This is a genomic window from Ruminococcus sp. AM42-11 (genome assembly GCF_003480145.1).
Classification (GTDB): Bacteria; Bacillota; Clostridia; order Lachnospirales; family Lachnospiraceae; genus Blautia_A; species Blautia_A faecis.
Genome location: NZ_QUIO01000031.1, coordinates 1 through 53464, shown reverse-complemented (window position 1 = coordinate 53464; position 53464 = coordinate 1). Strand labels below are relative to the sequence as shown.

General features: G+C 43.0%; 55 protein-coding genes and 2 pseudogenes. 46 read left to right on the top strand and 11 right to left on the bottom strand.

All coding sequences use genetic code 11. The features are described 5' to 3' along the window. Positions 1–154 precede the first annotated feature (154 nt). Positions 155–412, top strand: a pseudogene (locus DW904_RS16520) (group II intron reverse transcriptase/maturase); the annotation flags it as partial. Here the strand turns inward: DW904_RS16520 and DW904_RS16515 are convergent. The 3 genes and pseudogenes from DW904_RS16515 to DW904_RS16505 all read right to left on the bottom strand — a co-directional run. After that, positions 413–610 (bottom strand): annotated as a pseudogene (locus DW904_RS16515) (relaxase/mobilization nuclease domain-containing protein); the annotation flags it as partial. Positions 611–854: 244 nt separating this feature from the next. Next, the gene (locus DW904_RS16510; protein ID WP_117854248.1) at positions 855–1145 is read right to left on the bottom strand and encodes a type II toxin-antitoxin system YafQ family toxin; all 291 of its coding nucleotides are present in this window, start codon (positions 1143–1145) and stop codon (positions 855–857) included. Next, positions 1142–1420 (bottom strand): type II toxin-antitoxin system RelB/DinJ family antitoxin, encoded by a 279-nt coding sequence (locus tag DW904_RS16505; protein ID WP_005924829.1) that lies wholly within the window; start codon positions 1418–1420, stop codon positions 1142–1144. The genes DW904_RS16510 and DW904_RS16505 overlap by 4 nt, the downstream gene beginning before the upstream one ends. 627 nt (positions 1421–2047) lie before the next feature. Here DW904_RS16505 and DW904_RS16500 point away from each other — a divergent pair. The 9 genes from DW904_RS16500 (at position 2048) to DW904_RS16465 (ending at position 6876) form a co-directional block, all read left to right on the top strand. Beyond that, entirely contained in the window at positions 2048–2833 is a 786-nt protein-coding gene (locus DW904_RS16500; protein WP_117854247.1) for a transglutaminase-like domain-containing protein, read from the top strand. A gap of 261 nt (positions 2834–3094) precedes the next feature. Further along, positions 3095–3925: a S1 RNA-binding domain-containing protein gene (locus DW904_RS16495; protein ID WP_347562178.1), complete on the top strand. Its 831-nt coding sequence runs from the start codon at positions 3095–3097 to the stop codon at positions 3923–3925. Between the two features lie 4 nt (positions 3926–3929). Further along, entirely contained in the window at positions 3930–4061 is a 132-nt protein-coding gene (locus DW904_RS25845; RefSeq protein WP_301331857.1) for a hypothetical protein, read from the top strand. Between the two features lie 88 nt (positions 4062–4149). Beyond that, the gene (locus DW904_RS16490) at positions 4150–4605 is read left to right on the top strand and encodes a zinc-finger-containing protein (protein ID WP_117854246.1); all 456 of its coding nucleotides are present in this window, start codon (positions 4150–4152) and stop codon (positions 4603–4605) included. After that, positions 4602–5279 carry a hypothetical protein gene (locus DW904_RS16485; RefSeq protein WP_147422335.1) on the top strand — a complete coding sequence of 226 codons (678 nt, stop codon included), beginning with the start codon at positions 4602–4604 and terminating at the stop codon, positions 5277–5279. The genes DW904_RS16490 and DW904_RS16485 overlap by 4 nt, the downstream gene beginning before the upstream one ends. A 13-nt stretch (positions 5280–5292) precedes the next feature. Beyond that, positions 5293–5982 carry a hypothetical protein gene (locus DW904_RS16480; RefSeq protein WP_118582797.1) on the top strand — a complete coding sequence of 230 codons (690 nt, stop codon included), beginning with the start codon at positions 5293–5295 and terminating at the stop codon, positions 5980–5982. Between the two features lie 114 nt (positions 5983–6096). Next, a complete protein-coding gene (locus tag DW904_RS16475; protein WP_117854243.1) occupies positions 6097–6375 on the top strand; it encodes a hypothetical protein in 279 nt (92 codons plus the stop codon). Then, on the top strand, positions 6375–6617 hold the full coding sequence (locus DW904_RS16470; RefSeq protein ID WP_117854242.1) for a hypothetical protein: 243 nt from the start codon (positions 6375–6377) through the stop codon (positions 6615–6617). Before DW904_RS16475 ends, DW904_RS16470 begins: the two co-directional genes overlap by 1 nt. Position 6618: 1 nt before the next feature. Further along, complete coding sequence (locus DW904_RS16465; protein ID WP_117854241.1) at positions 6619–6876, top strand: hypothetical protein; 258 nt, start codon at positions 6619–6621, stop codon at positions 6874–6876. 254 nt (positions 6877–7130) lie between these two features. Here DW904_RS16465 and DW904_RS16460 read toward each other — a convergent pair whose 3' ends face one another. Then, the gene (locus DW904_RS16460) at positions 7131–8276 is read right to left on the bottom strand and encodes a helix-turn-helix domain-containing protein (RefSeq protein WP_243110455.1); all 1146 of its coding nucleotides are present in this window, start codon (positions 8274–8276) and stop codon (positions 7131–7133) included. 213 nt (positions 8277–8489) lie between these two features. Between DW904_RS16460 and DW904_RS16455 the strand changes: the two genes are divergently transcribed. From DW904_RS16455 to DW904_RS16390, 15 genes are all read left to right on the top strand, one after another. Then, positions 8490–9908: an MFS transporter gene (locus tag DW904_RS16455; RefSeq protein ID WP_226838046.1), complete on the top strand. Its 1419-nt coding sequence runs from the start codon at positions 8490–8492 to the stop codon at positions 9906–9908. Positions 9909–10007: 99 nt separating this feature from the next. Further along, on the top strand, positions 10008–12197 hold the full coding sequence (locus DW904_RS16450) for a glycoside hydrolase family 3 C-terminal domain-containing protein (RefSeq protein ID WP_279254400.1): 2190 nt from the start codon (positions 10008–10010) through the stop codon (positions 12195–12197). After that, entirely contained in the window at positions 12137–12640 is a 504-nt protein-coding gene (locus DW904_RS24630) for a glycoside hydrolase family 3 N-terminal domain-containing protein (protein WP_347562179.1), read from the top strand. Before DW904_RS16450 ends, DW904_RS24630 begins: the two co-directional genes overlap by 61 nt. Next, positions 12640–15207, top strand: a complete 2568-nt coding sequence (locus DW904_RS16445) for a family 78 glycoside hydrolase catalytic domain (RefSeq protein WP_117854238.1) — start codon at positions 12640–12642, stop codon at positions 15205–15207. The genes DW904_RS24630 and DW904_RS16445 overlap by 1 nt, the downstream gene beginning before the upstream one ends. Beyond that, positions 15200–17629: a glycoside hydrolase family 3 N-terminal domain-containing protein gene (locus DW904_RS16440; protein WP_117854237.1), complete on the top strand. Its 2430-nt coding sequence runs from the start codon at positions 15200–15202 to the stop codon at positions 17627–17629. The genes DW904_RS16445 and DW904_RS16440 overlap by 8 nt, the downstream gene beginning before the upstream one ends. Then, the gene (locus DW904_RS16435; RefSeq protein WP_117854236.1) at positions 17626–20067 is read left to right on the top strand and encodes a hypothetical protein; all 2442 of its coding nucleotides are present in this window, start codon (positions 17626–17628) and stop codon (positions 20065–20067) included. Before DW904_RS16440 ends, DW904_RS16435 begins: the two co-directional genes overlap by 4 nt. Before the next feature lie 21 nt (positions 20068–20088). Next, entirely contained in the window at positions 20089–22428 is a 2340-nt protein-coding gene (locus tag DW904_RS16430; protein WP_117854235.1) for a cellobiose phosphorylase, read from the top strand. 22 nt (positions 22429–22450) lie between these two features. Beyond that, positions 22451–24898 (top strand): glycoside hydrolase family 3 protein, encoded by a 2448-nt coding sequence (locus tag DW904_RS16425; RefSeq protein WP_117854234.1) that lies wholly within the window; start codon positions 22451–22453, stop codon positions 24896–24898. 51 nt (positions 24899–24949) lie between these two features. Then, positions 24950–26668: a histidine kinase gene (locus DW904_RS16420; RefSeq protein WP_118582794.1), complete on the top strand. Its 1719-nt coding sequence runs from the start codon at positions 24950–24952 to the stop codon at positions 26666–26668. Continuing rightward, positions 26665–28239 (top strand): helix-turn-helix domain-containing protein, encoded by a 1575-nt coding sequence (locus DW904_RS16415; protein WP_173767633.1) that lies wholly within the window; start codon positions 26665–26667, stop codon positions 28237–28239. Before DW904_RS16420 ends, DW904_RS16415 begins: the two co-directional genes overlap by 4 nt. 215 nt (positions 28240–28454) lie before the next feature. After that, entirely contained in the window at positions 28455–29897 is a 1443-nt protein-coding gene (locus DW904_RS16410; protein ID WP_118582791.1) for an ABC transporter substrate-binding protein, read from the top strand. A 97-nt stretch (positions 29898–29994) separates the two neighbouring features. Beyond that, on the top strand, positions 29995–30912 hold the full coding sequence (locus DW904_RS16405) for an ABC transporter permease subunit (RefSeq protein ID WP_118582788.1): 918 nt from the start codon (positions 29995–29997) through the stop codon (positions 30910–30912). Positions 30913–30924: 12 nt separating this feature from the next. Then, positions 30925–31806, top strand: a complete 882-nt coding sequence (locus tag DW904_RS16400) for a carbohydrate ABC transporter permease (protein ID WP_117854229.1) — start codon at positions 30925–30927, stop codon at positions 31804–31806. 173 nt (positions 31807–31979) lie between these two features. Beyond that, positions 31980–32102: a hypothetical protein gene (locus DW904_RS24625; protein WP_279254399.1), complete on the top strand. Its 123-nt coding sequence runs from the start codon at positions 31980–31982 to the stop codon at positions 32100–32102. Between the two features lie 478 nt (positions 32103–32580). Continuing rightward, complete coding sequence (locus DW904_RS16390) at positions 32581–33078, top strand: nitroreductase family protein (RefSeq protein WP_117854227.1); 498 nt, start codon at positions 32581–32583, stop codon at positions 33076–33078. A gap of 172 nt (positions 33079–33250) precedes the next feature. Here the strand turns inward: DW904_RS16390 and DW904_RS16385 are convergent, their stop codons facing one another. Then, a complete protein-coding gene (locus DW904_RS16385; protein ID WP_279254401.1) occupies positions 33251–34669 on the bottom strand; it encodes an IS1634 family transposase in 1419 nt (472 codons plus the stop codon). Next, a complete protein-coding gene (locus tag DW904_RS23275) occupies positions 34659–34967 on the bottom strand; it encodes a hypothetical protein (RefSeq protein ID WP_187565894.1) in 309 nt (102 codons plus the stop codon). The genes DW904_RS16385 and DW904_RS23275 overlap by 11 nt, the downstream gene beginning before the upstream one ends. 634 nt (positions 34968–35601) lie before the next feature. Here DW904_RS23275 and DW904_RS23020 point away from each other — a divergent pair. Beyond that, positions 35602–35742, top strand: coding sequence for a hypothetical protein (locus DW904_RS23020; RefSeq protein WP_202187752.1), 141 nt, complete (start codon positions 35602–35604; stop codon positions 35740–35742). Positions 35743–36191: 449 nt separating this feature from the next. Next, the gene (locus DW904_RS16380) at positions 36192–36677 is read left to right on the top strand and encodes a PD-(D/E)XK nuclease family transposase (protein WP_347562177.1); all 486 of its coding nucleotides are present in this window, start codon (positions 36192–36194) and stop codon (positions 36675–36677) included. 400 nt (positions 36678–37077) lie between these two features. Here the strand turns inward: DW904_RS16380 and DW904_RS16375 are convergent, their stop codons facing one another. Beyond that, a complete protein-coding gene (locus DW904_RS16375) occupies positions 37078–38259 on the bottom strand; it encodes a transposase (protein WP_347562176.1) in 1182 nt (393 codons plus the stop codon). Positions 38260–38628: 369 nt separating this feature from the next. Here DW904_RS16375 and DW904_RS16370 point away from each other — a divergent pair, with 369 nt between their 5' ends. Continuing rightward, positions 38629–38826 carry a hypothetical protein gene (locus DW904_RS16370; protein WP_202187751.1) on the top strand — a complete coding sequence of 66 codons (198 nt, stop codon included), beginning with the start codon at positions 38629–38631 and terminating at the stop codon, positions 38824–38826. A 102-nt stretch (positions 38827–38928) separates the two neighbouring features. Continuing rightward, entirely contained in the window at positions 38929–39129 is a 201-nt protein-coding gene (locus DW904_RS16365) for a hypothetical protein (RefSeq protein ID WP_118582785.1), read from the top strand. Here the strand turns inward: DW904_RS16365 and DW904_RS16360 are convergent. The 3 genes from DW904_RS16360 to DW904_RS16350 are packed head-to-tail and all read right to left on the bottom strand — an operon-like array spanning position 39122 to position 40396. Continuing rightward, entirely contained in the window at positions 39122–39622 is a 501-nt protein-coding gene (locus tag DW904_RS16360; RefSeq protein WP_118582782.1) for a hypothetical protein, read from the bottom strand. The two genes, DW904_RS16365 and DW904_RS16360, sit on opposite strands and share 8 nt — an antisense overlap. After that, positions 39619–39828: a DUF6783 domain-containing protein gene (locus DW904_RS25840; protein WP_118582779.1), complete on the bottom strand. Its 210-nt coding sequence runs from the start codon at positions 39826–39828 to the stop codon at positions 39619–39621. The genes DW904_RS16360 and DW904_RS25840 overlap by 4 nt, the downstream gene beginning before the upstream one ends. Then, a complete protein-coding gene (locus DW904_RS16350) occupies positions 39815–40396 on the bottom strand; it encodes a TetR/AcrR family transcriptional regulator (protein ID WP_118582776.1) in 582 nt (193 codons plus the stop codon). Before DW904_RS16350 ends, DW904_RS25840 begins: the two co-directional genes overlap by 14 nt. Before the next feature lie 225 nt (positions 40397–40621). On the opposite strand from DW904_RS16350, the gene DW904_RS16345 reads away from it, so the two are divergent. Continuing rightward, positions 40622–41911 carry an AAA family ATPase gene (locus DW904_RS16345; RefSeq protein ID WP_118582773.1) on the top strand — a complete coding sequence of 430 codons (1290 nt, stop codon included), beginning with the start codon at positions 40622–40624 and terminating at the stop codon, positions 41909–41911. A 168-nt stretch (positions 41912–42079) separates the two neighbouring features. Here DW904_RS16345 and DW904_RS16340 read toward each other — a convergent pair whose 3' ends face one another. Then, positions 42080–42313 carry a helix-turn-helix transcriptional regulator gene (locus DW904_RS16340; protein WP_202187750.1) on the bottom strand — a complete coding sequence of 78 codons (234 nt, stop codon included), beginning with the start codon at positions 42311–42313 and terminating at the stop codon, positions 42080–42082. A 133-nt stretch (positions 42314–42446) separates the two neighbouring features. On the opposite strand from DW904_RS16340, the gene DW904_RS16335 reads away from it, so the two are divergent. From DW904_RS16335 to DW904_RS16265, 16 genes are all read left to right on the top strand, one after another. Further along, a complete protein-coding gene (locus DW904_RS16335; RefSeq protein WP_118582770.1) occupies positions 42447–42815 on the top strand; it encodes a hypothetical protein in 369 nt (122 codons plus the stop codon). 567 nt (positions 42816–43382) lie between these two features. Then, positions 43383–43961: a TetR/AcrR family transcriptional regulator gene (locus tag DW904_RS16330; protein ID WP_118582767.1), complete on the top strand. Its 579-nt coding sequence runs from the start codon at positions 43383–43385 to the stop codon at positions 43959–43961. Positions 43962–44071: 110 nt separating this feature from the next. Further along, a complete protein-coding gene (locus DW904_RS16325) occupies positions 44072–44686 on the top strand; it encodes a class I SAM-dependent methyltransferase (protein WP_118582764.1) in 615 nt (204 codons plus the stop codon). Between the two features lie 4 nt (positions 44687–44690). Then, positions 44691–45296: a class I SAM-dependent methyltransferase gene (locus DW904_RS16320; protein WP_118582761.1), complete on the top strand. Its 606-nt coding sequence runs from the start codon at positions 44691–44693 to the stop codon at positions 45294–45296. 12 nt (positions 45297–45308) lie between these two features. Next, the gene (locus DW904_RS16315; protein ID WP_118582758.1) at positions 45309–46214 is read left to right on the top strand and encodes an alpha/beta hydrolase; all 906 of its coding nucleotides are present in this window, start codon (positions 45309–45311) and stop codon (positions 46212–46214) included. A gap of 44 nt (positions 46215–46258) precedes the next feature. Then, complete coding sequence (locus tag DW904_RS16310; protein WP_118582755.1) at positions 46259–46942, top strand: class I SAM-dependent methyltransferase; 684 nt, start codon at positions 46259–46261, stop codon at positions 46940–46942. Between the two features lie 51 nt (positions 46943–46993). Then, positions 46994–47695: an L-2-amino-thiazoline-4-carboxylic acid hydrolase gene (locus DW904_RS16305; RefSeq protein WP_118582752.1), complete on the top strand. Its 702-nt coding sequence runs from the start codon at positions 46994–46996 to the stop codon at positions 47693–47695. Beyond that, positions 47695–48186 (top strand): hypothetical protein, encoded by a 492-nt coding sequence (locus DW904_RS16300; RefSeq protein WP_118582749.1) that lies wholly within the window; start codon positions 47695–47697, stop codon positions 48184–48186. Before DW904_RS16305 ends, DW904_RS16300 begins: the two co-directional genes overlap by 1 nt. Before the next feature lie 13 nt (positions 48187–48199). Continuing rightward, positions 48200–49042 (top strand): class I SAM-dependent methyltransferase, encoded by an 843-nt coding sequence (locus DW904_RS16295; RefSeq protein WP_117854254.1) that lies wholly within the window; start codon positions 48200–48202, stop codon positions 49040–49042. Next, positions 49039–49773: a DUF6796 family protein gene (locus DW904_RS16290; RefSeq protein WP_117854253.1), complete on the top strand. Its 735-nt coding sequence runs from the start codon at positions 49039–49041 to the stop codon at positions 49771–49773. The genes DW904_RS16295 and DW904_RS16290 overlap by 4 nt, the downstream gene beginning before the upstream one ends. After that, positions 49770–50432, top strand: a complete 663-nt coding sequence (locus DW904_RS16285) for an L-2-amino-thiazoline-4-carboxylic acid hydrolase (RefSeq protein ID WP_117854252.1) — start codon at positions 49770–49772, stop codon at positions 50430–50432. Before DW904_RS16290 ends, DW904_RS16285 begins: the two co-directional genes overlap by 4 nt. Continuing rightward, a complete protein-coding gene (locus tag DW904_RS16280) occupies positions 50429–51028 on the top strand; it encodes an L-2-amino-thiazoline-4-carboxylic acid hydrolase (RefSeq protein ID WP_117854251.1) in 600 nt (199 codons plus the stop codon). Before DW904_RS16285 ends, DW904_RS16280 begins: the two co-directional genes overlap by 4 nt. Positions 51029–51038: 10 nt before the next feature. After that, positions 51039–51749, top strand: a complete 711-nt coding sequence (locus DW904_RS16275) for a DUF6796 family protein (RefSeq protein WP_243000318.1) — start codon at positions 51039–51041, stop codon at positions 51747–51749. 16 nt (positions 51750–51765) lie between these two features. Next, positions 51766–52011 (top strand): hypothetical protein, encoded by a 246-nt coding sequence (locus DW904_RS25835; protein WP_207664926.1) that lies wholly within the window; start codon positions 51766–51768, stop codon positions 52009–52011. Beyond that, positions 51998–52426 (top strand): class I SAM-dependent methyltransferase, encoded by a 429-nt coding sequence (locus tag DW904_RS25830; RefSeq protein WP_347562175.1) that lies wholly within the window; start codon positions 51998–52000, stop codon positions 52424–52426. Before DW904_RS25835 ends, DW904_RS25830 begins: the two co-directional genes overlap by 14 nt. A 178-nt stretch (positions 52427–52604) precedes the next feature. Beyond that, on the top strand, positions 52605–53231 hold the full coding sequence (locus DW904_RS16265; protein ID WP_117854249.1) for an L-2-amino-thiazoline-4-carboxylic acid hydrolase: 627 nt from the start codon (positions 52605–52607) through the stop codon (positions 53229–53231). Positions 53232–53464: the final 233 nt, after the last annotated feature.

Genomic DNA, 53464 nt, shown 5'->3' with positions numbered 1-53464 from the left:
TAGGGAGGTCTGTGCGGTACGCCTTGAAAGAGGTAACCATTGCATAAAGCAATGCTGAACGCACAGAAGTCAGCAGAGGTCATAGTAGCCGAGAGGTGAAGGACCGAATCAGTAGGAGTCTTGAGTATGAACGAGAAAGGAGGAATGACCGTCTATGGCAGAAAACATTGAAAACAATGGCTGTTTGCAAAGAGATAATGCGGAACATGAAGGGTATGTGAAAGCGTCTAGGTCATTCAATCGGATATGGAAAGAAAGAGACAGTGCACAGCCGAGACTTTTGGAAGCGATACTGTATAAAGACAACTTTAACAGAGCGTATAAGAGAGTTAAGGCAAACAAGGGAGCGCCAGGAATTGATGGCATGACCATTGAGGAGGCTCTTCCATATCTAAAGGAACATCAACAAGAGTTTATAGCTTTTACTTTTTTCTCCGGTTGGCATACTGGTGGCAAGTCCATTTTCATGGCAGATACGATTACTGATTCTGCAGAGTTTATGGTAACTCCGCTTATTGGAAACATACTTGTGATGATCAACAAAGCTTGCGGCGTTAAAGATGATATGATTGTGAATATGATTTTTGTCAACGTGGGTGCTGATCACGAAGCTTTGAATTGGGTGATCCAAGTTATTGTGATAATAGCCTTGATTCCTATACAACATTTGGAATTTCCTATGACAAAATCTCTGATAACTGGATATATGATGGGAAAATTATTCATATTCTCTATGATGCAGACCCCAACATCAACTGTGATAACAATGCAAGTGATGGTATCAACCTCAAAGATGACTTCCTTTGCATACATAAAAACCGCTGTACAGGTCTCCCCATACAGCGGCAGACTGTTTATTTCCCGAACAAGTCGCTGTGTGTGCCGGTGCGAGCCAGCGTCAGCACCAGAACATCATCCTCAATGCGGTAGACAAGCAACCAGTCCGGAAGAATATGACATTCCCGATGACCTGCCCAATCGCCTGACAGGTCATGGTCACGGTTCTTATCCGGCAACTGTTCGCCCATCGCCAGCAATGTCACGACCTGCTCCAGCAGCTCGATCTTCAAGCCACGCTTTATGGCTCGTTTATAGTCTTTTTTGAAACATGTGGTGTACTTGACGGTATATTTTGTTTCTTTCATCTTTTTAGATCAGCAAACAACTCGTCAAGGTCATTGTAGCCCTTTACAGACGGGTCTTTTGCAATCCTTTCCGCTTCCAGCATGGCAGCAACCGTTTCTTTGTTCGGCTGTTCTAGCCTTACCTCAAAGGGAATGCCGCCTTCACGAAGCGACTGGCGCACAAAGATGTTAAATGCCGTAGTCAGGTTCATGCCAAGTTCAGTAAACAGTGCGTCCGCCTGCGCTTTCAAATCTGCGTCCATGCGGATACTGATGTTTGTAGTATTTCCAGCCATACGATCAGCTCCTTTCTGCTGGCAATTATAGTATATGTCATTTGCACGAAGAAAACAATACTTTGCACGAATATTTAATGTTAAATTCATTTAAAGAGGAGTTGAAGATGAATTTTATAAAGAAAAAAGGGTGCTGGGTGTCAAAGAAACAGAATTATCTAATGCAAGGGATTGTATTTGCTTCCAGATTGTATCGCCGTATCAGTACCACGCTGGAGATATTTTGCGAAATTTTCTTTTATCGATACTGCTTGCCATCATGAGCGTGGCATATATTTCGAAAGCTTGTTAAGAAACGAGTAAAGCTTGTATGGAAGCTATTTGGAATACAAACTGTATCCAAGGAATCATAAAATTTCTGGAATAAATAGAGATTATTCTGGAAGTGATATGTGTTAAAATTGCATTCTTATTTCTACAAAAAAGAAATTGCTTCAAAATTTGAAATATTATAAAATAAAATTTGCAGAAAGAGTACAAAAAGTGAGTTCCCTTTTGGAAATTCCTTTTCGTACTCTTTTTCTATTAAAAAGTTTATTTTTTTCCAAAATCCTATTGAAACTAAAAGAACCAACTTGCTACACTCGCAGTAGAAACCAGAGATAATCAAAAAATGGAGGGTTACCAATGAAAGAAAAACAGTTACAGCAAAAGAAAAGAAGAATCTTATGGGGATGGATCCTGGCAGTATTGTTACTTAGCATCAGTATGGGAACCGTCAATGTTCAGGCGGCAAAGCTAAAACTTAACAAAACAAAAGTTACCGTATATAAAGGTTGTACGGAAACATTAAAAGTAACTGGCAGCAAAAAGAAAGTAAAATGGAGTAGTTCCAAAAAGGCGGTCGCGTCTGTTTCTTCTTCTGGGAAGATAAAAGGGAAAAAGAAAGGAACGACAGTGATTTATGCAAAGGTTGGAAAACAAACTTTGAAATGCAAAGTTACAGTGAAGGAACCAAGTAATGCTCAGAGATTAAATCTAGCGAAAAAGGAAGCAAGGAAAATTGTAAAGAAATATGTAATTTCCAATCTGAATACGAAAGAACGTGCCTTTGTTCTATTTCAGTATCTGACTGAGCATTGTTGCTGGCAACTTAATCAGTCTACAGAAGCTTATAAAAAGAATTACGGAAATGAAGCTTATGCGGCATTAATTTTGAAAAAGGCGGCCTGTTCCGGCTATGCAAGGGCATACAAATTACTCTGTGAGGCAGCAGGTATTCCGGTAAGACATGTGAATGCAGGAAGCTGGACGCATCAGTGGAATGAAATAAAGGCAAATGGAAAATGGATTAAGGTGGATGCTTATGGGGGAACCTTCGCAGATACAACCGGAATTCGGAAATCACTTCTGAAAGAAAATAAAAATAAGGAGCAGCTGGTGTTTAAATTTGTGATGGAAGAAGAGGAATAAAAGATTCGGACATCAAAAAACAGACAGGATACAATTCTACAGAAGTGAAGAAATCTGGAAATGAAACCGACGCGTGTTAAATAATGAAGGAGAATGCAATTTACGACCAAAATGCGACTTTATTGCAACCTCTATAACATTGACTTCCGATTCCATCCATTATAGAATGGTATTTGTAAAAAGAAGGCACAATTAGCAGCTTGTTACGCACAGGCTGCTATTTTGTGCCTTTTTAATCGTATTACTAATAGGAGGGTTTACATGGATAACACAAAAAGAGCACTTGCAGAGGAAGCCACAGAAAAAGAAATACCCCGGGCCGCTTACGAAGGGGTGCTTACCATTGATGTGGATGCACAGGTGGAAAGCATGGAAGAGCAGGAAGATGCCAGATGGCACCAACTGTTAAATGCACATCGTACCAGAAAGGTTCTGACCGGGCAGCTTGGCGGCATTGAAAAGCTGGAAAGCGGTTGGATGGTTGCGGTTACCTATTACAACGGTTTCCGTATCATCATCCCCATGAATGAAATGATGATTAACTTAAGCGGGGATGGTCGGGAAAACGCAGATACCTTAAACCGCCAGGTCCGGATTGCCAACAACATGCTTGGCTGTGACATTGATTTTATCATCAAGGATCTGGATGCCAAAAGCCGCAGCGTGGTGGCTTCCAGAAAAGATGCCATGCTCCGGAAAAGACAAACATTCTACTTTGGGGAAACAGGGGAAAAGCCTCTTTTGTATCCGGGCAGGATCGTAGAGGCAAGAGTCATTGCGGTTGCACCAAAGGCAGTCCGCCTGGAAGTGTTTGGCGTGGAAGTTTCCGTCCGCGCAAGGGATATGGCCTGGGAATGGATGGGGGATGCCGGAGAAAAATTCCAGGTGGGAGATCTGGTCCTTGTTATGGTAAACAAGGTGGAAGTGGATTCGGTAGACCAGATTCGCGTGGAAGTGGATGCCAAAAGCCCGACGGCCAATACCAACAAGGACAATTTGCGGAAATGCCACCGTCAGGGCAAGTATACAGGTATCATTACAGAAGTTTATAAAGGAACCTATTTTTTTTATGCGCCTGGATATCGGAGTTAATGCAGTGGCACATAGTTGCAACATGACCACCCTTCCATCCAAAGGAGACAAGATCGGGCTGGTGGTGACGCGTATCAATGACAATTATGAGGTGGCAGAGGGAATTATTACACGACTAATCAAACGCTGTGTCTGAAAAAGTTTAAAAAAGTAATGAAATCCTATTGACACAGAAAAAGCGATTTTTCTACAATCGGCTCAAACAGGAAAGGAGCTGGTGCAACATGAGAAAAAAGAAAAAACAGGACAACAGACTGTATTGTCCTTATTGTGGACGGCAGGCAGTACTCCGCCCTGCAATGTACGTGTATGGGGAGAGGAACCTGGATCCGGAAAATTATCTGTATGTCTGTGGCGGGTATCCAGCATGTGATTCCTACATAGGAGTTCACAAAAAGAGCCTGAGTCCTATGGGAACCTTGGCAGATGGGAATCTTCGCCACAAGCGGATCGAAGCACACCGGGCGTTAAACGAAGTGATAAACGCAGGGGTTATGACCAAACATGGGCTTTATATCTGGCTGCAGAACCGGCTCTGCCTTTCAGAAACAGAAATGCATATCGGAAAATTTTCTTATTTTCGATGTGAAGAAACCATTCGGGAATGCAAAAAACTTATGGAACAAAACAAAATAAAAATCGAAACGGTTTCCTATGAGGAAAATAAGTTTGCTGCATGAAAGAAAGGAGGTATCAGGTGCGTTTGCAGGCAAAAGAAGATGAAGTTTACCATTTAATGGATCTAAAAGAGTGGTTTTCAGTTCTGATTGGACTTGGCAGCTTTTTGGAGGGAATCGCGCTTTATTTTTTCATCTTTCGAATAAGGGCCTGGGATCTTGCCTATTTGTGTGTGGCACTGGCTCTTAGTATCATATTTCTTTTGCGGCAGACTGCCGGCATCAGCAGACGAATCATGGAATCGGAATACTGTTATATGGAACTGGAACCAGATAGCCTTGCCGTCTGCCAGCCGGAGAAAAATGGAAGATATGAGTCCTGCCGTATTTTTTATCCGGAAATAGACAAGATCGTGGAAGGGAGCCGTCGTGGAATCCCGGAGTTTTATGTTGTGTTAAGAGAAACGGATCAGGAACGGGAGAGCTTTTTTCTATTGGATGATGAAGAGCAAAAGCGAAATATCTTCTGTGTCCGATCTTTTGGGTTTGACCATGAGGATTTTATCCATTTTTACCGAAAGCTCCGGTGGAATGTTCCTGGCAGGGTGCGGATTATCGGAACCAAAAACCAGGAGGTCAGGAACCTTCGAAAGCCAAATACGGGAATGTGTCTGCTGGCAGCCCTTTTTCTTGGCTATGTGGTTCCAAAACTTCTGGAAGTGATGAAGCTGTTTTAAGGAGGAACTTTAAATGATTTTTTATACAGCAGTGGGAAACCGGGTGGAAGAAGACTCCGGAAGGTTTGTGGTACGGGTTGGGGAGCAGGAAAAGGTACTCTCTGAGATGGAGACCATGATTTGGGCCGCCCTTACCCGGTCGGTATGCGAAGAGGCAAATGTACACTCCCAGATGTACCGGCTTTTATGTATTGCCCTTGGAAAAGAAAAGGCGATGGAATGGGCGGATGAAGAGGATTTTCGTTTTTGCTTAAACCGTCTGGTACGGCGCGGCTTGGTAGCCAGATGCGAGGGAGAGACAAAAGAAGAAGCACTGTTTTTCCTTTTTCAAAGGGCAGTACTGAAGCCAATCTGTTATTCTTTTTCTGACCGGATGCGAAACTTTACCGACAGCCTGGCCATGGGAAAAGGAATAAAGTTTGCCCTTCGTGCATTTCAAAAGCCTACATTTTCTTATGAAGAACACAAGGTCTTTACCCAGATCGTGAAAAATGGAACCATTTCCGATCATTTATGCAGCCTACAAAAAGAAACTCAAAAGGTTCCGGTAGCAGAAAAACAAAAAGAGGAGATTTTAGAACAGGTCAGCCAGGAGTATTTACGCATTTTAGTTTCCCTGTACAAAAAGAAACAGCTTGTGATTAGCTGTATCAGAGAGGAAGGCGGACTTGAAGCAAAAGAAAGGATGGCAGCAGTTGTATGAGAACCTGGAAAAAATCCAGATCGGGTATGAAAGGATTCCTGGCTTTTTCAGAAACGGATTGTGAACACTGTTTTGATCTGCCTGGTTATTTTATATTGCGGATGTACATTTGGAATGGCGGAAAAATCCACCGGGTTTGTACTATGGACCATTTATCTGGTGCTATGTGGATTTGGATATGCCGGATATGTCTTTTACCTGGCAGCAACAGGTGCCTATGAAATCGTGGAACTGGAAAAGATCGAGATGACACGCCAGCTGGATAAGGTGTACCGGCTTGATCATGCAGTAACCAAAACCCAGAAAGTGATCTTAAGTGCTTTTGACATGGATTGGAATTATGTGAAATACCGTGCAGAAAATATCAGCAGAATCTTGAAGGGAGTACAGTGATGGCAAGAAACATGAACAGGGAAACACTTGAACAGAAAATAGCAAAAACAGAGAGGGCAATCAGCCGGAACCGTGAACAGAATGACCGCCTGACAGCGGAACTGGAAGACCTGCATAAAAAGAAAAAAGCGATTTTGAATGAAGAAATTTTAAAAGCTATTGCAGGAAGCGAAAAAAGCTATGAGGAGATCCTCAGTTTTATACAAGGAAAAACGGATACCGACAGTAGAGAGGAAGAATGACATGGAAAAACAGGAGCAGGAAGAAAGGAAACACATAGAAGCTCTGGACAGAAAAATAGAAAGACTTCAGGAAAAAGTAATTAAAAAACATAAGGAATATAGTGTTCTTGCTGAGGAGCTTTCCACACTGCTGGATGAACGACACCCGGAACGGAAAATCGAGAGGGCAAAACAGGCGTTGTATGATGTATACGTGGAAAGTGAGCGTTCATTGGATGAAATCATTGACTTGATTCGGAATGCCGATGAATGGATATAGGCTGGATTTAGTTGTAAAATTTCTGGAAGTTCACAATTTATTAAAAGGCTGTTTGAAAATAAAGAAATCCAATTTGACTAAGGGATATCTTTATAAGAAGCAGCCTTTTTATATTTTATAGGTTATTATGTAGTTTGAGACATTTTCGTGACGTTACGAAAATGATAAACTAGCTGAAAAAAATTATCATTAATTTCTAAGATGGTGAAAAATTTTTTATATATGTTGTGTCTTTTTTCTATACTGTAAAGGTGTCAGCCATATTTTTTCTTAAAAACATTCTGAAAATAAGACTGGCTGGAAAAACAAAGATAGTTCGAAATCTCAGTCAGGCTTTTATCACTATAAGTCAACAGTCCCTTGGCATCTTCCAGCTTACAGCGGACAATGTATGCCCCTATATTAATTCCAAGTTCTTCTTTAAAATGCTTCATGGTGTAGGAACTGCTGCGATGAATCTGTTTTGCGATATCTTCAATACTTAGATTTTCGTTGGTGTGGCAGCGGATGTAGCTCATACAGTTGTATATTTCAGAGGAAATTCCTTCTGGAATATGAGTATTAGCTGTATGGTGGCAGAAATCCTGTATCATGGAATACTGGAGGGATTTTACATCACTGATCGTCTGCAGTCGTTCACATTCCTGAATATATAGATCCATAAGCTGATAGGTCTTTTCAATATCCAGACCGCCTGGAATGGCACCAAGCATTCCCACTTTTGTTGTTGTCGCGATAAATAGATTTTTTGCATGGCGCAAAGGCGTGTTGGCCATTTTTCCCTCTATGGATTGAAACTTGTTTGTGTTCAAAAAATGATCTAGTTTGACAGGGTTTCCTTCTTTTACTGCTTGATATAATTCCTGCTCAAAATAGTAGGAGTCGTGTAAATTATTATTCTCGATATTATTGGCAATTTCGTTGACGTTCTGTTCTTCACGTTTTCTCACGTGCTCATTGTCCTGTTGAAAAAGATCCTGGACACTTATTTCTTTTTGATTCAGACATAGGTGAATTAATGCGAGATGTCTGGAAAATTGCTGGTAAGTAATTCGCGGGATAGTACAGAGAAATTCTGCGACTGCCTCTTGGTATTCCAATGCAATGGCATTTTCATGCATATAAGCTCTGATAATTTCAGAAGTAACCGGAACACTAAAAGCTGGTCCGAGAACAATTGCGTAATCGGTTCCAAGGATATGGACAACTCCATATTCAATATCTGGTGAATATCGGTAAAAATTAGGGGTGTCATCAATCGGTGCCATTTCCCAATAACGCGCAGCCTTTACGGAACATACTTCACCAATAGAAGAATAAATGGCTTCGTTCTTTTTCATAAGACTGACTGGAATATGGGTAACAGAAAAATACATTCTGCAAAAAGATACATAATTCATATGAAAGCATCTCCTCAAGTTTTTCTAAATCTATATTTGACAGTATTTTTGGGGGCTTGTTAATGTTAAAAATCTGAAATTATATGTTGAATTTTACAATATAAAACCTTAAATTACAATACAGAAAAAACTAAGAATGATAAAGTTGAGGTATAAAAAGTTACTGATCCCTGGTAGCTATAAAAGTATTAGATACAAAAAGGAGAAGAAAACATGAGAAAAGAAAAACGCGGTCTGGGAGTTGACCGAAATGGTGTGCAGAAAATGATGCGCAAACGTGATTATCTTGCAGATATGTCAGGGCAGTTTGGCATGAATCTGGTAGCCAATCTGATTGGCCAGCTTACTTATTTCTATACGGATAAGGTGGGTTTGGCTGTTGGCGGCATTGGTATTGTAATGCTGATCGCAAAGATTGTAGATGCAGTGACGGATCTGTGGTTTGGAAATATAATCGATCACTCCAAAGGTGGAAATAGAAAATACTATCGTTGGATTTTAAGAATGATGGTTCCATATTCCATTCTGGCAGCATTACTGTTCTGCGTACCAATTAAGGCAGGACAGATTCCTGCACTGATATATGCATGTGTGACAAACATTCTTTTGTCAGCAGTATGCGGAACCCTGATGGGAACTCCAATGTCTGCTGTTATGGTTGTCAGAACAAACAGCCAGAGCGAACGTGAAAGTATGGGTGTATGCAGGGCTGTTGGTGCATATGGCTCTGGAATGGTAATCGCGATTCTTACAATTCCGATTACAAATGCCCTGGGCGGCAATCAGAATGCATGGATAAAATATGGTTTTATTATGGCGCTTCTGGTTCTGTTAATGCTTTCTATCTGTTATATGAACGGTCGCAAAGCGAAACTTGTAGATGAAGTTAGTGAAAATGATAGTCAGGATGAGGAAGAAGCAATTCCGTTAAAGAAATCTATTCCAATGTTGTTTAAAAATAAATATTGGGTTATTTTAATACTTTTTAATCTGATCACACAGATCACAAATTCAATTGCTGCTACATCTGGTACTTATTACTGTAAATGGATTTTCGGAAATGATAATCTGGTAGCACTTGCTGGAGCCCTGGGATTTTTTGCCACTCTTGTTGGTTTTGTCGTGTCGAAACCGATTATTGCAAAACTGGGAGTTCGTAAAACAATTGATTTCGGTGTACTGGGAGCTGCATTTACTGCTTTAATTCGTTGTATTATCCCGACTAATTTTAAGGTATATATTGCAGTCAGTGTAATCGGAAGCTTTGTTCAGATTCCGCTGATGTGTCTGTACGGAGTTCTTCTGGCTATGGTTATCGATTACAACGAATATACATACTACAACAAAATGGTAGGTGTTTCATCAGGTGCAATTGGAATTGGAACCAAGATCGGTTCCGGTGTAGGTTCTGTAATCCTTACAGCTTGTCTGGCATTGGGCGCTTACAATCCGGATCTGGAAGTGGCAACTACTTCTATGAGATATGCAATTTATGCATTTTCAAACTATCTTCCACTGATTATCAATCTTGGATTATTTGTATTGTTCCGGTTCTTTGATCTGGAAGAAAAGCTTCCGGCGATTCATGAAGAACTGGCGAGAAGACGCAGCCAGAAAAGCACTGAGCAGTAAAACAGCAGTTACTGTTCACTGGTAACAAACACCAATTAGCATAGCATCAGTCGTAAAGTATAAACCCATAATTTACAATTAGAATCTGGAGTGTTGGGCATGAAAAAAATTTACGCAGCAGTTTCGCCGGATGTAAGCCGACGCGAAATCGAAAACAGAAACAGAAGTCGCCTGATTGCAGCAGAAGGAATGGTTTTGCTGGAGAATAACGGTATTCTGCCGCTCAAGTTAAAAGAAGCAAAAATCGCTTTGTTTGGAAATGGTGCCAGACATACCGTCTCAGGTGGAACTGGCTCAGGAGAAGTGAATGCAAGAGAAGTCAGTTCTGTAGAACAAGGGCTGGAGCACGCAGGTGCTGTCATTACCACGAAAGCGTGGCTGGACAGATACGATGCTGCGGCAGTGCAGAAGAAAGAAGCTTATAAGGAAAAAATGCAGCAAAAATATGCCGATTCTCCGGAACTGGCATTCTGGGCGATGTTTGCCCATCGGAACCCTTTGACGATTCCTACAGAAGAAAATGATTTTTCCAAGGCAGACCAGGATATTGCAATTTATGTACTTGCAAGAAATTCCGGTGAAGGTGCAGACAGAAGAAATGAGCCTGGTGACTATCAGCTGCATCAGGAAGAGAAAGAGTTTTTGACTACTCTGTGCAGCCATTACAGTCACGTTATTGTTGTACTGAACATTGGCGGCGTGATTGATACTTCCTTTTTCCATGAGCTGTCCAATATTTCAGCTGTTGTTCTGATGGGACAGGCTGGCAGCTCAGGGGGAGATGCACTTGCAGATGTTTTGAGTGGAAAAGTAAATCCCTGTGGACATCTGGCAGCGACCTGGGCAAAAGAATATGAAGATTATCCCAATGCAGATACATTTGGATATAGGAACGGAAACCGGGATGATGAATATTATACAGAAGGAATTTATGTGGGGTACCGTTGGTTTGATTCTTTTGGAAAAGTTCCGGCATATCCATTTGGATATGGAAAATCTTATACTACATTTTTGGTTGAAACAAAGGATATTTTACTTAAAAATTCTGAAATCGTATTAAATGTACAGGTTACGAATGCAGGAAAAGAATATTCTGGAAGGGAAGTAGTGCAGATTTATATATCAGAACCGGATGGACGGCTGGAAAAGCCTTATCAGGAACTGGCAGCTTATGCAAAAACAAAATGCCTACAGCCTGGTGAGAGTGAGAATATGACGATTTCCTTTCCGGTAAGCCGGATGGCTTCTTATGATGAGAAACAGGAAGCGTGGATCTGGGAGAAAGGCAGCTATATTATCCGTGTAGGAGAACATTCCAGAGCAACAAAGGTGACCGGAGTTATTCACCTGGAAAAAGAATGTATCTATCAGAAACTGGAAAAATTATTGCCGCTGGATTGTGAAATGGAATGCATCCATGGGGATAAAACGCTGTTTTATTCATATCCGGAAGAAGAAAAAGAAATCAAGAATGCTCCAGATTTGTTTGTAGAAAGTTTTCTGACAAAAAAGAAAAATGACAATTGTCTGGAAAAACAAATAAAAAAATCAGAACAGGTTCCTGACAAGAAAACGGAAATTCAAGCATCTCAAATCTACAGAATGGAAGATGTGCTCTCTGGAAAATGCAGTCTGTACGATCTGGTACAGCAGTTAACAAAAGAAGAACTGACTGCATTATGTGTTGGAACAGCAAGAGGCGGTGAAGAAGAAACTTCGACAATAGGGGCGGCAAGCAGAGCCTGCCCTGGAGCTGCAGGAGAAACGACTTCAAGTCTTATTAAAAGCAGAAATATACATAATATTATTCTGGCTGACGGACCTGCTGGTTTGCGGTTGTCACCAATCTTTACAGTGGATGACGGTCAGAATGTGACTTGGCAGAAACCAGCCCTTGGAAATGATTTTATGGATATTTTTATGAAACAGGATAATCGGCCTTTGAAAGAGAAGGAAGTTACTTATTATCAGTATTGCACTGGAATTCCTACAGCAACTTTGCTGGCACAGACCTGGGATAAAGAGGCTCTTTACGAAGCAGGAGATATTGTCGGTTCCGAAATGAAAGAATTTGGAATCATGCTTTGGCTGGCACCGGGAATGAATATCCAGAGAAATCCTTTGTGTGGAAGAAACTTCGAATATTATTCTGAAGATCCGCTTATTTCCGGTATTTGTGCAGCTGCTGAGACCCAAGCGTTCAGTCTCACCCTGGAGCTGGTACTACAATTAAACATTTCGCATGTAACAATCTGGAAGATAACAGGGCATACAATAATAGTCACGTGACAGAACGCACTCTGCGTGAAATTTACTTGAAAGGATTTGAAATCGCAATCAGAAAAGCACAGCCGTTGGCCTTGATGTCATCTTACAATATGTTGAATGGAATTCATACTGCGAATTCGGTAGATCTTTTAACAAAAGCTGCACGTCAGGAGTGGGGCTTTGAAGGGCTGATTATGACTGACTGGGGTACTACCGCAGAGCCCAAACCGGATCTGGAAGGCAGAATGCCTTTATATGGACCTTCCAACGCGGCAGCCTGCATCAAGGCAGGAAATGACCTGCTTATGCCGGGAAGCAAAGAGGACGTAGAGGAAATACTTGCATCTGTTGATGCAGAAGAGGGAACTGTAAAATATCCGATTACACTGGAAGAATTACGTGGATGTGCAGAAAGAATTTTACGGATCATAGCAAAAAGCAATACCTACACTGAGGAGTCATAATGATAAAAGCAACGGATTTGAAAATTGAATACTTAACAGGTAATCCAACTATAGATATTGTTTCACCAAAATTGTTATGGAAAGTACAAGAAGCAAAGACACAGACGGCCTATCAGGTAAAAGCCAGTGTGGATGGTCAGGAGATATATGACACTGGAAAAGTCAGATCTTCTGTAATGGATCATAAATATCAAGGAAAATTAAAAAGCCGCAGTCAGGTGACCTGGAAAGTCCGTTTATGGGATGAAAAGGATATCTGTGGAGAATGGAGCGAAAAAAGCAGCTTTGAAATAGGACTTCTGGATGAAAAAGACTGGGTGGCAGAATGGATTGATCCGGAACTTTTTCATGAACCAGAGGAAAGACAGCCTGCCAGTTATCTGAAAAAAGAATTTCTGGTAGAGAATTCCGGAAATGCCAGACTCTATATAACTGCCCATGGTATTTATAATGCGTATATAAATGGGAAAAAAGCCAGTGATTTTATTCTTGCCCCTGGTACAAGTCAGTATAATGCCAGACTTCAATATCAGACATACGATGTGAGTGGGCTTTTAAACGTCGGAAAAAATGAAATTCTTGTTACAGTTGGAGATGGCTGGTGGCGAGGCGATACTGGATACGGTGGAGTACGAAATAGCTTTGGGACAGATCTGGCAATTCTGTGTCAGCTGGAAATTGACAGAAAAACAGTTCTGATAAGTGATAAAAGCTGGAGTGCATCCCAGGAGGGACCGCTTGGGTTAAATGATCTGATGCAGGGCGAGTGTTATGATGCAAGAAAAGAAAACATCTGTGAATGGCATCCGGTAACAGAAAAACAATTCGGCTATGAAAACCTGGTTTGTTCCAATAGCTTTGATGTAGTTGAAAAAGAAAACTATACAGGCAAGCAGATTCATACACCTAATGGAGAGGTTGTTATTGATTTTGGTCAGAACATAGCTGGTTACGTGAAGTTTGGATTTTATGCACAGGCAGGACAGTGCATTACGCTTTATCATGGAGAGTGTCTGGATCAGAATGGCAATTTTACGCAGGAAAATTTCCAGGCACCAGAGCACCGGGTAGAGCAATGTGTAAAATACATTTGTAAAGAAGGCTGGAATGAGTATAAGCCGGAAAAATCCATATTTGGTTTCCGCTATATTAAGGCTATAACAGATGTAAAAGTGACAGAAAAGAATTTTACCGCAATTGCTGTTTATTCAGATATGCCACAGACAGGAAAATTTGAATGTGGACATCCGGGAATCAATCAGCTGTTTTCAAATGCAGTGTGGAGCATGAAAGGGAATTTCCTTGAAATTCCTACTGATTGTCCTACAAGGGAGAGAACCGGCTTCACAGGCGATGCCCAGGTATTTGTAAACACAGGAATGTACCTGATGGAATGCTATCCGGTATATCGGAAATTTTTAAGTGAATTAAGGGAAGTACAACTGGAAGGTGGTTGTATCAGCCAGACAGCTCCGGCATCACAGGGACATTTGTTTGACGGTGCGGCTGGATGGAGTGATGCCATAGATCTGATTCCATGGAGAATGTATCTTCGTTACAATAATCCAGAAATACTTGCAGAAAATTATGAAAAAGTAAAGGAATGGTTGGCTTATTGTCTGGAACGTGCAAAAAAGGACAATCCTGGAAGAAAAAAAGGGAAAAACGAAAAGTATAGTTCTTATCTGCTGGATACAGGCTGGCATTGGGGAGAATGGATCGAACCGGACTGGAACGGATTTATAAACACAGAAGATCCAGGTGGAACTTACCTGAGAGATATTTATGAACATGGTGCACCGGAAGTCTGCACTTCACATTTATCTTACGGCTGCTATATCGCCTCAGAAATGGCAAAAGCTCTTGGATACCAGAAAGAAGCAGAATTCTATAGTGAAATGAGAAAGTTTACCAAACTGGCCTACCGGGAAGTTTGTATGGAAAATGGACATATGAAGCAGAAAAGACAGTGCGATTATGTTCACGCGATCATGTTTGACATGCTTTCAGAGGAAGAAAAAAAGATTGCCTGTGATGAGCTGAATGAAATGATCGTGAAAAACGGATTTCATCTGAATACCGGATTTTTAAGCACATATGAACTGCTTCATGTGCTGACTGATTATGGTCATGGAGATACGGCATGGAAGCTTATGCTTCAGGACACATATCCGGGGTGGCTGTATCAGCTGAAGTATGATGCAACTACAGTCTGGGAAAACTGGAAAGGTATGGAAGCAGGAAGAGAACCGAAAGATTCCATGAATCACTATTCTTTCGGAACTTTTGCCGGCTGGCTGATGGATCGTGTTGCCGGAATACGGGTGGAAAAAGGAAAAATCAGGATTCAGCCCTATCCTGACAGGCAGATTGGATATGTGAAAGCATCTTACGATTCACCTTTTGGAAAAATTAAATCTTCCTGGGAGTATGAGGGAGAAAACTGCAGAATAAAAGTAGAAATCCCGGCGAATGCCCATGCAGAAATTTTACTGCCAGATGGCAGCTGTCATGAAGCAGACTACGGTAAATATGAATATGTGATAATGGAGAACAAGCATGAGTAAAGAATACTTAAACGCATCACTGGCACCTGAGAAAAGAGCTAAGGCACTGCTGGAAGAAATGAGTCTGGAAGAAAAAGCAGCACAGCTGACCGGTGTTTTTCCTTTTGACGAAGAATATAAAGATTTTGACGGAATTTCAAAAAGAGTACCGCATGGTATTGGAGAAGTAAGCACATTGGAAATGCGGCGGATGGAGACATTGGAAGAAGTTGCGGCGTGGCAGAAAAAAGTCCAGGAAATTGTAATGGAAAACAGTGAACATCACATTCCTGCAATTTTTCACATGGAAGGCTTATGCGGCCCATTTATTCAGGATTCCACCAGCTTTCCGGCAGGTATCGGACGTGGTGCCGGATTTGATCCGGAAGTGGAAGAAAAGATCGCAGAAATTGTAAGCCGGCAGGAAGCTGCCTGCGGAATTACCCACATATTAGCGCCTGTTCTGGATATCTCCAGAGATTCCCGTATGGGACGCCAGGGAGAAACCTATGGGGAAGATCCGGCCCTTGCTTCTGCAATGGGAGCTGCATATACAAAAGGAATACAGAAAAAGGAAACAGCAGGAAGAAAAACAGAAAGTGTTGCCAAACATTTTCTGGCTTTCCATAATTCCAATGGAGGAATCCACGGAGCTGTCAGTGATACACCGCCAAGACTTCTGGAAGAAATTTATGGAAAACCATTTCAGGCTGCAATCCAGGAGTCTGACCTTCTGGGAATCATGCCTTGTTACTGCACTGTGAATGGGGAACCGGTATCTGCATCTTATGGACTTCTGACAAAGCTTCTTAGAGATGAAATGGGATTTCAGGGACTTTGCATCAGTGACTATGGTGCAGTTGGTAATACCCATGGCTCCCAGCATGTTGGAGAGACGCTGGAAGATGCCGGACTGCTTTGCCTGAAAGCCGGAATGGATATGGAACTTCCGAATCCAAGTGGATTTGGAGAGAAGTTTCTGGAAAAGTTCCGGACTGGAAAAGCCGATATCAGTGCACTTAACCGGGCTGTATTGCGTGTGCTGACTGCAAAGTTCCGTATGGGCTTATTTGAACATCCGTTTTCTTTGCAGGGAGAGGAGTTAAAAGGTGTATTTTCCCAGAAGACAGACAGAGAAGTATCCCTGCAGTCCGCGAAAGAATCGCTGGTCCTTCTGAAGAATAACGGAGTATTGCCAATTGGCTCCGACGTAAAAAAAATAGCAGTAATCGGTCCTCATGCAGACTGTGCAAGAAAGTTTTTTGGTGGATATACCCATATGTGCATGATGGAATCCACTTATGCCATAGCGAATTCCATTGCAGGAGTCAGTGGGGTAAAAGTTGCAAAACCAGAGGAAATCAAAACAGTTCCAGGAACGAATATCCAGTCAGATGAAACAGAGGAGTTTGATCAGATCCTGAGAAGGCAGAAGCCGGATTGCAGAAGCCTTTTAGAAGAACTGCGGGAAAAGCTGCCAGATGTAGAGGTAAGCTATTCTTATGGTTATTATATTGCAGGAGAAGATGAATCCCATTTTGAGGAAGCCTTGGAAAAGATAAAAGAGGCAGATCTGGTAATCCTTACATTAGGAGGCAAACACGGAACCTGCTCCATGTCTTCTATGGGAGAAGGTGTAGATGGAAGCAATATTAATCTGCCAAAAGGACAGGACGAATTTATAAAACGTGCAGCTGCATTTGGCAAGCCAATGGTCGGAGTACATTTTGACGGAAGACCGATCTCAAGTGATATTGCGGATAAGTATCTGGATGGAATCCTGGAGGCATGGAGCCCGGCAGAAACCGGAGCAGAGGCTGTTGTAAGCGTATTGCTTGGAGAATATAACCCAGGAGGTAAAATGCCTGTTACAACTGCTTATCATGCAGGACAGATTCCTGTTTATTACAATCATCAGTACAATTCCTGCTGGGATCAGGTTGGAAGCATCGGATTTGCCAATTATGTGGATTTGCCACACACACCAAGATATTGTTTCGGCCACGGACTTTCCTATACACAGTTTTCCTATTCCGACCTGAAACTTTCCAAAAAGGAAATTGGCCCTTTTGAAACAATTGAGATCAGAGTGGATGTAGAGAACGTGGGCAGCAGGGTCGGCGATGAAGTGGTACAGCTGTATTTGAGAGATCTTTATGCAAGTATGGCAAGACCGGTAAAAGAATTGGCAGGATTTAAGCGAATCACTTTAGAGCCAGGAGAAAAGCAGACAGTTATATTCGAAGTAAAGGCTAGTCAGATGGCATTTTTGGACATGAATATGCAGTGGAAAGTGGAAAAAGGAACATTTCTTGTGGAAGTGGGAAGTTCATCCCAGGATATTCGCTTGAAAGATGAGTATAAGGTTACAGAAGACGGCTGGTTGGAAGGAACAGACAGGGGATTCTATGCAAAAGCTTACAAGGAGGCAGACAGAACATGAGACAACACTTAAGAATACATAAAGCAGAACCTAATAAGGGAATTCTGGATTACTCTCACCTTTTAGACGCACCTGCCGGAAAACACGGATTTGTGGAGACAAGAAACGGACATCTGTATTTCGAAGATGGAAAAAGAGCCCGTTTTCTTGGCTTTAATGTGGCAGCACGTTCCAATACGCCTGATCATGAAACTGCGAAAAAAATGGCAGAGCGTTTTGCAAGCATGGGAGTAAACCTGATTCGTCTTCATGCAGCAGATGCGCCTGTAGGTGAGCAACCTGGAAGCTGGAGCAGCTGTGTAAATAACCCACTTCTGGATTATGCAGACGGAAACAGCAGGAAATTCAATCCAGAAGGGCTGGACCGTTTTGATTACTTTATTGCGAAATTAAAAGAAAAAGGAATTTATCTGCATGTTGACCTGATTGTTGCAAGAGAATTTCAGCCAGGTGACGAAATGGATTATCCAGGGGGAGCACCGTCCTGTATTAAACGTTATGCCATTTATAATGCGCGCATGATAGAGCTGCAGAAGGAATATGCAAAAGAGCTGCTTTGTCATGTAAATCCCTATACAGGACTCTCACTTGCAGATGATCCGGCTGTTGTGACAGTTCAGATCAACAACGAGGATTCTGCAATCAAATGGGCCATGGGAGCTGATGCCGATGAGCAGATGAAGCCATACAGGGATGAAGTGCAGTCTCGTTTCAACCATTTTCTGTTAATGAAATATCATACAAGAAAAAGACTTGCAGAAGCATGGACTTGTGAAGGCTGCTGTGCGCTAGGAGAAGAGGAAGATCCGGCAGCAGGAACGGTACGTGGTATTGCAGGCGGTTTTTATCAGCCGGTTAACGATCCTAATGGTTCTTGGGATACAGAAGAAAGTCCGGCCAGATATGCAGATTTTATGGAGTTTGGTATTTATATGAACCGGAAATTTTACCGGGATATGAAGGATTATCTTATTTCTTTGGGAGTTAAGGTTCCGATCGTTACAAGTAATCTGATCGCAGGGGCGGCTGATGTGTATGGACATACAGATGGAGATCTGATGGAAAACAACAGCTATTTCAATCATCCGCTTTTATTGCCTGATATGAACAATACTTATATGGTAAATGGACCGGTAGAATATGTATCCACCAATCCTCTGACCTGGCAGAGAGGCGTTGGTTCCATGGCAACTACCCTGTTGAGTCTGGCATCTGTAGCAATCGTAAAAGGAAAGCCTTTTATGTTAAGCGAATGGAACGAATATGGTGAGCATATGTTCCATTCCACTGCACTTGTTCAGACAGTTGCCTATGCATGCCTGAATGACTGGGATGGATTGATTCTTTACAATCATCATACCTCAGAGAACTGGGATGATCAGCCGGCAGATGAAATCCGGAATATCTTTGATGTGTATAATGACCCGGCGGTGATCTGTCAGTGGGGATTTATGGCATCGATGTTTCTGAAAGGTCTGGTATCTGAGGCTAAGCATTGTGTTGATATTGTGTATACCCAGAATGATCTGAAAACACTGCCTGAGTTTCATGCTATGCCGACTATGTTTTTCCCATATATAACAGGAATGCGCAACGTATTTCTGGATTCTGGTGACACCTACCAGGGAAATGGAGATATTGCAGTAAATGCAGGATTTTTAAACGGAGCCAGATTATCTGAGGCAAAACACAGTGTTTATTATGCGTGGTCAAAGTACCGGGATATTGGAAGAAGATATGAAGATAAAAACCGGCTGGAAAGAGCTGCTAAGGGAACAAAGCTGATTGAGCAGGGCGTTCATCTTGGGGAGCAGGCGCTTGTGTTTAATGATATTGCAAAGATTGCAGGAGAGGGAGATTACAGAAATTTTGCGCGCATCATGGATCAGGCGATGAAGGAGTGGGATGTAATTCCAAAGGAAACTGGCTATGTTGATGGAAAATTAATATCTGAGACCGGGGAAATTATATTTGATCCGGAAAATGCCTGCTATGCGGTTCAGACTCCTTATTGTGGATATTACAGCGGGGCACCGAAAGAATTGATTTCGTTATCTGATATGGTAAAGGTAAAAGCAGAAAACAAACGGATCACGTTGGCTTTTATCGCAAAAGAAGAAAACAATCTTGATCAGGCGCAGGAATATATTCTTACTGCAATGGGAGAGACTGGGATGGATGAAACCGGATACTATCCTGGACAGAAAATACCCGGAATGCCATATGAATTTACAGCTGTAGAATTTAAAGGAAAGCTGTTTGCAGAAACACTGGAAGGCTGTATTTATGTACAGGCAAAAGAAGCCAAGCTTGAGGTACTAAGTCCGGTTGGAGAAGTAATCGCACAGCTTGAAGGAATAGAGGAAAATGGGGAGATACAGTTTGCGGTAAATGGCACGATTCCAGGAATTCAGTATCATCTCACTGTAAAAAGATAAGAAATACGAGGAGAAATTGCTATGAAGACATCAGTAGAAATGCTGGAAAACACTGATCTGTATCAGTTTACGGATGAAGGAAACAGCTGTCAGATACTAGATCCGGCAACGCCAAGACACTGGTATAATTATTTATGGAATGAAGACCGGTATTGTGCCCAGATTTCCCAGACCGGTCATGGCCGGAGCTATTTCCTCAGCGAAAAAGCAGATATGTGCATGATTAATCAAAATGATGCCAGATATGTATATTTAAGAGATGATGAAAGTGGAAGCTGCTGGAACATTGGAAAAGGACCATTAAATGCGGAAGTTGAAAATTACAGCTGTACACACAACATCAGCTACTCAGAAATACGATCAGAAAAAGATGAAATAGAAGGCTCCTGGAGAATTTTTGTTCCCCAAAAGGGACTTTATGAAATGTGGACAGTGACGCTTTGTAATAAGGGAGAACAGGAACGTAATCTCAGTATGTTTTCGGCTGTCAGCTTTTCGCTGGAAGGATTTTCTTATCCAAGATACTACGAAATGTACCGTTGTATGAATACTGGTTTTCAGTCAGAATTAAATGGAATTTACTGTGATTCCGCACATCCGTTTGCCCCACATGAGTATTATCACGGATTTCTGGCTTCTACGGAACCAGTATATGCTTATGATGGAGATTTGACGAAATTCTGTGGCTCGTTATCGACCTTAACAATGCCGGATGCATCTGCATGTGCGTTATTTCAGCGGCCAGATGTAGTGGTACAGGGAAGAGACTGCACGAATTCAGAAGCTGCACTTTTTATCCTTGGAGGAGTGCTTCAGCATAAAATTCAGTTACAGCCAGGTGAGAAAAAAGAAATTCATGTGCTGTTCGGAATCAGCCAGTCATGTGAAAAGGCGATTGAAGTAGTAGAACAGTACGGATCAAACCCGGAAAAAGTACAGCAGGAATTTGAAAAAGCAGCAGCATACAATTATGAAAAAATCAGTTCTCTGTCAATTAAGACACCGGATGAAAAAATAAACCATATTATGAATAACTGGGTGAAAAAGCAGGCTGATTTTTGTATTGTCGGGAAAAAAGGAGTCCGGGATAATCTGCAGATCGCAGTCGGACTTTTGAACTACAGACAGGAAAAAGCAGAAGAAGAGATTATAGAGTGTCTGAGACATCAGTTCCGTGATGGGCATGCGGTACTGACCTGGTATCCTTATGATGATACCCGTTACTCAGATCAGCCATTCTGGATCATCTGGGCAGTATGTGAACTGATCAAAGAAACTGGTAATCTGGCATTGCTGGAAAAAAAGACAGCCTGGCAGGATGGTGGGGAAGCTACAGTGCTGGAGCATGTGAAAGCAGCTGTTGACCGACTGATTGCAGATAAAGGTGAAAACGGTCTGGTTAAAATATTTTTCGCAGACTGGAACGACGCACTGAATGTTACAGATGATGAAGAGGCAGAATCTGTGATGCTTTCCCATCAGTTCTGTCTGGCACTTCGGGAACTGAAAAATCTGATGGAATATGCAGGTGATCATACATATGCACAGTTCCTGGAAGAAGAGTACAAAAAAATGAAATGCAGTATCAATCAGGCGGCATGGAATGGAAACTGGTATGCTAGAGCTTTGAGTAGAAAAGGAGATATAGGTACCAAGGACAGTAAAGGCAGTAAAATCTATTTGAATGCCCAGACCTGGGCTGTGCTGGCAGATGTAGCAGATGATGAAAAGCTGCCAGAACTGCTTCGGTCCGTTGATGAAATGGAGCGGGATTTTGGATTTCCATTGAACGATCCGCCTTACCAGATTTACGATGCCCATGTAGGAAGAATGTCAGGAATGCTTCCCGGATTGTTTGAAAATGGCGGTGTTTATTGTCACGCAACAGGATTTAAGATTCTGATGGATTGTAAGGTGGGAAGAGCATCAAAAGCATTGCAGACATTAAAGAAAATAATGCCTGACAGTGAGAAAAATCCTTCTTCACGTTCCGGTGCTGAACCTTATGTCTTTACCAATTGCTACTCTACACATCCAGGATATTACGGAAAGTCTTATCAGTCCTGGACTACAGGAACATCTGTCTGGTGCCTGATGGGAATATACGAAGGAATCATGGGTGTGAAGAGGGATTATGAAGGCTTAAAAATTGTTCCTTGTTTTCCGGCAGAATGGGAAAATGCAGAGATGACAAGACATTTCAGAGGAGCCGATTATCACATTGTGATTCAAAATCCACAGCATGTGGAGAACGGAAAAGGAAGTCTTTTTGTAGATGGAAAGCCGTGCCTGGAATCTGTATTGCCAGATTTCAGAGATGGAAAGATGCATGAGGTCGAAGTGAAAATTTCACAGCAGTAACCAGTAAGGAGCAATAGAGAGAATGAATCAAAAAAAAGTTGCAGAAAAAATAGTAGAAGAATCTGTGGTACTGCTAAAAAACGAAGATAATCTTCTTCCATTTGTCGGACAGAAAGATGTGGCATTCTTCGGAAGAGCACAGATTGGAATGCTGTATTCCGGAAACGGTTCAGGTGGGGCTCATATTGCCGGCTGTCCTACGATTCTTGACGAGTGTGAAAAAAACAGTATTATTCCGGAAGCTTTATTAAAGGGATTCTACACATATAAGCTGAAAGAGGAAAAGGTTTCTGAAGAGGATACTTTTGACTGGACGAAAGTAAATGAGGCTATGAACTGTGGAATCATGTATGAAATATTTGGAAAGTACCGTGCTCCGCTTAAAGAATATGAAGTGCCAGAGTATCTGCTTCAACAGGCAGCGGAAAAAACAGATACCGCAGTGATCGTTCTGGGAAGAAATTCCGGTGGTGAGGAATGTGACCGGCATTTGACAGAAGACTATTACCTGACAAGGGAAGAAGAAAAACTGGTAGACATAGTATGCAGTCAGTTTACCAAAGTTGTGGTTATATTAAATGTAAATGGTCTGATCGATCTGGCATGGCTGAAAAAGTATGACAGCATCAAAAGTGTATTGTTTCTTGGAATTCCCGGGGAAAGAGGTGCGGTTGCCCTGGGCAGAATTCTTTCTGGAAAAGTGAACCCATCTGGAAAAATGACAGTGACTATTGCAGAAGATTATAACGACTATCCTTCATCTGCACATTTTTCATGGGATAAGGAACATCCGGATCAGATCATGACGTATGAGGATTATGGATTATCCGCAGAGGAAAATGGCAGCAGGGGATTTGAGAAAAGTCCTGTAACGGTTTACTGGGAGAACATTTATGCAGGTTACCGGTATTTTGATACTTTTCAGAAAAATGTGTTATTCCCGTTTGGATACGGATTATCATACACGACATTTGAAATTACAGAAACAGGTACCCAAAAGAAAAAAGACGGTATAAAAGTTGTTGTCCGTGTGAAAAATACAGGAGCTGTGCCGGGAAAAGAAGTAGCCCAGGTCTATTGGTCAAAAATGGATCAGGAAGGATGTGAGCATCCGATGCAGGCTCTGGGAGGTTTTGAAAAAACCTCTCAGCTGGCTCCTGGTGAAGAGGAAGTGCTTAGCATTACAATTCCATGGAAAGAACTGGCGGTATATGAAGAAGAGCGAGCCGCATGGGTGCTGGAAAAAGGGGAGTATGCACTGCGTGTGGGAAACTCTTCCAGAAATACGGTCTGTGGAAAATTTATGCAAACAGAACAGGATTATGTTCTGGAGCAATGTGAGAATTGCCTGATGTTAGCATCCTGTAACTGTGGAAAGCTTAAATTTTTAACAAAGGATAAAAAACCTGATGGAACGACGAAAATAGCGGACGTAATAGAGAGAACAGAGAGAGTAGATACAGTTAAAAAAGGAAATCAACAGAAAAAAGCAGCAGAAGTACATAACTGTAAAGTGCAAACAAGAAATTTTTCTGGATTTTCCATAGAAGAACTGGCTGCCCTTTGTGTGGGATACGGACCTGGAATTCCTTTTGCAGCAGCAGGAGATCTGAGTAAACCTTCTACAATTTTAGATGAAAACGGGACACCTCTGACCACGAACAGCCATCCGGTTGGATATGCCGGATATGTTTCTCCTGCGATTGAGGAAAAGGGTATCAAGTCTGTTTTTTATAAAGACGGACCAGCTGGAATCGGAGAGACAGCATGGCCAACGGAAATGCTGATCGCCTGCGCATTTGACAAAAAACTCTGGTATGAATTTGGAAATGCTATAGGGGAAGAATGCGAGAGAAAGCAAGTGGATATATGGCTTGCACCAGCTGTAAACTTACACAGGAATCCTCTTTGCGGAAGAAATTTTGAATATTTTTCAGAAGATCCTTATTTAACTGGAATATGTGCCTGTGAGATAACCAAGGGTGTACAGGAGAATCATCCGGTGCTGGTATGTCCGAAGCATTTTGCAGTAAATGAGCAGGAAACATTCCGCAGGGGAAGCAGCAGAAAAAATTATGATGCAGTAGATTCGATCCTGACAGAGCGCACAGCCCGGGAAATTTATTTAAAGCCCTTTGAGATGCTGGTTCGTGATGCTAAGGTTGCGTGTATTATGACATCTTTTAATAAGATAAATGGTATTTTTGCAGGAGCAAATAAAGATCTGTGCACCCATATTCTTCGTGAAGAATGGGGATTTGAGGGAGCTGTGGTAACCGACTGGGGGGATATGGATATTGTAACAGACGGAGCAGATGCTGTTGCTGCTGGAAACGATATTGTCATGCCAGGAGGCCCTCCTGTAATTGCCCAGATATTAAAGGGGGTACAGGAAAAGCGTGTGACTCGCAGAGAGCTTGAGAATGCAGTCAGCCATCTTCTGGATATGACCAGCAAGGTAACCCCATAATTTGGAATCCTCACGAAAGAAAAAGTGGGAACCGGAAAGGAGGAGATTATTATGAAACAAAATCCGAAGACAATTAAACAGATTCTCAATATTTCTTTTCTTTCTGTATCTATCCCGGCTCTTATCCTGCTTCTTGTGCTGACCTGCTATACTATCAGCAGGCAGATTCATGCGGATCAGTCAGATACGGAAATCCAGCTGTCGCAGGTTACAACTCATATGGAAGAAGTTTTGAAACGATCGGAAACTCAGCTTAATAATCTTGTTGTACCCGGCTCTCCTTTTCATTCGTTCCATTATAGTAACACGCAACTGGAAAAGTACCAGAATGCCTATACAATCTTACAGATCCTGCGTCCGATTCTGACGCAGGATTCCTGCCTTGGAGGATTTTTTCTGTACAGCAAAGAAAAAAGTGATAATTGTTATTATCCTTCCTTCCAGCAACATTATTCCTATGAAGACCAGAAACTGCTCAAGGATTACTTTATGCAGCCGATTCATCTGTCAGAAGAACGCAATCGCTGGATTCCATTTATGCTTTCAGACCGGGTGGTACTGATCCGGATGATCGGGTATGACACTACTATTTGTGCTGTTATGGTGGATCCGTCTCTGGATAATTTCTCATTGTTCGCGGGTATGTCTGATTCGGATATGCATCTTTTTTATGCATCTTTGGAAGGAACATCTTATACCTCAGAATTTGTCACCAGGAAACTGCTATTTCCATATGAAGATAATCCTGTCAGAAAAATAACCCTTGATAAAAAAACATATCAGTTTATCAGTTCACCAGTGGGAGAATATAATCTACAGCTTTGCTGCATTTTTCCATACAAGGGAATCTGGTCACATATGAATTTATTCCAGAAAGTATTGATTTCTTGTATGATCGCATTGCTTTTTTCAATATCCCTGATCGGAATGTATCTGTACAGAAAATTGATTTATCCAATTAATACGCTTATGGAAACTATGCAAAAAGTTGGAAACGGAAACTTATCGCTGCGTGTAAATGACAATTATGATCTGCTGGAACTGCAGCGCTTTGGTCAGACCTTTAATGAAATGTTGACTAAAATCAATGATTTAAAACTGGAAGCATATGAAAAGAAACTGGATTTAAAGCAGGCACAGCTGCAGTATCTTCAGTTGCAGATCCGTCCTCATTTTTATCTCAACTGTCTGAAAAGCCTGTATGGCATGGCAGAAAAGAAACAATACGGCGAGATCCAGGAAAGCATTCTGGCTCTTTCAGAATATTTCCGTTATATCTTTCGAAATAACATTGAACTGGTCAGTCTGGAAGAAGAAATTCACTCTGTATCCAGCTATATTAAATTGCAACAGCTATATTTTTCTTGTTGGCCGGAGCTTGGAATTGATATCTCGGCAGATACAACAGATGTTTTGGTTCCTCCTCTGTCAATTCTTACTTTTGTAGAAAATAGTATCAAGCATTGTCAGGATCGATCTCATATTAAGATACAATTGAAGACTGCTCATGTATCTATAGAGCAGCAGGATTATCTGAATATTACAATTTCAGACAATTGCGGAGGTTTTCCTTTAGAGGCTCTGAATACACTGAACCATCTGGAAGAACATGATTTTTTGTATAAAGACTACAATGTAGGAATTTATAACATATATTATCGCATGAAGATGATTTACGAAAATCAAAGCACTCTGGCATTTTATAACATAGAAAACCAGGGATGTGTGGAACTTCTGATACCTTTTCGGGAAAGGAAGATAGAATCATGAATATTTTATTAGTAGATGATCAGCCAAGTGTACTCTCTTCATTAAAATCAGGTCTGAATTGGAGTGCTCTTTTGGTACATAATGTTTATACGGCGTTAAATGCATCCGAAGCCAGGGAAATTATTCTTTCCCACCCTATTGATATTCTGTTAACAGATATTGAGATGCCAAAGGAAAGTGGATTATCCCTTCTTCGCTGGTGCAGGGAGAATCATTACCAGTTTGAATGTATTTTTCTGACTTCCCATGCTGATTTTTTCTATGCGCAGGAAGCAATTCAATTAGAAAGCTTTGATTATATTCTTCAGCCGGCAAGATATGAAGACATTGAATCTGCTATTAAACGGAGCATAAAAAGAATTCAGGAAAAAGAACAGCAGCAGACCTGGCTGAATTTTGGAAAAGCAGCTTTACCCCAGAAAAATGCTTTGTTGAAAGGTCTTTTAAATGACTGGTTTATGGGAAAGGAAACGGATCTTGACCAGGTGCTTCACTTTCTTCAGGAAATGAAGATTCCGGTTTCAGCTGGTTCAGACGTTTATCTCTTGTGGGTTCAGATACAACAATGGCATTCCTTTCCAGTAGCTTTTGAAGAATGGCGCCAAAGTACAGAAGAAATATTCAGAGATTTTTTCTCTCCGTTTCAACATCAGATATTGTCTTATTTTCCAGATAAAACGTCTATTGGAATACTTATTTACAGCCTGGAAAATAAGTTAATGGATGCAGACGTGTATTATGCTCGGTTAAATATGATCTATTCCAGAATTACCAGGCAATTTTCCTGTTCCTGCGCGTTTTATACACGTCCCTCTTTCCAGGTAAGCGAGTTGTCCAGGACAGCTGCCGCTTTGCAGGAAGAAAGGAAAAATAATATCTGTCAAAGTTCTGGTATCTTTTTTTCTGATTCGGCAAGTGTTCCACAAACTATTACATACTGTGAACCGGAGTTATTGTCGCAATTCGAAATGTATCTTTCTGGCAATCAGGCGGGCAAAGCAGAGCAGGAAGCATTGTTGTATCTTCAATCCTTAAACATAAATAATAAACTGAATCACGATACTCTGGTTGAATTTTGCAAAAATTATTATCACTGCGCTTACAGTGCCGCGCGGAAACTGGAACTTCCGGCACATTCCTTACCGGCTTTTGAAGATGTGGCTGGAATCAGCAGTGCTGTTACACTGGAATCAGCTGCCGCTTATTTGAAAAAAATTACTTCTTTTTTTGTTTCGGCATGTTCAGAAACTGAAACATCCGATAACAGCCTGGCTATAATCGAAAAATATATCCGTGAAAATCTGGACTCTCCTTTACAGTGTGCACAGATTGCAAAAGCTGTCTATCTAAGCCCGGACTATATTTCGAGACTGTTTCACAAAGAAAAAGGAATGCCTTTGAAGGAGTATATTACATTAACCAAAATGAAGGCTGCAAAAAATCTGTTGATTACCACATCTTTGCCTGTCAGTCTGATCGCAGCTAAAGTTGGTTATGACAATTTTTCTCATTTCAGTAAAGTTTATAAAAAGGTTATGGGTACGACACCATCCTCGGAACGGAACGCGTAGAACGGAAAAAGAACAAAAATGTGCGGAAAAAGAACAAAAAATAATCAATAAAAATAAGTAAACGTAAACAGAACAATACTGGATGCTTCTTTGATAGATTTAAATATGGCAGGGCGATAAAATAAAGAACAGAAAGAGGCAAAAGCATATGAGCACAGACAATGCATGGAAGCCTGCGAACATAAAATCTATTTCTGTGCAGAAGAGAGGAAAAAATGAAAAGAAAAAAGATGATGGCAGCAGTTCTTGCAGCACTAATGACATGCTCTGCATTTACACCGGCAGTAGCAGTAAAAGCAGATGATGATGTTGTAAAACTTAAAATCTGGGTGTTTGGCGAAGGCTCAACAGAAGAGTGCGAAAAAGTATCTGAGGCTCTTAGCGAAATCACCAGAGAGAAAATTGGAGCAGAAGTAGAAATCTATCAGACAATTGATACGGAAAAACTGAATCTTGCAATGACAAGTGGCGAAAAACTTGACCTGGTGTGTGCACATAATCTTGACCGTAGCGGACTGGTATCCTCTGGAATGCTTCTTCCGCTGGATGATCTGTATACAGAATATGCACCAGACGCAGCTGCCATGGTAAAAGAAGAAGATACCAAAGCATTGTATTTCGATGACCAGATGTATTTCCTTCCAAGCAATGGAGACAAAGCAAGAGCTTCAGGTGTCATGATGAGAAAAGATATTCTGGATGAGTTGGGAATCAATGCAGATGATATCAAAGGAATGGACGATTTTCATGATGTACTTGTAAAAGTAAAAGAGAATTATCCGGATTTATATCCGCTTGTTCCATCATGGGTTGGTGGCGGAATGCAGAAAACCTTCCACATTGATGATATTTATAATGGACTAGTTGTACTTGAAAATGGATTTGATCCAAGTGATACCACTATCACAAGCCAGTATGAGACACAGGAATGGAAGGATTTCTGTAATTATATGTACCAGTGGAACCAGGAAGGACTTCTGATGCCAGATGCTGCTACTTCCACAGATAACAGTCCGATGAGCACAGTTGGATTTGCTGATTATGAAAACCTGATTCCTGGTAAAGAAGCAGATTTCTCAAAAGACAATGGACATGAATTTGTTTCAGCCCAGTTTGTAGAGCCTCTTAAAGATACAGAGCGTAATAAAGGTATCTGGTGTATTCCTGCAGGCTGTGAATATCCGGAAAAAGCAATGGAATTGTGGAACCTGCTTTATTCCGATAAGGAAGTAGCTACAATGGCTGCATATGGTATTGAAGGCGTTAATTATGAATGGGTAGAAGAAGGATCTGTTGTAAAGATTCCGGATGGTGTGAAAGACACTTATACTACATATGAGTGGGCATGGCCGAACTTAAATATTCTTCCAGTATTCGAAGGAAAAGATCCAGCTGTCCGTCAGGAACTTGAAGAGTTCAATGATAGTGCAGCACGTGCAACTTCTCTTGGTTTTGTTCTGGATACTTCTACAATTATGAACGAAATTACTGCATGTAATAACGTAAAGCAGAAGTATGAAACTCCTTTACAGTGGGGCGCATTAGATCCTGAAGAAGCAATTCCGGAATTCATTGAAGAACTGGAAGCTGCTGGTCTTAGAACCATTCATGAAGAGGCACAGAGACAGCTGGATGAATATCTGGCAAAACAGAAATAAGTAAAGGGAATAAAAAGGACAGGCCGGTTTCGTCCTGTCCTTTTTAAATGCACTTAGCAGTGCATGTGTTTGAATAGAAAAACGAGGAGGTTTGTTCATGAAAAGTAAAATGAGAAAAATCAGACGCTATTGGCCTTTGTATCTGATGATGCTTCCGGCTTGCATATATATTTTTATTAATAATTATGTGCCGCTGCCTGGCGTGTCACTGGCATTTCGTCAGTATAATTTCCAGAAAGGAATTTATGGAAGCCCATTTATCGGACTGAAAAACTTCAAATTTCTTTTTGCCAGCAAAGACGCATGGATCATTATGAGAAATACAATTGGCTATAATCTTATTTTTATTGTCTTAGGAACTGTGTGTGCAATTGCGGTAGCAATCCTTCTTTGCGAAATAAGATCAAAGATTTCGAAAAAAATATATCAGACCTGTATTCTGATTCCGTATCTGGTTTCGATGGTAATTGTCAGTTATCTGGTATTTGCATTCCTCAGTGAAGGAAACGGCTATATTAATACACAGATTCTTGCAAAATTGGGAATGAACAAAATTTCCTGGTACAATGAGCCGAAATACTGGCCTGTGATACTGGTAATCGTTAATTTATGGAAAAATATCGGGTACAACAGTATTATGTACTATGCAATGATTATTGCAATTGATAAGACTTACTATGAAGCAGCAAGAGTTGACGGGGCAGGAAGATGGCAGCAGATCCTACATATCACTTTGCCTGCGATTAAACCGACGATTGTAATTCTGACACTGATGAGTGTGGGAAGAATCATGTATTCTGACTTTGGTCTGTTTTACCAGATTCCGATGAATTCCGGAACACTTCTTGATGTGACAAATACAATTGATACTTATGTATATCGTGGTTTGATGCAGACAAATAACATTGGAATGTCTGCAGCAGCAGGAGTATATCAATCTGTAGTCGGATTTATACTTGTTATTACAGCGAATCTGATCGTAAAGAAAGTCGATCCGGAAAGCGCGTTGTTTTAAAAGGAGGCACCTATGTATAAAAACGAAAAAATATTCCAGTTTTTTGCCAATTTAATTCTTGCATTGCTGACAATATGCTGTGTGGCTCCGTTTCTTTTGATGATTTCCGCGTCATTCAGTTCTGAATCGGCACTGTCAGTATATGGTTATACTTTTTGGCCGAAAGAGTTTGATCTTTCTGCATACAAATATTTATTTTCCAGCACTGGTGCACTGTTAAAAGCATACAGCGTTTCTATTGGTGTTACGGTTGTGGGAACGGTTCTTAATCTGATCATGACAATTTTGATGTCATATCCGTTATCCAGAAAAGATCTTCCGGGCAGAAATATATTTGCTTTTTATCTCTTTTTCACAATGCTGTTTAATGGTGGTCTGATTCCCTCCTATATTATGTGGACAAGAAATTTCCATATTCAGAACACAATATGGGCATTGCTGATTCCCAATCTTTTACTGAATGCTTACAATGTAATTATGATGAGAACATATTTTACATCCAGTATCCCTATGGAAATTATCGAAGCTGCAAAAATCGATGGGGCGCGTGAAGGGACAATTCTTGTGAAATGTGTACTTCCTATGGCGAAACCAATTATTGCAACTGTTGCACTTCTGGTTGGTCTCGGATATTGGAATGACTGGATGAATGGTCTGTATTATCTGTCAGACGACAGCCTTTACAGCATTCAGGTATTGTTAACAAAGATTATGAGAAATATTGATATGATCAAACAGACTTCCGCGTCTGGTGTCAGCGTAATGGCACAGATTCCTTCTACATCAGTGCGTATGGCAATTGCATTTCTGGGAGTTTTGCCAATTCTGATTGCATATCCGTTTTTCCAGAAATTCCTGGTAAAAGGAATTACGGTTGGTGCTGTGAAGGGGTGAGATCATTATAGTTTCCCAAATAGAAACTATGATGACAAAAATAGAATTGCAAAAAATATTTTAAATAGTGTTAAAATAATATCATTGACAAGATGCATGAAAAGAAGCAGTGAAGTACTTTGTAAACATGCTCTAATGTCGAAGAAAAAAAGAAATTCAAAAGAGTGAAAACCATGCGTGTAAAATCAATACAGAACATTGACGGCTTTTTCAGAGCACTTGAGAAATGCCATGGAAGAGTGGAACTGATTACAGACGTGAAAGACGTGTTAAATCTTGCCTCCAAGCTGACATAGTATATTGGGCTTACCAGAGTATTCAGCAACCCGGACATAGAATCCTATGAGATCGTATGCTATGATGCAGAGGATTATGCTTTGTTGAAGGAATTCCTGGTTCCGGTTAAATAAAAGTGTTGGAGCCTGTTTGAAAAATTACATACGATTCAAAGTTAAAGGAAAGGCTGCGTTGTATAAAGAAGTTTCGTTTTACGAAGGAAATCTTTATACAATGCAGTTCTATTATGGTCTGTTTAGAGTTTGGTTTTCTTCCATATATCAATGCCCTCCAATCGTATGTTTTTATAATATAATAGCCGGTTGCTTTTCCAGCTGTCTCCGAATTATACGTTATTGGAAGGAAAGTATCAACGCAAAATTGCGCGGAAACATAAAGCGTCTATTAACTGCACAAATTTCTGGATTGTTTTTATAAAAAATATATCGTATGATACAACTAGAAGTTCAAAAATGTATACAGAAGGAGCAAAATAATATGGAGAATGTTTTTCACAGGGTGCGTATCAGAAAATATGAGGATAAGGCAGTAGAGAAAGAAAAAATCATACAGATATTGAAGGCGGGAATGCAGGCACTGAGTGCATGTAATCAGCAGCCATGGGAATTTTATGTAGTGACAGACAAAGAGAAAATACAGGAATTGTCAAAGGCAACCCCATATTCCGGATGTGCAGCAGAAGCCCCGGTTGTCATTGTACCGGTGTATCGCACGAAAGGTCTGGTTGTACAGGATATGGCTCAGATTGATATGGCTATTGCCCAGGAAAATATCTGGCTGGAAACGGATGCACTGGGACTTGGCGGTGTGTGGATTGGGATTGCACCGATGCAGGACAGAATGAACCTGGTTCATGAAATACTGAATCTTCCGAAAAATCTGGAAGTATTTTCTCTGTTTGCACTGGGGTATCCGGCAGAAATACGAGAACAGCAGAATCGTTTTGATGAAACAAGGATTCATTTTGTTGAATAACTTTGAACAGTCTTGTTTTTGGTATAGTAGGGACTAACTACAGATATTTCCCCTTGACAACCAGGCATATATCCTGACTTTTGCAGCTAAATGGATATAAAACACCCGTCAAACCCAGTAAATACAGGGCTTGGCGGTTTTTCGGCTTTGTCAGATTTTCATGGCGTTTTTTCTACTTTTTGGTCTTTGCTAAAACTTTTTTTATTTCTCCCAGAGTACGGATACGTTTCCCAAAATCAATATCTGTAACTCTTCCGATATCTTTTAGAACTTCATCGTAATAATCAAATAGATAGTAGTTTTGCTGGATTAAACTACATTCGGCTTTTGACAGAGATTCCAAAATGGTTCCGATGCTGTATTTTCTCTCCAGTTTATTTTCCAGTATTCTTGCGATTGTCAAAGCTACAAAACAGGTAAGGAAATGTGCTTCGATATGTTCTTTTGGCCAGACATACACGGGTCTGGCTTCCAGTTCACTTTTGGTTACTTTAAAAGATTCTTCAATTTTCCATAAACCTCGGTACATATCGATAATCTCGTCGTCAGATGTCTCCATTTCGCTGGTTAAGAGCATATAGTAACCATCCAGTGCTTCCTCCCCTCGGATTTTTTCTTCATCAATGTCCAGAACAGAAGAGGCGGTAAGGATTTTTCCGGTTTCTTTATCATAGTCAACTTTTTTGACGTATTTTGCAGCACCATAAGATATGGCTCTTGTATAATTCCCTGGATTTTTTGCCAGGTCTCTGGCTTTTGCCAGTGCAGCTTCACGCTCTGCTTTTGCTCGTTTGGCATATTTTTCACTCCAGAAGACAACCTGTTTCTCATTTACCTGCTTTTTTATCTTTTTGCCGGAAACAGAGGATACCTGGATCGTTCTTGGAGACTTGCGGGATTTCCGCTTGTATTCTGTACCAAGCCATTCATAACCTTCCTGTTCCAGAACATAGTCCTTGATGCTTTTTTCTGCGCCCCGGATGGACATACTGAAAACATATCCGTCATGAGTGGGCGTGTTGATCGTGTACCAGATGTTATCACCTGTTGTCATTCCTTTGTCAGCAACGGAAATGACTCTGCCAAGATCAAACTGTTTTTTGATGCGTCCAAAGTTAGGTCTGTAGGTCAGACAGTCATTGGTATTTCCGGGAAAAAGCTCATAAGTAATAGGAATTCCCTGATTATCCATGAAAAGTCCCATCTGCACAATTGGATTTGGACGATGTTCTTTTGAAACTCCTTTACGGAGAAAATCGGTTTGCTCATCTGTCTCAAAATAGTAGTTTGTAACATCATAATAGATGAGGCTGGTATCCCTGCCATAATTCTCTTTGATATGGTCATTTAGCCAGATCTGCAAGTTTTCCTTATGTTTGTCAAGGAAAGACAGACAGCGGTAAACATCGTCTAAAGAGTAGTCTGTTTTCTCAAAGAAATGTTCCCGGTCATCATAGGAAGATTTCTTTGAAGCAGGGAAAAGAAGTCTGGAATAGACCAGCATCTTCATGATGGTATTGGCATCATACTGTTCTTTTGAGTGGCGCTGCCGGTTCGTTAGGAAAGTATGGAGGTCAAGCTCATGATAGATCTGGCTCAGGGCGGCATAGCCGAAGTTTTTTTCTCAGATCGTCACCTATGCAAAGCCGGTCAGAATCATAAAAAGTAAAGTGGATGGGAGCCTGTCTGGCTGCTTTTTCAGCTTTTAGCTGCTCTACTCTTTTTTGAAAGTGGGCAATAGGGTCATTATACTTTTTTTCCAATTCATCCAGCCAGCCAATAGATTCTATTGTTTTCTGACGGGAGCATTTCTTAGCTTTATCGTAATAGGTGTCAACAATGGAAAGACGAATTCGACCATTCAGGTTAGGTGTTTTTTTGAGGTACATGGCAAGCATTCCGTTTCGTATAATATTTATTATAACGCAAAACGATATAAAACGCTAGTAAAACATGACTAATTTTAAAAATAAAAAAGCCTGAAAGCAAGGAAACAAAAGGCTTTCAAGCAATAAGCGAACATATGTTACTGCAAAACTGTGGAGACCGGGTCTTATATCCCTTACCAACAGGCGGAAGGAGCTGGTGAACCAGTTGGAAAAGGAAATGGATGGTATTATTATGATAATGATGCAGGCACTTATCTGCCCTGGTAAGCATGAAGAATTAAACATAACAGTCAACACCATACAACACATATTGTAAAACGAAAACTTTGAAATCCTATATATTGTGAAATTAAAATATGATATTTACAACATATTGTATAATATGTAATTGTTTGGGTTTCCACAAAAGCACACGATTTCTCTTGAATTTCTGAAATGACCTGTATTATAATAGGATAATTAACGGCATATACCACAGCCGGTACCGCAGTGACCAAATGCCGTTTTCGGGGTAAAAATAGGTTCAAAAATGAGCATTATTTTTCCCACTTATTCAGAAAAAAAGGCACTATCCAAATCTAAACAGAAAAAGTTCTGTATTTGGTAAATAGTGATAAATTGTGAAAGGAAAAGAATGGGAAAATTAGCACTTAGTGACGAAGTATTGCTCAGTGTTGACAAAGCAGCCCGTTATATCGGCGGGGAAGTCAACTCTGTAATGAAAAATTTAGACGGGATAGATGTCCGTGTGGCGTTTTGTTTTCCGGATGTCTAGGACACGATTTTTTTACCTACTACCTTTTAAAATCACTTAGTTCTATTTGATGTTATTTCCTACCTTTTTATCTGTATCATTTTGTATTATTTTGTGTTATTTAAGCTTAAAGGGATTTAATAACACAAAATAAGCCTTTGACAAAAGGCCATTTTTGACCACCTTTTGCAATCACTTTTCCGTTTCAGACTTCGTATCATGCCTCTTTTATGTGACAAAAATTGATATTTTTGTAAAAAACAAGTTTTTATGCAATCTATCAGTTATCTAATAATACTTCTTATGGTTACAGTTCGCTTTCCAGACGGCTATTGCTGGTATTTTCTATTGCACCTGTTCACTCATCATAAAAAGTATCTTGTAAAGGAATTCCATTAATGTTAAGATAGAATCAGATAAAAGTTCTTTCACATTCATCAATCGAAAATGCCAGGAAGTGATTGCTGTAAATGGCTGATGAAAACACCCTATTGAACAGTGATTTAGAGTCATGCTACGAAAAATACAAAGGCATTATTAAGAATTTTACACTCATGAGTGATATATTTATGCGAAACGTGTTCAAAAAAAGAGAATGTCTGGAATATGTTTTGCAGGTCATTATGGAGAAACAAGATTTACACGTGATTGATCAGATAATCCAAATAGATTATAAAAATTTGCAGGGACGCTCCGCAGTAATGGACTGCGTTGCCAGGGATTCCACAGGCAAACAATTTGATGTGGAAATCCAGCAGGATAATGAAGGGGCTTCCCCTAAAAGGGCCCGGTACCATAGTGGACTGATGGATATGAATACCTTAAATCCCGGACAGGATTTTGAGGAACTGCCGGAAAGCTATGTAATTTTTAATACCAGGGACGATATTCTTGGATATGGACTTCCCATTTACCACATTGACCGGCAGATCAAAGAACTGGAAGAGGCTTTTTAAGATGAAGCACATATCATATATGTAAATTCCAGGAAGCAGGATGATACAGAACTGGGAAGACTGATGCATGATCTACACTGTAAAAAGGCAGATGAGATGCACAGTCCGATTCTAGCAAAGCGAGTATATGAATTGAAGGAGACACAGAAAGTCCAGCTAATAAATGTCAATAGAAAATGAAAAAATTTTTCTAAAAAGGGTAGGCTGCCCCCTTGGTGAATATATCGTTCTTTTGCAAGATATTGATTCGTTGGATTTACAGTATTTTATGCGGCTATGTCGCATTTAGCAGCATTGTATTGTTTGATGTGCTCTTGTGGAGTGATGATTTCAAAAGGTTTGTTGTCTCTTAGTATTGCAAATATCATGTTGCATACTTTATGTGAAACGGCTCCCATTGCTACGAGCTTTGGTTTTGAATCACATTTCTGGAGATAGTATTCACGAAGAACTGGATTTTTAGCTTTTCCATTACGGGAGATACTGATACTTGCAAGGCTAATGTGTGAATCACACGCCTGGCAATAGAAGAACCACGCTTAGACATTTGAACCTTGGTGCCTTCAAATTTGCCGGATTGTTTCACAGCATGATCAAGACCAAAATAAGCGAAAAGCTGTTTTGGTTTTGAAAATGCTGAAAAGTCACCAATCTCACCCATGATGGATACAGCAGACAAGAAACCAGCACCTTTAAATGTTTCAATCAAATGAATCTGCTTGACAAAGTCGGCATCTTCATTAGCATCAACAAGCTCATGGAGCGATTCAAGAATGTTGTTGATTTCTTCATCATATTTACGTATGAAGCTGATATAAAGGCGAATACGCTTGATGTTGCTTTCTATGATGTAGCCAAACTGATTTGCATCAGTTGCCGCCTGAATGATGGCATTATACTTATTCTGAGCATATGTAAGCCCAAAGCGAGCTGTTGATTTGATGATATCAATAATCTCTTGCTTGTCTGCTTCAAGAAAAGCTGATGGAGAGGTATAAGTTTCCAACAATGTAAGAGAAGTGTTGATAGTAATCTTGGAAAAGATGCCAAGATACTGTGGAAACGCCATGCGTAATTCACCCTGAAGCTTATTCACATAGGCACTGCGATTATCCATTAAACCGTAGTATTCACGGCATAGGTTACGGCAGTTTAGAGCAAGATCTGATGGCATAAGTGAAACCTTTAAATCCGGTTTCAAGCCAACCAAAGCAGCTTTTTTTGAATCAAAACGATCATTATGCACTTTTCGGATGTTGATGTTTGTGCTATTCTTAGTGATGATAGGATTAATAACGGAGCAGTTAAAACTCTTATCACGAAGATAGCAGAAGAGTGGGTAATGATAAATTCCCGTGGATTCGAGGAAAATGCGACTTTCCAAAGAATACAACTCTTCTGCTTCTTTTATTTTAGAAACAGCGGTTGTAAGGGAATCAATACTGTTATGCAGGATTTTGTAAGGTTTTCCTACGAATTGTTGGTTTGGAAGTGCGATAGACATCCATGAGAAGTCAGCACCGACATCAATACCAACAGAGATGAATAATTCATCAAGATTAAAAATAACTTTGTTTGACATGAGCGATAGCTCCTTTCTGATAGGAATCCATTTCCAATCTGACAGATACACAACCTAGCGTGTTATTCGGGTATGGTCTTCAGGCTCCCAACCAGCTAAAACATAAAACCCTGTCGAATGGACTAATTGACTTTCTTGTAGGTATCAGTCACAGAAGTGACTTCCCAAGGAGTTGAACATTCTTTGTCCTATCCTAAGAGATAATACCTTATGTTTTATCGGGTGTCTATCAGGAACCGTCAGACATGATAATTATTTGGATAACATCTGATGAAGGAAGAATCCCTTCTTCTGTTATCTGATTTATAGAAACTTATTAATCAAGTAGTCTTGATTGACTACACCATTATTATACTAGGGGTTGAACTTATGTGCCATGAAATGGAGAAAATCTATAGTGAGGGAATGGAAAGCGGAGAGAAACGTGGCGAGCTAAAAGCCAAAAAAGAAACCATCCTTTCACTGGCTGAAATGGGAATCCCAGTTAACCAAATCGCAAAAGCCGTAAATCTCAGCGAAAAAGATGTCCAGAAATGGATTGATGAGAATTTGTGTGCAATGAAATAAATAGGGAAATATTATTATGGGCAGGTCTGTTTCGGGCTTGCCCATTTTCCAAAGAACTTACCAATCTTTCAACCAATCTTTCAAAATGAAGATTTTATTGCCATGACAGAAGAATTCGAGAGTGAGGTGAGAGACATGTGTAATCTAAGTAGAGCTCTTGTAGACCAGGGAATTGTGCAAGGAATGAAACAGGGAGTTGAAAAAGAAAAAATGAGAAAGTACAGATGGTTGGAAGCTGTATTTTCTCATCTTTTTGTTATTGGTGGTAATGAGCTAAAAGTTTGTGTTTGTATGATTAAATAAGCCCGATCAGTGCCACAATTTCTCCGGTAATGGCGCTCAGCGGAAGCGCTGTCACCAGCCCAAGGAAAAACCATTTCCAGTGGAATGCGTAGTCGTGGTAAGCTTCTGTCATGTCCTCTGTACCAGGGATGATCCACCATTTGGAATGGCAGAACCAGATGGTGTCGATCACCAGTGCATCAAACAGGGAAAAAACGTTGAAGAAGATGTAGGACTGCCAGAAGCCTGCAAAAAAGGTAAACTGTTTGTTGAATGCGCAGGTGATGACAATGGAGAGAAGAAGCATGACCAGCAGACCAGGGAGTTTATTCTTCTTGGCGTTGGAATCCAGTTCTTCCTGGGTGGTAATGCCTCTTTTGATGGCACATTCCCTGATGGCAGGGGGATAGTTGTAAAGCTGCCTTTTGGCGCCCTGAAACTTGAACAGGAGCAGCATAAATGCAGAATACAGCAGGGTGTAAACAATTGCTTCGAGGATTATTTTTGTTATCATGTGGATTCTCCTTCCTTTTTAGAATATTCTTCAGAGCTTGCGCCAAAATGACTTCCCATAATTTGTACGCCCCACTTTAAGGTATATTTCGCACGAATTCGGTTGCCGTAGCTCGCTACGGCAACATCATTTGAGTAAAATCTCCCACAAAGTATGACGGGCATCTTGCAGAAAGCCTCTGAGGTGCATGCTCTAGGCTGCCGCATATCGATAGATGCAGTCGAATATCATGTCAATATTAGTTTCAAATACGTCTTCAATAAAGGTGTCCCGGTTTTGCGCCATACTGTAGATGGTCTTAAAGAAATTGATGATGATCCGGATATCCAGATCCGGCCGAATCCCGTCTACATAAGACAGATAGCGCATGGCCTCCTGTTCATCATGGACTGCAGAAAAAAGCCCGTCCTTTGTCGTATGCGTCTTCAGCCATACCCAGTCATCCAAGGTAAGCTCCATCAGGATATTGTTCTCCTTCCGAAAAGAATCCCGAAAAAGGTGGATGGCCTGATCTAAGGAAATCTTTCCAGACGGCAGCAGCATACCTGCTAGTTTCTGCTCCATTTCCCGGTCCTGCTCCTGGGTCAGTGCTTTCACAAAGCTTTCTTTTGAGTCAAAGAAATGATAAAAAGTCCCGGTGGCGATATCTGCCCGCTCCGCGATCATAGACACCTTCATCCTTTTCAGCCCAATCTCCCGAATCATGTCATACCCGATCCCAAGCAGCTTTTCCCGTATTTGCTCACGCTGTTCTTCCGTAAAATTAGCTGGCATATAGTCCCTCCAGTCATTGTTATATTTTTTATTCAATGAACAAAAATATAAAATATTCACTGAAAGAAATTATAGCACTCCCTATATGGAACTTCAAGTGGATGGAGACCACACTATTAAGAAAAAATTTCAATAACAACAAAATGGTGGTTTTCATGGAGGAATCCCAGTTGTGATTTTCCTTTGTTTTGTGTATACTGAAAGAAAAAACAGGAGGGAATAGGTTTGGGCGTTTATTTGGATAGCAAAACAGGGTATGCTTTGTACAAAAGTGAGACAGAGAAGCCATATTTCGTAGATAAAACATTATTATTAAAAGAACTGTTCCCCTTGGTAGAGGAAGGCAGCAATTATGTATGTGTTACCCGTCCAAGACGTTTTGGAAAAACGGTTATGGCGAATATGATTGCGGCCTTTTTTTCCAGATCCTGTGATTCTCAGGAACTTTTTGAAGGACGAAATATTTCAAAAATAAGCGGATACGAAAAATACAGAAATAAGTACGCAGTTATTTCCATTTCTTTTAATGATATTGCAGGAGATTGTACGTCCTATGTACAATATATAAAACGTATTGAGAAGAAGCTGATCAGAGATTTAAAGCGTGCATACCCTGAGATTGATTTGGACGAGGCCGAATACGCAGTAGATGTTTTATCAGACATTTATGCAGAACATGAGGGAGCGCGATTTATTTTTATTCTGGACGAATGGGACTATCTGTTCCATCAGGATTTTGCCACAGAGGCGGATAAAAAAATGTATCTCACATTTCTCCGCTCCTTATTGAAAGACAGACCATATGTGAAATTTGCGTATATGACCGGGATTTTACCCATAGCGAAGTATTCCAGTGGTTCCGAACTGAATATGTTTGCAGAATATACAATGGTATCGGAAGAGCGTTTCTCTGAATTTTTTGGCTTCACAGAACATGAGGTGGATGAATTATACCAGCGCTATCAGAAGAATAATGAAGGCAATCTGAACATAAGCCGGGATGGAATCAGAATGTGGTATAACGGATATCATACGCAGTCTGGGGAACGTTTGTATAATCCCAGATCTGTGGTAATGGCGCTGTCTAATAATAACCTGGGAAATTATTGGACAAGTTCTGGCCCCTACGATGAAATTTACTATTATATAGCAAACAACGTTGGAGAAGTGCGAGATGATCTTGCCTTAATGGCAGCAGGAGAGGCAATTCCCATGAAAATTAGGGAATATGCAGCGACCGCCCGAAGTTTGAAGACAAAAGAAGAAATTTTTTCTGCAATGGTGGTTTATGGATTCTTAAGCTATGAAAATGGAAAGGTCTATATTCCGAATAATGATGATTTGAAAAGAACATTACCGATTGCAATTTCTGGATTTTTGGGCCAGCATCAGTTCACCCAATGGGGATATGTTTTTGCACTTTCCGTATTAAGTTTAATTCCAATACTTATCGTTTTTGTTTCTTGCCAAAGTTTTTTCATTGAGGGCTTGACGGCTGGAAGTGTAAAAGGTTAAGAGTGTAATTGTTTAAAATCTATGAATCCAATATGAGAGCTATCGCGATATTCCCGATAGCTCTCATATTTTCTTTAGAGTCCAGTTTTTATACCAATAAATCACTGTTTCAGCTTCTAATATACGAAACAGAATATGCTCTATCACCATTTGCAACAAAATACAGTATCACTTATTTTCCGGTGGAACATACTCCAGCAGATCTTCAATCTTGCAATCCAGCGCATAACACAGCCGCGCCAAAACAGCTGTATCCAATCTTGTCACAGTTCCTTTACAAAACTGGTTCAGCTGTGTCCTTTGCATCTCTGCTCTGTGTGCCAATTTATTCTTACTGATTCCCTGTTTTTCAATCATTTCATCCAGCTTGATCCGGATGCAGCCATAATTCAGATCTTCCATATACCATTACCCTCAACTACAATATTATTATGAGATTGTAATAATAGGATATCTAATCTATAATCGAATTATAAGTTGTAGAATATCTACTGTAATTACTTACACGTATAGAAGTATTGGGAGGGATTTGATTATGGAAGAAGTATTAAAAAATTTAACATCGGAACAACAACAGAAATTTAACCAGGTATCTGCAGAGCTGAAATATCTTACAGATACCCAATGGAAAGCCGTTTATGGATTATGTCCCATGACGCAGGACATTTTTAACGGCATTCAGTTGGAACGACTGAAAATAGGGGATGAGTTGGAGCCTACTGCCTTGGAAGTTTTCCTGAAATACCCTGAATTTGCACTTCCCTACAGCGACTGCCTTGAAAAGGCAATAGAAACACTTCAATCGGACACTGGCACTTCAGAAAATTCAGCTATAATTTCGGAAGATGTATATGAAAAAATACAATGTGTAGTGAAAGAATCATTTCCATACATCTTCAATTAATTTATAAGGAAACTACATTGAAAAGCCAAAAGGCAGAGGAATGGAGAAGGAAAAGGCAATCACAGAGGCACTAAAATATTTCAATATGATTATGCACAGAAATCAAGAGCAGTATCGAAATTCTCTCAGTAAACGAAAAAGGAATGACCCTGAGCGGTAATCATGTATAAAGGCGGTGGCTCATACGAGTCGCCGTCTCTATACATGGGCCATGTCGTCGAACGTTGTGCAGATCGTTCCACAGGAAGATTATTGCAGATATCATATGTCGTCCATGTTGTGTTAATTCCTGCTTTTTTCTTGTAATCAATCCATCCGTGCAATATGAAACAAAATGAGTATCAGAACGCAGCATTTGAATGCTTCGCTCTGATGCCCTTTTACGATATAGTTTCTTTTACCGCGGCAACAGCGATTACCGGTTACCAGAATTCCAGCGTCTCTTTCTACAACACTGCACCCCTTTTGATTAGCTTTTTTTCTCCGCACCTCTTGCAAACCAGAAAGAAGCGCGGTATAATATGACCAGAAGGACCGAAATGGTCATATTTCAGGGAGGGTGCGACCTTGGCTTTTACCGATTACGAAACTGAGCAGCTCCGCAAGGCGTTGCTGAAGGAAACGAGACATTGTGCTGTCACGCTGGGGATGAAGAAAACCTCCGTAGAGCAGCTGACGAAGGCGGTCGGCATTTCAAAGGGCTCGTTCTATAAATTCTACGAATCCAAGGAAATGCTTTTCTTCGCGGTTTTGGAGAACGTTCACTCCGATCTTTACGGAGTGGCTGACCATGCACTGAGCGAAGCAAACGGCTTGCCGCCGTCGGAGCGTGCGGCAAAGGCGGTTCTTGCCGTCTGCCGGCGGCTGTCCGATACCGGCGACATGGTTTTCATTGAAAACGATGCGAAGCTGCTTTTGCAGAGACTGCCGGAGGACATCAAAAATGTCCATTACCACGATGACGAGACGCACATTCGTCTACTTTTGGAGAAATATGACCTTGCGCCGAATCGCGGCATCTCTTTGGCTGCCGCCACGGTACGGGGACTGATCTTGACTGTTTCCCACAAGGAGCAGATTGGAGAACTGTACCCGCAGGTGCTGGAAACGCTGGTGTACGGCGCTTGCAGGGAGTTATTTAAATAAGCGGAAGGCCGCAGAGATGCGGCTTTTCCGAAATACGGTGGTTAGCACTCTCTAACTATGCGACTGTGCGTATCGGTTAGGCGAATCTAACATCGAAAGGAATGATAGCGATGCAGGAACACAAGAACTTCTGGGACAAAAATGCCGGTCGGTACGACCGCTTTATGCGAAAGGATCGGGCAGCGTATGAGGAGATGTATGCGCACATCCGGCCGGTGGTGAAAGCAAAAACGGTGTTGGATCTGGCGACCGGCACGGGGCTAATCGCAAAACATATCGTAAACGCAGCGGCACACATCGAGGCGACGGACGCTTCTGCGGAAATGATTGCGGAAGCCAAGCGGGACAATCACTCGGCGAAGCTGCACTTTTCCGTGCAGGATATGTTCCGCCTGCCCTATGCGGATGAATCTTTTGATGTGGTGATCGTGTCAAACGCACTGCACATCGTGCCGCAGCCGGAGAAAGCCCTGCAAGAAATCAAGCGGGTTCTGAAGGATGACGGCGTGTTGATTGCGCCGACCTTCACCCATGCCGGAAACTCTTTTTCCGGCATGGTCAGGGCATTTTTTATGAGGATGGCAGGCTTCCCTCTCCACAGCAAGTGGACGAGCGAGGAATACCTGCGTTTCCTACGGCAAAACGGCTGGGCGGTGCGGAAAAGCGCTGTTCTAAAGGCGTCCTTCCCGCTGACCTATGCGGAATGTGTGAAATCGGAGGTGTGATAAGATGTCATTTTTTGAGAACACCAGAAAGCCTGTGGGGCTTGGCGGGAAAATCATGGTTGCCATGATGAACCTGGGTCACAGTCCTGTGGCCCAGTGGGGACTTCAATTTCTGAATGTTGCGCCGGACGCCAAGGTGCTGGACTGCGGCTGCGGCGGCGGGGCGAACATGAAAAGGCTGCTGAAAAAATGCCCACAGGGTATTGTCAAGGGCATTGACTATTCTCCCGTCAGTGTGGAGAAGGCTCGAAGCCTCAACCGAGCCGCAATTCAGGAGGGGCGCTGCGTGGTGTGGCAGGGCAGCGTGGAGCGTATCATTTTCGCAAAGGACTGGTTCGATGCGGTCACAGCCTTTGAAACCGTCTATTTCTGGCCCGATCTGCCCCGGTGCTTCCGGGAGGTTTACCGGGTGCTGAAGCCCGGCGGGACATTACTCATCTGCAACGAGAGCAATGGCGACACGGACAAGGACAAGAAGTGGACGGAGATCATCGGCGGCATGACCATCTATAAGGACGTTGAGTTAAAGGCGTATCTGGAGCAGGCGGGCTTTCACGATGTGCAGATATACAAAAAGAAAAGCTGGCTCTGCATTACAGCGCGGAAATGAGAGGGCTAAATCATGAGTATCTTTGCATCTATCTTACGCAGCGTATACGAGCTCTCCGGCGCGAAAAAGGCGTTCGCCTTGCCGGAGTATGCACTGCGAAAGGAAATTGAAAAGCAGAACCGGCATCGTGGCGTTTTTACGCCCACCGACCGCAAGGCATATTATGAAACGATCGCGGTAAACGGCTTCCCCTGCCTGATCGTGCGAGAGCATCCGAAGCCGTCCGAGCGCGCGATTCTCTATTTCTTCGGAGGCGGCATGGTGATCGGCCCGGACAAAGGCGACCTGCCTGTGATGCGTAAGCTCTGCCGCGAAACAGGCTGTGATGTGTGGTTTCCGTTTTACCCGCTCTGCATGGAGCACTGCATTACTGAAACATACGCGATGGTGTACGAATGTTACCGGAAAATAATTACACTGTACGGCGGCGGAAATGTCAGCACCTGTGGTCTTTCCTCTGGCGGTGCGCTGGCTTTGGGGATCGCGGCACACAACAACGCGCAGCCCGAGCCGCTGCCGCAGCCGAGACACATCGTCGTTGTATCCCCCGGTGAAGTGCCGTGGAACGATGCGGAAAAGGCGCGGATGCAGGCGCTCAATAAACGGGACGTTTCCATCGACTATGCCTTTATGGTGACAGTGGAAAAAATCATGCGGCATGGCTGCGAGAATGTGCCGGACTATATGCTCTCCGGCTCCCGGGGAGATTTTACCGGCGTAGGCGATATTCACTTCTTCTATTCTGCCGACGAGGTGCTCTACGGTGCTTTGCCGGACTTTGAGGAAGCCTGCAAACGGGCAAATGTCCCCTATACGGTGTCCGCCCGCCCGAAGATGGTGCATTGCTACTGTATGCTGCCGATCTTCAAGGAGGCAAAAGAGGACTTTGCGAAAATCGTGGACATTTTGAAAAAATGAAATCGGAAACGGTCGTGTGATGATTGAAACACGGAGGAAGAACCATGGAACGAAAAGAAGCCATTCGCAGTGCATACCGAATGACGGGCGGCAATAATTTTTATGATGGCATGATCACCTGCTCTACCCTGAGCGGGAAAGCGGTATGCCGCTTGGTGTGGGCAATGAACAAGGCGGAAAACGATGCCTATCTGGAAAAGGCAATGTCCGGTATTCCGGAGCATTTCTCCGGCAAGCTGTTGGAAGTGCCGGTGGGAACAGGGATTCTGACCATGCCGGTTTATCGGACTATGCCGGAGGCGGACATTACCTGTCTCGATTATTCGCCCGATATGATGAGGCAGGCACGGGAAAAGGCTGACTGCCTGCACCTGAAAAATGTAACCTTCCGGCAGGGAGATGTGGGGGCGCTTCCCTATGAAGACGATACTTTCGACATCGTTTTGTCGCTGAACGGCTTTCATGCTTTTCCGGACAAGGAAGCCGCCTATCGGGAGGTTTTCCGGGTTTTGAGACCCGGCGGGACATTCTGTGGCTGCTTCTATGTGAAGAGCGAGCACAAGCGGACGGATTGGTTTGTCCGGCATGCTTATGAAAAGGCAGGGTTTTTCACACCGCCCTATGAGACGGTTTCCAGTCTGAAAGCACGGCTGGATGGAATGTATACGGATGTGGACATGGGAAACCTGAAAAGCATGGCATGGTTTGTCTGCCGAAAAGCGGGTTAAATCTGAGATGGTCTCATGCACGCAAGAAAGAACAAGGAGGGAGGCAATCAGATGAAGGACAACGAGCTTCTATTCGACCGCAAAAGCCATGTGCTGTATTCAAAGCCTTGCAAGAAAGAGATACGGGCGAAGATCGCCCTGCACTACCCGGAAGCAGAGCGGGAGGCGATATGGGAACAGGTACAGCGGCAGTACGTGGTCTTTCTCTCCGACTGGCGCACCGACTTGGGCGGCAAAAAGAACTTCCACAACGGCGTAGGAGGCACCTACGACTGCATCGCCATCATGAGCTATTATGTGGTCTGCAAAGCAGTTACTTCGTTCCGTGAAATCGAAGAGATGGAGGAAAATCTGATTCTTCCGACTTTCTGCAAGCTGAAATTTGTGGACTGCAACAAGCCGTTCTGGAGGAAGCTGATGTACAAGGCGTTTGTTCGTGCGAAAAGCGGCTGCGACAAATGGCACGATTACGAGATGGCGGTTGCGCCTTATGAAACCGACAAGCCTATTTATTATGAATTTACGGCGTGCCCGGCAGCGGAGTTTGCTATCAAGCACGGTCTTACGGATATTATGCCCGCCCTGTGTAATGTGGACTTTGCGTCTATGGAGCTGCTCCATGCAAGACTGGTGCGGACGACTACTTGCGTGGACGGCTGCCGATGCGATTATACCATCTGCGGCAACAAGGATCCATATTTAAAGGAGCATCCCGAATACCGGGACGAAAAAGGATACAGGAGGAACAAGTAATGCTTTTACAAACGGTTTTGGAAGGTCTGGGGCTGGGGGTTCTGCTGATTATCATCTGTGCCGTGGGTATCCGCAAGGGCGCGGTGGGCATGGTGCATCTTTACAGCCCGGAGGTGCAGGAGCGGTGCGTAACGCTGGGACTTACAACACACGCGAAAATTAAGCGAAATGCTTTGATTTTCAAAGCTGTCTGCGTTCCCGGTTACATCGCCTATGTGCTGGTGTGTGTCTATGCGCTCAACGGCGCAAAGGGCTTCGTTCAGGGCTTTTGGCAGCTGCTGGTCATACTGTCCGTTATGAATCTCATAGACCGATTTTGGGTTGACGGCTATTGGGTAGGACATACGAACGCATGGGAAGTTCCGGGAACGGAAGACCTGAAACCCTACATTACAGCCAAGGATAAGGGCAAAAAGTGGCTGTTCGGCACAGTTGGTATGGCGGTCATTTCGGCAGCACTGGCGGCGATTATGTCGGTATTTATTCACTGAAGGAGATACCTATATGAAATATAAAATCGAGAAAAACACCGTACAGGAGACGTTGATCATTCCGCTGTATGCGCGGAAGGTCTGCTCAGAACTATACCCGAATCTTTACCGGGACGAAACAGCGGTTCGCCTGATTGACGAGATCGACTACGACTTTTCAGAGGCGGAGAAAAAATCCCGCAGCCTGATGCAGCGTTTCGGTTCACTGGAGGTGGCCATGCGGCAGAATGACCTTGCTTTTGAGGTGCGGGATTATCTGAAATCTCACCCCAATGCGGCGGTGGTCAATCTGGGCTGCGGACTGGACAGCACAGGGAGAAGCTGCGACAACGGCAGTTGCAAGATTTATAATCTGGACTTTCCCGATGTGATCGCCCTGCGCAATGAACTGCTGCCCGCCGGAAAGCGGGAGGAAAGCATTTCTTGTGATTTGAACAATACCGAGTGGTTTAAGGAAATTGATGCCTCCGGCGGCGCGTTGTTCTTTGCCTCCGGCGTGTTTTACTACTTTTTGACCGAACAGGTCAAGGCTTTGGTTCAAAAAATGGCAGACGCTTTTCCCGGCGGCGTGCTGGTATTTGACGCAGCGAACCGGACGGCGGTAAAGATGATTGCCAAGACATGGCTCAAGAGCGCGAAGATCCAGGATGTGGGCGCGTATTTTGCGGTTTCGAACGCAAAAAGCGAGCTTTCCCTGTGGGACAGCCGTTTGCAGGTCACGAGTCGGGGCTATATGCTGGGCTACAACGATCTCCGCGACCCATCCGTCAGCGGCTTTTTCCGTTTTCTCGCAAAGGTCGGCAACGGCATGATGAAAATGCAGATCGTGAAGATCGGATTTGGAGGCAGGAAATGAAATCGAGTAAAGAAAAACGAGCGCTTATTGCGGGAATGATCGGGTGCTTGCTCTATGTGATCGGCGACTTTTTGTTTGCGGCGACCGGGAAAACCCAAAGCACGGAATCCATCGGACTGATGGTCAAAGTCGCCTATCTCGATATGGCCACATGGCGCATGGTGGTCAGCATTATCTGCGGTGTTCTCGGAACGGCACTCTATTACATCGGTTTTCACCAGATGTGGAAGCTCCTGAAGCGGCACCTCACCCAACCAAAGCAGCAGAAGTGGGTCAAGCTGTTTCAGATCGCCTATCTCACCGGCACGGTCTGCTGGGGCTATGTCCATGCTATGTTTACGAACATGGCGCTGTTCTTCAAGTTTACCTTTGAGAAATACGGCGATATGCAGGCGGCAGCAGAGATCGCCAATAAGGTTTTTTACTGCAACGCCGCGCCGCTGCTGGCAGCATATATCCTGTGTGATGTACTTCTTTCCGTCGTGATGCTCGTTATGATCTGGAAAAGGATGCTCCCGCTGAAAAACACAGCACAGCGGATATTGGCATCCTTCTGCAACCCCATCGTTTTTACGGGGATTGTGGGAAATCTCTTCACGCTTCTGCCGTGGCCGCTGGATCAGATCGATCACGGCACGGAATCCGCCGGACACCTGCTGGTTTTGGTATTGGGGCTGGTTTTGCTGCGGGAGAAGGCAAAATGCGGAGAATGTAAGGAGACAGTGCAATGAAATACATAGGTATGCCCATGGGAATGTGGGCGCTGTTTGCAGGCTCATTCCAAAAGCAGCTGACAGAGGTGCTCGGCTACGATACCGATACGGCAAAAGCGATCACGAAAAATGCAAAGCCGAAATACAAAGCAATCATCGCAGACCTGCCGGAGTTTGAAAAAGCGGATCGCTTCAAGATGAACATCGTCAACTGCGCAATGATCGGCGCGTTCGTTCTCTCCATGCCGGAGCGTCCGGATGTGGAGTGGCTGACGGAGTATTACGCAAAATCCATGATGACAAAGCCGATGAAATGGTTCTGCCGCAAGAGCGGAAAGAGCAAATTTGCCGAAAAGGACATTTCCGGCATGAAGGCGACCGCAGCCTTGAAAGCCGCCGACCGCAACCCGTATTCATGGAATATGGAGTTTTACGAATACCCCGACGGCAGCGGATACGAGGGACGCTTCACCAAATGCGGCATCTGTGTGCTGATGAAAAAGCTGGGGCTATATGACCTCACTCCGGCGCTGTGCCGCCTGGACTACACCATGAGCGAAGCGGGCGGCGTGACCGACTTCGTGCGGCAGTACACTCTCGCCTCCGGCGGCCCATACTGCGACTGCGGGTATAAAAAGAAGGGCTTCGTGAAGCCTGAGACGGAGGCCGGACGATGAAGGAAACCTATCTCTCCCGTGATTTTCGGGAGACTGCGGCACAGCGCTTTTCCTCGCACGCCAAGGAGCTGAAGGCCTTTTTTGATACACGGTTGAATGCGCTGCTGGCTGAAAATGCAGATGCAAGCAAGGAGAAGCAATACCACCTCAAGCGGCAGATCTTACCGGGCATTGCGGCCTACGAAACCTTGCAGCGGGTCATGCCGAAAGAGGAGGCGCTGCAAATCGTTCATGGCTATGTGGAGCGGCTGGCGAGAACGAGTCACAAACAGCTTGCCACCCTGCTGCTCATACCGGGGCTTTACCGCCTTGTTCCCAGCGTTTTCGTCAAATCCACGCGGAGCGTCTTCGGCCCGGCGGCGGGCTTTGACCCAAAGGAGTTGCAGGTCGGCAACGGTATATGGCGTGTGGATATGGTGAAATGTCCCTATCACGACACCTGCGCAGAATACGGCTACCCGGAGCTGTGCCGCTGCTTTTGCGACAGTGACGACATCAGCTACGTCGGGCTGCATCCGAAGCTGATCTGGGAGAGAAGCATGACGTTGGGGCGCGGCGATGACCGCTGCGACTTTTGCATGAAGATCATAAAATAGGGACGCAGGAATGAAGAAAATGAAGACGAAAGAAACAAAACAGTTCATCCACTGGTGCATTCTTGGCGCGATCGGATGTGGATTGATGGCTGCCGGGGACTGGCTGCTGGGGTGCGTTCCGCTTCAGAAAACCGACACCGGCCTTTTCAACAGAGCCTGTTATCTGTCTGGCTCTTATGGGCTGTGGAGGCCCGTGCTTACCGTTGGACTGGGAGCGATTGGGGGCTTTCTCTATTACTTTGTGGTAAAAGCACTGAATGCGGACATCGACGAAAAATATAGAAAGACCAGAACCATCCAGTTTCTGTGCGGGATATTCACCGTTGCGATCGCTCTGACCATCCATACATGGGTGGCCACCATGGCATGGTTTACCACCTATCTGGGGCCGCGTATCAGAGCGGAGGCCGCGCTTGCGGCGGTTACGGCCTATCAGGACGATATGCTCCCCGCGATCCTCCCCATGTATGTTCCGATGCTATTGGTTTTTGGTATCCATTTTGTGATGCTGCTTGCCGGAAAAACGCGCTATCCAAAGTGGATGCTTGCTTTCCATCCGGTCACATGGAACCTTCTGCTGGCTGCAGTACCGGATATTGCGCAGGCAATGCAGATGCCGGTGTCTACATGGATGTCCGTGATGAGCCAGAGCAGCACGAACAGTGCTATCATGATCTGGTGCATTGCGGCTGCGGTTTATGAGAGAAGTCACACTCAATAAAAAAGGAGTCTTGAACATGAAACCTGATTACAAAAACTGGATCCCCAAGGGAATGCTGGTTTCGCTCATCGCGGGAACGGTGCTGTCCCTTGCGCTGCTGCTCGTTTTCGGCGTATTCGGCATCGGTGTGAGAAGAAAGCTGCGCGTCGTGCTGGGAGTGGTGTTCGGCATTGCCTTTGTCGTTTGTGCAAAGTACACCCAGCGGTGCGCTGACCATTGCCTGCGCAAAGCGCAATCCCCAGGGGAAAATGGTCGGCATTGACCGCTGGGGCAAGGAATATGCCTCCTTCAGCCTGCCGCTGTGCGAAAAAAACGCCGCTGCGGAGGGCGTGAAAAACGCTTCGTTCCGGCGTGGAAACGCCGTGAAGCTGGATTTCCCCGACGAGAGCTTCGACGCAGTGACCAGCAACTATGTCTATCACAATATCACGGGGAAGGACAAGCAGGCGCTTCTGCTGGAAACGCTGCGCGTGCTGAAAAAGGGCGGAACGTTTGCCATCCATGACCTGATGTCGCCTCGCAGATACGGCGATATGCAGGAGTTTGTCCAAAAGCTCAGGGATATGGGCTATGAGCGCGTAGAGCTGATCGACACGACCGACGGCAGCTTTATGACGCCGAAGGAAGCCGGACGCCTGATGCTTTGCGGCTCAACATTGCTGGTGGGAAGAAAGTAATCGGCGCGGCATCATGGAAAGCTGATCTCCGCACAGTTTGACAGCTACCGCCGGAGCATGGCGGAATGTACCGACCGCAAGACTGCCGGGCTATATATGGACGCGACGATGGTCTATCACTTCGGCGGCTAGGCTACGTTTCTTAAGCCTGTAAATAAATCACGGGAGGAAAAGTGATATGAAATACAACGGCTTTTATTTCTGGATGTTCAAAAGCCCGATGAAAAAGGTTCTGGCAGAGAAGTACGGCAGGGAATATGCCGCCGACATTATGAAAAAGAGCAAAAAGGTCTATCGTGAGCTTGTCGAGAAAGCAGACGACATCGGTGACGATAACCCTATGGCATACAACGAGTTGTTCGCCCTTGCCTTCGTTGCGCCCTATGTGGCAAGCGAAAAGAAAATTCCGCCAACGGTCGTGCAGGAAATGATGCGCCGCTCACTCTATCATATCAAGTGGTATTTTGCAAAGACCGACTTGAATACCGACAAGGGCAAGGCGGAGAACAAAAAGAGCGTTGTCAAATACGCCAAATGGTACACGCCCGAAAAGGAAGCGAAATACCCGACCTCCTTCAAGGTGGATTTTGTCGGGCAGCCGTATGAGGGTGCCTGTTACTACCGCATTACCCGCTGCCCGATTTGCATTTACACGGAGAAACTCAGTGTTTCCGAACTCATGCCGTTGTTCTGCGAACTTGATGAAGTGATGATCACGCTTCAGCACGGCGTGCTGCACAGAAAACAGACGCTGGCGAATGGCGGAGAGTATTGCGACTACTTTATTACCGGAAACAGAGAATAAACGGAGAAGCTCGTATCGGTCAATAGCTGATACGAGCTTCTTTTCATATGTGCGCCTAGCGGCGCACGTTTCTAACGGGTTAAAGTCCCGAATCCGCCCGGTAGTGGGAAGGATATAGCCGAAAGCAAGGGTGTCCATCGTGAGATGGAATCTGAAGGAAGCTGGATGTGAGGAATATACTAACTCACGGGCAAATCTCTGGTCTGACGAACAGAAATCTCATATGAGGTCAT

What these genes read in the sequence shown, in the direction of transcription:
- DW904_RS16510 (WP_117854248.1), bottom strand. Translation starts at nt 1,145, where the DNA reads ATGAAAGAAACAAAATATACCGTCAAGTACACCACATGTTTCAAAAAA.
- DW904_RS16505 (WP_005924829.1), bottom strand. Translation starts at nt 1,420, where the DNA reads ATGGCTGGAAATACTACAAACATCAGTATCCGCATGGACGCAGATTTG.
- DW904_RS16500 (WP_117854247.1), top strand. Translation starts at nt 2,048, where the DNA reads ATGAAAGAAAAACAGTTACAGCAAAAGAAAAGAAGAATCTTATGGGGA.
- DW904_RS16495 (WP_347562178.1), top strand. Translation starts at nt 3,095, where the DNA reads ATGGATAACACAAAAAGAGCACTTGCAGAGGAAGCCACAGAAAAAGAA.
- DW904_RS16490 (WP_117854246.1), top strand. Translation starts at nt 4,150, where the DNA reads ATGAGAAAAAAGAAAAAACAGGACAACAGACTGTATTGTCCTTATTGT.
- DW904_RS16485 (WP_147422335.1), top strand. Translation starts at nt 4,602, where the DNA reads ATGAAAGAAAGGAGGTATCAGGTGCGTTTGCAGGCAAAAGAAGATGAA.
- DW904_RS16480 (WP_118582797.1), top strand. Translation starts at nt 5,293, where the DNA reads ATGATTTTTTATACAGCAGTGGGAAACCGGGTGGAAGAAGACTCCGGA.
- DW904_RS16475 (WP_117854243.1), top strand. Translation starts at nt 6,097, where the DNA reads ATGGCGGAAAAATCCACCGGGTTTGTACTATGGACCATTTATCTGGTG.
- DW904_RS16470 (WP_117854242.1), top strand. Translation starts at nt 6,375, where the DNA reads ATGGCAAGAAACATGAACAGGGAAACACTTGAACAGAAAATAGCAAAA.
- DW904_RS16465 (WP_117854241.1), top strand. Translation starts at nt 6,619, where the DNA reads ATGGAAAAACAGGAGCAGGAAGAAAGGAAACACATAGAAGCTCTGGAC.
- DW904_RS16460 (WP_243110455.1), bottom strand. Translation starts at nt 8,276, where the DNA reads ATGAATTATGTATCTTTTTGCAGAATGTATTTTTCTGTTACCCATATT.
- DW904_RS16455 (WP_226838046.1), top strand. Translation starts at nt 8,490, where the DNA reads ATGAGAAAAGAAAAACGCGGTCTGGGAGTTGACCGAAATGGTGTGCAG.
- DW904_RS16450 (WP_279254400.1), top strand. Translation starts at nt 10,008, where the DNA reads ATGAAAAAAATTTACGCAGCAGTTTCGCCGGATGTAAGCCGACGCGAA.
- DW904_RS16445 (WP_117854238.1), top strand. Translation starts at nt 12,640, where the DNA reads ATGATAAAAGCAACGGATTTGAAAATTGAATACTTAACAGGTAATCCA.
- DW904_RS16440 (WP_117854237.1), top strand. Translation starts at nt 15,200, where the DNA reads ATGAGTAAAGAATACTTAAACGCATCACTGGCACCTGAGAAAAGAGCT.
- DW904_RS16435 (WP_117854236.1), top strand. Translation starts at nt 17,626, where the DNA reads ATGAGACAACACTTAAGAATACATAAAGCAGAACCTAATAAGGGAATT.
- DW904_RS16430 (WP_117854235.1), top strand. Translation starts at nt 20,089, where the DNA reads ATGAAGACATCAGTAGAAATGCTGGAAAACACTGATCTGTATCAGTTT.
- DW904_RS16425 (WP_117854234.1), top strand. Translation starts at nt 22,451, where the DNA reads ATGAATCAAAAAAAAGTTGCAGAAAAAATAGTAGAAGAATCTGTGGTA.
- DW904_RS16420 (WP_118582794.1), top strand. Translation starts at nt 24,950, where the DNA reads ATGAAACAAAATCCGAAGACAATTAAACAGATTCTCAATATTTCTTTT.
- DW904_RS16415 (WP_173767633.1), top strand. Translation starts at nt 26,665, where the DNA reads ATGAATATTTTATTAGTAGATGATCAGCCAAGTGTACTCTCTTCATTA.
- DW904_RS16410 (WP_118582791.1), top strand. Translation starts at nt 28,455, where the DNA reads ATGAAAAGAAAAAAGATGATGGCAGCAGTTCTTGCAGCACTAATGACA.
- DW904_RS16405 (WP_118582788.1), top strand. Translation starts at nt 29,995, where the DNA reads ATGAAAAGTAAAATGAGAAAAATCAGACGCTATTGGCCTTTGTATCTG.
- DW904_RS16400 (WP_117854229.1), top strand. Translation starts at nt 30,925, where the DNA reads ATGTATAAAAACGAAAAAATATTCCAGTTTTTTGCCAATTTAATTCTT.
- DW904_RS24625 (WP_279254399.1), top strand. Translation starts at nt 31,980, where the DNA reads ATGCGTGTAAAATCAATACAGAACATTGACGGCTTTTTCAGAGCACTT.
- DW904_RS16390 (WP_117854227.1), top strand. Translation starts at nt 32,581, where the DNA reads ATGGAGAATGTTTTTCACAGGGTGCGTATCAGAAAATATGAGGATAAG.
- DW904_RS23275 (WP_187565894.1), bottom strand. Translation starts at nt 34,967, where the DNA reads ATGTACCTCAAAAAAACACCTAACCTGAATGGTCGAATTCGTCTTTCC.
- DW904_RS23020 (WP_202187752.1), top strand. Translation starts at nt 35,602, where the DNA reads ATGGGAAAATTAGCACTTAGTGACGAAGTATTGCTCAGTGTTGACAAA.
- DW904_RS16380 (WP_347562177.1), top strand. Translation starts at nt 36,192, where the DNA reads ATGGCTGATGAAAACACCCTATTGAACAGTGATTTAGAGTCATGCTAC.
- DW904_RS16375 (WP_347562176.1), bottom strand. Translation starts at nt 38,259, where the DNA reads ATGTCAAACAAAGTTATTTTTAATCTTGATGAATTATTCATCTCTGTT.
- DW904_RS16370 (WP_202187751.1), top strand. Translation starts at nt 38,629, where the DNA reads ATGTGCCATGAAATGGAGAAAATCTATAGTGAGGGAATGGAAAGCGGA.
- DW904_RS16365 (WP_118582785.1), top strand. Translation starts at nt 38,929, where the DNA reads ATGACAGAAGAATTCGAGAGTGAGGTGAGAGACATGTGTAATCTAAGT.
- DW904_RS16360 (WP_118582782.1), bottom strand. Translation starts at nt 39,622, where the DNA reads ATGATAACAAAAATAATCCTCGAAGCAATTGTTTACACCCTGCTGTAT.
- DW904_RS25840 (WP_118582779.1), bottom strand. Translation starts at nt 39,828, where the DNA reads ATGCGGCAGCCTAGAGCATGCACCTCAGAGGCTTTCTGCAAGATGCCC.
- DW904_RS16350 (WP_118582776.1), bottom strand. Translation starts at nt 40,396, where the DNA reads ATGCCAGCTAATTTTACGGAAGAACAGCGTGAGCAAATACGGGAAAAG.
- DW904_RS16340 (WP_202187750.1), bottom strand. Translation starts at nt 42,313, where the DNA reads ATGGAAGATCTGAATTATGGCTGCATCCGGATCAAGCTGGATGAAATG.
- DW904_RS16335 (WP_118582770.1), top strand. Translation starts at nt 42,447, where the DNA reads ATGGAAGAAGTATTAAAAAATTTAACATCGGAACAACAACAGAAATTT.
- DW904_RS16325 (WP_118582764.1), top strand. Translation starts at nt 44,072, where the DNA reads ATGCAGGAACACAAGAACTTCTGGGACAAAAATGCCGGTCGGTACGAC.
- DW904_RS16320 (WP_118582761.1), top strand. Translation starts at nt 44,691, where the DNA reads ATGTCATTTTTTGAGAACACCAGAAAGCCTGTGGGGCTTGGCGGGAAA.
- DW904_RS16315 (WP_118582758.1), top strand. Translation starts at nt 45,309, where the DNA reads ATGAGTATCTTTGCATCTATCTTACGCAGCGTATACGAGCTCTCCGGC.
- DW904_RS16310 (WP_118582755.1), top strand. Translation starts at nt 46,259, where the DNA reads ATGGAACGAAAAGAAGCCATTCGCAGTGCATACCGAATGACGGGCGGC.
- DW904_RS16305 (WP_118582752.1), top strand. Translation starts at nt 46,994, where the DNA reads ATGAAGGACAACGAGCTTCTATTCGACCGCAAAAGCCATGTGCTGTAT.
- DW904_RS16300 (WP_118582749.1), top strand. Translation starts at nt 47,695, where the DNA reads ATGCTTTTACAAACGGTTTTGGAAGGTCTGGGGCTGGGGGTTCTGCTG.
- DW904_RS16295 (WP_117854254.1), top strand. Translation starts at nt 48,200, where the DNA reads ATGAAATATAAAATCGAGAAAAACACCGTACAGGAGACGTTGATCATT.
- DW904_RS16290 (WP_117854253.1), top strand. Translation starts at nt 49,039, where the DNA reads ATGAAATCGAGTAAAGAAAAACGAGCGCTTATTGCGGGAATGATCGGG.
- DW904_RS16285 (WP_117854252.1), top strand. Translation starts at nt 49,770, where the DNA reads ATGAAATACATAGGTATGCCCATGGGAATGTGGGCGCTGTTTGCAGGC.
- DW904_RS16280 (WP_117854251.1), top strand. Translation starts at nt 50,429, where the DNA reads ATGAAGGAAACCTATCTCTCCCGTGATTTTCGGGAGACTGCGGCACAG.
- DW904_RS16275 (WP_243000318.1), top strand. Translation starts at nt 51,039, where the DNA reads ATGAAGAAAATGAAGACGAAAGAAACAAAACAGTTCATCCACTGGTGC.
- DW904_RS25835 (WP_207664926.1), top strand. Translation starts at nt 51,766, where the DNA reads ATGAAACCTGATTACAAAAACTGGATCCCCAAGGGAATGCTGGTTTCG.
- DW904_RS25830 (WP_347562175.1), top strand. Translation starts at nt 51,998, where the DNA reads ATGGTCGGCATTGACCGCTGGGGCAAGGAATATGCCTCCTTCAGCCTG.
- DW904_RS16265 (WP_117854249.1), top strand. Translation starts at nt 52,605, where the DNA reads ATGAAATACAACGGCTTTTATTTCTGGATGTTCAAAAGCCCGATGAAA.